Raw genomic sequence first — 44,707 nt, 5'->3', positions numbered from 1 at the left:
CGGCGACCCACCACTTCACCCCAAATGAACAGAACCGGCACCCCAGAACAAAAACAACTGGGATGCCGGTCCGTCCAGCATGTCGCGACTCATGCGTCAAGCATGACGCGACTCATGACAATTGTGGAGCTAAGGGGAATCGAACCCCTGACCTTCGCATTGCGAACGCGACGCTCTACCAACTGAGCTATAGCCCCTTGGGCACGCTCGTTACGTTACTCCTCCCCCACGCGCCGATTAAATCGCCAGCGCAGTGGAGGTTTTCACGGTTTTAGGAGGCGCGGGTGCCGTAGCCGCCGAGGTCCTCGTAGTCGTCGTAGCCGGGGTCGTTTTCCGGCGCGTAGCGGGCGGACGGCAGGGTGTCGAAGTCGGGGCTGTCGTCGTCCAGGTCCAGCACGACGGAGCCTGCGCGCAGGCGTGCGTCACGCGGGTGCTCGATGTGGTTGCTCATGGCCACTCCCATGCGGGCGCGGCGCAGCTGGCGCAGGCGGCGGGCGTGCAGGGCGCGCTCCTGCAGCACCACGCGACGCAACGCGATCATGAACCATGCGGTAAGACCCACCGACACGGCGGGCAGCACCCAGGTCCAGCCGCCCGCGACAAACGCCACGACGAAGGTGACCACGCAGGCGGCAATCAGCGCCAGCAGGGTGCGCTGGCGGCGCTGGAAGCGGGTGGCGGTGTTCTTCTTTTCGCGCTCCGGGTCGAATCCGCCGCGGCCGCGGCGCGCAGCGGCGAAGGCGAGGTCCTCGTCGCCCGCTTCGGCGGCCTCCGCGGTGTCGACCTCGTCGTCGACATCTTCCGGTGCTTCCTCAACGTCCGCTTCCGGGGCGCTTTGCTTCTCGACGCCTCCGGTCTCCCCCGCATAGCCAAAGTCCTCGGGTGCAGTGTAGGACTCGTCCAGTTCGTAGCGGTCGGCCTCTGCTTCAGCCACAGCGTCCTCAGCATCGTCCTCCGCGGCATCCTCCGCGGCGAGGATCTTTACAGAGGTGGAGCCGCCCTCGGCGTTGTCCAGCTCAGGCTCGGCCTCAGCTTCGGCCGTCTCAGCCTCGTCTTCGATGTGCTCGATCACTTCGCCGTCGATGTGGTCGGCCGCAGCGGCATCCTCCTCAGCACCCGGGCGGCGGAAGAGGGTGCGCAGGGCGGGAGCGTCGTCGATAAGCACTTGCTCCTCGGCATCCGTCGCCTCCACAACCTCGTAGTCGGTGTCCTCGCTGTGGCGGTGGATGTCGGCGGCGGTGAGCTTCGGGCGGCGGCGCTCAGCCATCGGCGCGGTGCCGCCCTCGTGCAGCACGCGCGTTTCGTCGTAGCCGTCGCCGGAGCGGCGGATCGGCTTGTTGTTGCCGATCATCAACGGTGCGAGGACGATGATCCACACCACCAGGATCAAGATGATCATTAAGCTCGGGCTGCCCATGGGCGATGCCACCTTTCCGCGTCAGTTGCACCCTTAAAGTCAGAAGTCCACGGTATCGGCACTTGCGCAGGCGGACGGGTCGGCGCGCCGGTGAGGCGCAGCTGTTTTTCGCCCTCTAGCGCACCCGGCCGGTCTCGCGCAGGCGCTGCACGGCTGTGGTGGGGAAATCATCGGCATTCAAGGCCACGAAGTGGTGGTCGCGCCACTGCCCGTCGATGTGCAGGTTGCGCCGCAGGTAGCCCTCCTCGCGGAAGCCGTTGAGCTTGAGCACCTGCCCGGAGGCGGGGTTGTGTGGCAGGTAGGTGGCGGTCACGCGGTGCAGTCCGACGCGGGAAAACGCGTGGTCCACACCCAACGCGCACGCGGCGGTGGCCACCCCGCGGCCCATGAACGGCGAGTGCACCCAGTAGCCCACCCAGCATTCGGAGACGATGCCGTGCTGGATGTTGCCCAGGGTGACCTGCCCTGCGAAGCCGCCGTCGACCTCGATGACCAGCGGCACCACGGTGCCCTGGTTGGCCAGCCGCTTCAGGTTCAGCCAGGTGTTGCGCCACGCCGCGTGTGAGTGCGCGTCCTCCCAGCTGCCCTCCACCGTGGGCTCGACCGGTTGGAGCCATTGCTTATCGACGTTTCTCGTGCCCGACCAGTCCTTTCCATCGCGGGAAGTGAGGGGTCGGAGGCGGACGGATGTGCCGTCGGGAAGCGTCGCGGTCGGCGTGGACTCTGGCCAGCCCGGGGTGGGCTGGCGGAACATCGCGAACATGGCTGAGCCTAGCTGCGCTGGCGGAGGAACTCGACGTCCACGATGTCGCCGGGGCGCACGTCCACGGCGTCTTCCGGCAGGTGGATCATGGCGTTGGCCTCAGCGAAGCCGGCCAGCAGGTGGGCGGGGCCGGCTTCCAGTGCGGACAGCGGTTCGACCAGGTAGTCGCCGGTGTCCGCGTCGCGCATGAGGCGGGCGCGGATGTAGCCGCGGCGGCCAGGAATGGAGCTGAGCTCGCGCAAGGAGCGGGCCTTGACGGTGCGGCGCGTCACCGCGGTCTTGCCCAGGGAGCTGCGGATGGCGGGGCGGATGAACGTCTCCGCGATCACCAGCGCGCTCACCGGGTTGGACGGCAGGAGAAACGCCGGGACGCGCTCCTCACCCATCAGGCCGAAGCCCTGCACGGAGCCGGGGTGCATGGCCACGCGGGTGGTGTCCACCTGGCCGAGCTCGCGCAAGATCTCCTGGATGGGGGCCGCACCGGAGCCGCCAACGGCGCCTGTGATGACGACGAATTCGCTTTTGGCGATGTGTCCCGCCACGATCTCGCGCATGCGGCGCGGCTCGGCGTTGATGATGCCGGCGCGGTGCACGTCCGCGCCCGCCTCTTTGGCGGCCGCGGCCACGACGTAGGAGGCGATGTCGAAGACCTGCCCCAGGCCCGGCCGGCGGTCCAAGTCCACCAGTTCCAGGCCGTAACTCATCACCGTCACACGCGGGCGCGGGTACACCAGTAACTTGTCGCGGCCCGCGGCGGCGGCGAGGCCGATCTGGGCGGGGCCGAGCACCGCGCCCTGGCGCACGGCGATGTCGCCGGGCTGGATGTCGTCGCCAGGCCGGCGCACGAAATCACCGGTGCGCACGGGGCGTTGCGGGGTGACGCGTTTGCGTCCGCGGTCCGTCCACTCCAGCGGCAGCACCGCGTCCGCGAGTGTGGGCAGCGGGGCGCCGGTGGCGACGCGGACCGCCTGGCGCGGCTGCAGGCGCAGCGGCTTCTGGGAGCCGGCGGGCACCTCGCCCACGACGGGAAGGGCGCGCTCGCGGTTCGGCTGCGGCGCCGCGGGGGCTTCTTCGCCGTCGCCGGCTTCATCTTGGTCACGGTCGCGGCGCTCGGGCCTGCGCAGCCCGGCGGCGCCGCCCACGTCTACCGCGCGCACGGCGAAGCCGTCCACCGCTGCCTGGGGGAACCCGGGGACCTGCGTGGTGGAGGTGACCTCTTCGGCGCACATCAGGCCGAGCGCGTCCGTCAGCGCCACCCGGATCGGCTCGGGGGCGGCAGCCGCTTCTACTACAGCGGCAAGCTGGTCCTCTACGCTGCGCATGGCCCGTGCCCCTTTCGTTTACGCGTTGTCCTGCGCCTTTGCGACAACCTCGGGGTGTTCTGCCTCGAAGTCTGCGATGATCTTCTTCACCGCGGTATACAGCGCCGGGCCGTACTTTTCGTCCCGCAGACCGAAATCCACATTCGCCGGGATGTAACCGCCCGGGTTACCAAGGTCGTGCCGCTTGCCCTCATGCACCACCACATGCACCGGGTGGCCCTCAGAGATCATCAACTCAATCGCATCCGTCAGCTGCAACTCGCCGCCCTTACCCGGTGTGATGCGGCGCAGCGCATCAAAAATCCCGCGGTCCAACAGGTAGCGGCCGGTAGCCACAAGCGTCGACGGCGCATCCTCCACAGCAGGCTTTTCCACCATGCCGCGCACCTTCAACACCTCAACGCCGTCAATTTCGGCCTGGGCATCCTCGACGTCGAACACGCCGTAGTTGAACACCTCCTCACGCGAGACGTTAAACGCGCACAGCACCGAACCACCGAGTTCATTGCGCACCGCGACCATCTTCTCCATCACGCCCGCCGGCAACACCAGGTCATCCGGCAGCATCACAGCAACCGCATCCTCGTCGTCGTCCAACGCTTCCTCCGCGCAGCCGACAGCGTGGCCAAGCCCGAGCGGTTCATCCTGGGTAACCGCCACAGCCTCAATCAGACCGTTGGCGCGCGCGACCTTTTCCGCCTGCGCGTCCTTGCCGCGGGCGACCATCAGCTCCTGCAAGTCCGAAAACTCGCCGAAGTGGCGCATGATCTCTTCCTTATTCGGTGCGACCACCACGGCCAGGCGCTGCGCCCCACAAGCCGCTGCCTCCTCAGCAATCAGCTCAATGCCCGGGGTATCCACCACCGGCAGAAGCTCCTTCGGCACCGTCTTCGTCGCCGGCAAAAAACGCGTCCCCATACCCGCAGCCGGCACCACAACAGTCTTCACCGAAGCGCGCGCAGCATCAACGGGTCGGTCAGTAGAATTCTGCATAAACGCAAAGCCTACAGCCCCCACCCCTCACAACCGGGCTGCGACCCGGAAGAAGCCAGGAGTATGCACACGAACACAAACACCCCTCCCCCGAAGGCTGCGATGCGCGCCGCGCACGTGGCCGCCCGGCGCGACCTGCGCGGCAGCGAGCGAAAGCGCGAGCTCGACCAGGCGCTTGTGGCGGCAACCTTGGCGTGCGTCGACGACTTCGGCGCACGCGGTACCAACATCGCCGCCTACAACCCACTTAGCTCGGAGCCTGGCCCGGCGGATTTCGCAGCACGGCTCGCCGCCGCGGCACGGACGCTGTTTCTGCCGATTTCCCAGCCGGACGGGGTGCTCGCCTGGGCGCAGCACGGGACCAAAGATGCGGCCGGCGCGTTGGACATCACTGAGCCGGAAGGCCCGAGCTTCACCTCAAACGTGCTGCGCTCCTGCGGACTGGTGGTGGCCCCGGCGTTAGCCGTCGATAGGCAAGGTATGCGCCTTGGCAAGGGTGCCGGCTACTACGACCGCGCGCTTGCGGGCCTGGATGTTCCCGTCGCCGCGGTGGTCTACGACTGGGAGGTCGTGGACGCCGTGCCGCACGACGCGCACGATCAGGCGGTGGACGCGGTGATCACCCCGGAAGGTTTCTTCCGCATCTAGGGAACCGGGACGCCGCTTTCACCGTCCTATTCCTATGGACATCTCCGCGCGCCTGAACAACCTCCGCTCCCCCGGCTACCGCCGCTCCGTGATCATCCGCAGGGCGGTAGCCGTGTTCCTCGTCGTCGCCGCTGTGTTGCATGTGCTTATCGACGCCTCACGGTCCGACCCGCCCGCTCTGACCTTCGCCCGCGATGTTGCCCCCGGCACAGTGCTTACCTCGGACGATGTGGAGCTGCGCCGGCTGCCGGCGGAGTCGGTGCCCGACAACGCGCTGGATGATGCGGCGCTGGCCGAGGGGCAGCTGCTCGCGGCGGCCGCCTCCCGCGGCGAGGTGGTCACGGCCACGCGCCTGGTCGGGCCGGATCTGGCGGAGCTGCTCACCCAGGACATGCCGGACGGCGAGGAGTTTTCAATGGTGCCGGTCCCCCTGGCGGAACCGGACATCTTGCCTATGCTCCACCACGGGACTGTTGTTGACGTTGTGGGCCAAGGGCCCCGTGTGGTTGCCCAAAATGGGATTGTCGTCACATCTGGGGAAGGCGACGCGGTGTTGGTGCTGCTCAGGCAGGGTGAGGCCGCGGCAGTGGCGGCGGCCTCACTGTCAGAACCGCTGACTCTCGTGTTGAGCAACCGTCAACGTCAGTTTAATATCCCCAACCATGCTTCAAGGATTTAAAGATTTCATCATGCGCGGCAACGTCATCGAGCTTGCCGTCGGCGTTGTCATTGGTGCGGCATTCACCGCAGTTGTCACCGCGTTCTCCGACTCGATCATCAACCCCCTCCTCGCTGCCCTGGGTGGCGTGGACTACTCCGATGCCGGCCTGGGCTTCTTCGTCCGGGAGGGCAAGGAGGCGACCTTCGTCAACTTCGGTGCCGTTCTCACCGCCATCATCAACTTCCTGCTCATCGCCGCAGTGATCTACTTCCTGCTCGTTGCTCCGATGAACAAGCTGGACGAGGCTCAGAAGCGCCGCAAGGGCATCGACCCGGACGAGCCGGAGCCGACCGACACCGAGCTGCTCACGGAGATCCGCGACCTGCTCGCAGGCCAGAACCCGAACAACGTGCACAAGCCGCTGAACTAGTTCGTCCTTGAACGGGGCTGGCTGAAAGCTAGTCCCCGTAGTGCGGCGGCCGCTCCGCCTCATAGAAATCGCGGCCAGTCAAACCCGGCTCTTCCTCGCCGAGCAGCACCTCGCGCTCAGCGTCCAGAGCCGGGTTTTCGTTTGCCTGCGTATTCGGGGCGGCGTCCGCGGAGCGGTCGTAGTCCACGTCCGCCTTGCGTACAGCGCGCCTTCGCTTGCGCTCCATGAAACCCTCTGCCCTGGCCTAGACCGAGTGCTGGTTCAGCTCGTCGATGAGGTGGCGCACGAGCGGAGCGGCCGTGGATACGCCGTCGCGGATCGCCTGGCGCGACGACGCGAGGTTCACCACGACAGTGGAGCCGGACACGCCGCAGATGCCGCGCGAGGTGCACGCGTCCACGGCACCGCACGCTTGGCCGGACGCGCGGAGGGCCTGGCTGACGCCCGGCACCACCTTGTCGATGACCGCGCGGGTCGCCTCCGGGGTCTTGTCGCGCGGGCCCACGCCGGTGCCGCCGAGGGTGAGCACGAGGTCCACGCCGCCGACAACGCCGGTCTCAATGGCCTTGCGGATCTCGGACTTCTTCGACTTCACGCGCACCACGCCGTCGACCTGGTAGCCGACCTCGCGGAGCAGCTCCACCACCATCTCGTCGGTGTTGTCGCCCGGCGCGTCGTAGCGGCGGTCGCCCACCAGCACGACGATCGCGCAGGGCGACGTCGGGGAGTCGCTCTCCAGCTCTGAGGCGCGCAGCGTCGCATCGTCCGGCTCGGTGATGTCGAGCGCGTCAAACAGTTCCGGCATCGTGGTCAGACTCCCTTGGCACAAAACGGGGCGAATTGGACAGATTAGAAGTTACTCGGAACTCAAGGTCACCTCTACCGGAACCGACTCAGACTCCCCCTCCCGCTGCACCTGCAGCGTCACCGTCTCTCCAAACGCTTTGGAGCGCGTCGCGGCGATGAGGGCGTCAGCAGAGTCGATGGGCCGGTCGTTGAGGCGGGTGATCACATCGCCCGGCTTCAGGCCGGCCTTCTCGCCGGGGCTGTCCGGCTCCACCCCCGCCACCACGGCGCCGCCGCTGAGGCTCTGCATGACGCTCACGCGCACGCCGAGCATCGGCTGCGTGGCCTCGCCCTTTTCAATGAGCTGGTCAGCGACGCGCTTGGCAAAGTTCGACGGGATGGCGAAGCCGAGGCCGATGGAGCCGCCCTGGCCACCTTGGCTCATGCCGCCCGAGGACAGCGAAGCGATAGCGGAGTTCATGCCGATGAGTTTGCCGTTGCGGTCCACCAGGGGCCCGCCGGAGTTGCCGGGGTTGATCGCCGCGTCGGTCTGGATGCCGTCCATGAGCGAGCTCTCGCCGCCGCCCTGGGAAGCGCGCACCGGCCGGTTCAGCGCGGAGACGATGCCGCTGGTCACCGTCGCGGACAGCCCCAGCGGGGAGCCCACCGCGACGACCTCCTGGCCCACGCGCAGCTCGTCGGAGTTGCCGAACTGCATCACCGGCAGGTCGTGCACATCGTCGATCTTCAGCACGCCGACATCGGTGTTGACGTCGGAGGCGACAAACTGTGCGCTGTGGCGTGAGCCGTCGTTAAGCGTGACCTGCACCTCCGAACCTGGCGTTTCCGCGCCGGCAATGACGTGGTGGTTTGTCAGCACGTAGCCGTCCGCGGAGATGATGGAGCCGGAGCCTTCCGCACTGCCGCGGGGCGTGTCCACCTCAATGGAGACCACCGCAGGCAGCACCGCGGCCGCCACTTGCTCCACGGAGCCCTCGGGCGCCTCGGCCGGGTCCGCGACGGTCGGGTTGCGCAGCTCGCCCTGCGAATCGCTTGCAGACGACACGCTGCTGGACGGCGAATTCGACGCCGCCGTTTCCGCCGCGTTGTCGGACTGGGATGACCCGGCGAGGTACCCGGCGCCACCGCCGGCGACCAGCGCAGTTGTCAGCGCGACGGCGAACGCCGCGCCGATGCCTTTACCGCGACGCTCCTGCTGCCCCTGGGGCTGCGGTTGCACCTGGTAGACACCGTTGTTTGCCGGGAAACTTGCGGTGTCTCCCGGATAGTTCAGTTCACTCATGAGGGGTTATTATGCACCGCCGTCCTGTGGCAGGTCTTGAGGGCATGCACTGTAATTCGCAATGTTTGCTGGACGATTGCTGTGTGCGCTGGCCTGCGGGTCTAGCTGTAGCTCTTGCGCGGGATCACGCGTGCGGTGGTCTCCGCGGGAGCCTCCTGCACATCCGCGCCGTCCACCTCCGGCGGGCGTCCCGGAAACACCACGCGAAAGCGCGCGCCGCCGTCATCGGATTCTTCCGCCACGATGGTCGCGTTGTGGCGGTCGAAGACCTGCTTCACAATGGCCAGGCCCAGGCCGGAGCCCGGCATCGACCGGGACTCGGGCGCGCGGTAGAAGCGCTCGAACACCTTCTCGCGCTGGTCCGCCGGAATGCCGGGGCCGGAATCGTCCACGATGAGCACCGCGTTGCGCTTCGCCGCCTTCAGCGACACACGCACGGTGCCGCCCTGCGGCGACCACTTCGCGGCGTTGTCGATGAGGTTGATCGGTGCGCGCCCCATGGCGAACCGGTCGCCGGTGATGACCCACGGGTCCGCCTCGAATTGGAACGCCAGGTCCGGGCGGCGGCGGCGCACACGGTCGAGCGCTTCCTCCAGCACTTCGTCCAGACGGAAGTCCTCAGGCTCGGCACCTTGCTGCGCTTCGTCGCGCGCCAGGTTGACCAGGTCGCCGATGAGGATGGACATTTCCTCCATCTGCGCCATCACGTCGCGCTCGAGGTCCTTGCGGTCCTGCTCGGAGATCTGGTCCTGCTGGCCGGAGTTGTACAGCATCATCAACAGCTCGATGTTGGTGCGCATCGAGGTCAGCGGGGTTTTCAGCTCGTGGCCCGCGTCCGCCACAAGCTGCGCCTGGCGCGTCTTGGAGTCCTCCAGCGTGGAGATCATCTTGTTCACGGAGGTGGTGATTTCAGCGAACTCGTCGTTGCCGTCGACGGGGAGCTCGGTGAGCTGGTCGGACTCGTTCACGGCGTCGATAGCCCTGTGCAGTCTGCGCACGGGGCGGAGGCCGACGGCGGAAATCGCCGCGCCCGCGATCCAGGCGAGCAAACCCCCGGTACCCGCAATCACCAGCGCGGCTGCACCCCAGCTGCCGGAGACAATGCTGAACACGTCCAGCGGCTGCGACATGGCCACGGTGACACCGGAGGTGCTGCGGCGCACCACCACGCGCTCCCCTGCCACGGTGTGCTGGGAGAGCATGTCGCCTGACGACGTCGCCGCGTACGGCCCCGCCACCGGCACCGGGTCGCCGTAGAACACGTTGGAACCAGCGGGCGCGGCCGAGACTTTCGCCCACGGGGTTGCGCGGCGAAACTCGGCGAGGGCCTTTTCAAAGCCCTCCCGGTCGTCCGAATCCAGGTCCTTCAGCTGCAGCGACACGCCGTAGCTGCGGGTGCGCAGGTCGTCGTCCATGACGGTCAGACGAGTCGTTTCTGAAAGCCGGTAGGTAAACAGCGCGGTCAGCAGAATGACCACGGCGACGATGCCGCCGGCGAGTACGGCCAAGCTGTTGCGCAGGGACCGGCCTGTGCCAGCCTGCCCCTGCGGCTCAGCTTCGCCTGTGAAGCGCCGCAAGATCACGGAGCGGTCTCCCGCAGCACGTAGCCGACGCCGCGGACGGTGTGGATCAGGCGCGATTCGCCGCCTGCTTCAGTCTTGCGACGCAGGTAGCCGATGTAGACCTCGAGCGCGTTGCCAGACGTCGGGAAGTCGTAGCCCCACACTTCTTCCAGGATGGTCTGGCGGGCAAGCACATGGCGCGGGTTCTGCAGCAGCAGGTGCAGCAGCGCAAACTCGGTGCGGGTCAGCGAGATGGCGCGGCCTGCACGGGTGACGTCGCGGGTGGAGGTGTCCATGACCAGGTCCTCGAACTGCAGGCGGGTCTGGTCCTTCTCCGCCGCCTTGCGTGCTTCGGAGCGGGTGCGGCGCAGCAGCGACCCCACGCGCGCCAGCAGCTCCTCCAGGGCGAAGGGCTTGGGCAGGTAGTCGTCCGCGCCCGCATCCAGGCCGGCCACGCGGTCGGACACACCGTCGCGAGCCGTGAGCATGAGGATCGGCCCGTCGTACCCGGAGGAGCGCAGGGTACGGCAGACACCCAGGCCGTCGAGCTTGGGCATCATGAGGTCGAGGATGGTCAGGTCTGGCTGCTCAATGCGGATCTGGTCGAGCGCGTCTTCGCCGTCTACGGCGAGCACCACGTCGTATCCGTTGAAGCGGAGCGAGCGTCGGAGCGACTCGCGGACAGCCTGCTCGTCGTCGGCTACGAGAATCTTCATAGGATTATTATGACTTATTTTCTACTCAGAGTTGAATTGAGCTGAAAAAACCGGGTCCCACCTGGGGATCCCGGTTAGTTCAACGGGTCTAATACGACCCTTAAAAGCTTAGAACTGCTCGACGTCGATCAGACCAGCCTGAGCGGCCTTGATCAGGCGGCGCGGGATGCGCACCTCCTGGCCGTCGACCTTGACGGTCTGCAGGTCGGCGTTGTCGGCCTTCCACTGGGAACGACGCATGCGCGTGTTCGCGCGGGACTTCTTGAACTTCGGTGTTGCCATGACGAGTCTCCTTTATCCCCTCTAGTTGGCCTTCTTCTTGCGGCGGGCCATGCCGCCGAAACGCTGGTTGAACTTCTCCACGCGGCCGGCGGTGTCCATGAGACGCTGCGCGCCGGTCCAGAACGGGTGGGACTCGGCGGTGACGTCCACGACCACGAGCGGGTACTCGTTGCCGTCTTCCCACTGCTCAGTGCGTGCGGAGGTCAGGGTGGAGCGCGTCAGGAACTTGTGGCCCGTGTTTGCGTCCTGGAAAATCACCGGGTGGTAATCCGGGTGAATATCCTTCTTCATTAGATTCGTCTCCCTCAGGATTGAACTACGGGTCGGTTCCGCGAAGTCCCGCGGATCGTGCCCGAGTTGGGTGCGAAATGGTCTTTTCATCCGACGGTCGCCGGATAACCCGCAGTATCTTACAGTTCACGTGCGCGTTTACCTAATTGCGCACTTTGCCTATCGACGCCCCTCCGGTCCCCCTCCCCATGCCACACCAACGATTCCTTTTACCCGCCGCCGCGATTGCGGCGTTTGCCGGCCTCACTGCCGCCAGCTCAGCCGACGCTGTCGCACTCGCTGCACGCCTGATACCTGTACTGACGTTCGCCGCTGGCATGTCTGCCGTGGTGAACCTGGCCTCACGCGTCCAAATCTTCGAGTGGCTCGTATCAGCGCTCGAACGCGGCACGAGCAGCCGCGAGTTCGTGTTCGCAGGATTCTTGGCACTCGCGGTGGCCTCTACAGTGTTCTTCTCCCTCGACACCACGGCCATAATGCTCACCCCGCTCGCCGTGCAGCTGGCGTCCCGCTTCCGGCTTCCGCAGCCCGCGGTGGCGTTGTCGGTCGTCTGGATTGCCAACCTCGCCTCCATGCCGCTGCCTGTGTCGAACCTGACTAACCTCCTGGCGCTCAGCGGCGGCGCATTCAGCTCCAACCACGACTACATCCGTGCGGCCGCCGCGCCCGCCGCCGCGGCGATCGCGGTTGCCGTTGCTGCCGCATACAGCGCCCGCCTTATTTACCGTGGCGCCAGCTCCGCTCCCAACGATGCACCGACGGCGGTTGCGCGACCGACGCCGGCGCTGGTCGTCCTCGGCTTCACCGTCGCCGCGCTGCTGAGCCCGGTTCCTTATTGGCTCACCGGCAGCCTCGCCGCTGTTGCGATGTGGTTCGCGGTGGGTACGAACGGCCGCAAGGCAGGTGCCGCTTCGCTGATCCCGTGGCACGCTCTGCTCCTCGCGGCCACACTCTCAGCCGCGGCGTCGTTGGCCCTCCACGTCGATGCCGTTGCCGCTGCGGTGGGCCTTCTCGACGGCGCGCACCCCGGCGCCATCGCAGCGGCGGGCGCTCTTGCGGCCAACGGCATCAACAACCTGCCGGCATTTCTCGCGCTCGAGCCCGCGGCGGGCGGCCCTGCCGGTGTGATGGCCCTACTTATCGGTGTCAATGCCGGCCCGCTGGTGACACCTTGGGCGTCGCTAGCCACCTTGCTCTGGGCGGATCAGCTGAAGCGGGCAGGGGCCGCGGTGCCCTGGAGCCACTTCATTCTGTGGGGCGCAGTACTTGCCCCTGTGGCGGTGTCGGCCGCCACCGCTGCATTGCTGGCGGCAGGCTAGAGAAAGACCAGCCAAACGCGATTATGAGATAGAGGACTGAGACGGTATGGTTGTCTCTCGCTGTTGTCGAAGTACACGTTTACGCCTGCGTCAACCGATTGCACTTGCGCTGGTCGCGGACCCTCACTCCGCTTCTCACCTGGCGCTTTACCTCACATAGCGATCGTGTCGTGGGCGGCAAGAAGAGTAAGGAAGCTAACCCATGTCGGCACATTGCCAGGTCACGGGACGTAAGCCGTCGTTCGGCAAGACCGTCTCGCACTCGCACCGCCGCCACTCGCGCCGTTGGAACCCCAACGTGCAGAAGCGCCGGTTCTACCTGCCCTCCGAGGGCCGTACCATCACCCTGAACGTCTCCACCAAGGGTCTGAAGATCATCGACCGTGACGGCATCGAGTCCGTCGTCGCCCAGATCCGCGCACGAGGTGAGAAGATCTAATGGCACGTAACGATATCCGCCCGATCATCAAGCTCAAGTCCACTGCGGGCACCGGTTTCACCTATGTGACCCGCAAGAACAAGCGCAACAACCCGGACCGCATCACGCTGAAGAAGTACGACCCGGTTGTTCGCAAGCACGTCGAATTCCGCGAGGAGCGATAATCCATGGCGAAGAAGTCCAAGATCGCTAAGAACGAGCAGCGTAAAGAGATCGTCGCCCGCTACGCGGAGCGTCGTCAGGAGCTCAAGGCCATCATCAAGAACCCGGAAACCTCTGACGAGGACCGTCTTGAGGCCCAGTTCGAGCTCAACCGTCAGCCGCGCGACGCCTCCCCGGCTCGCGTGCGCAACCGTGACTCGCGTGACGGTCGCCCCCGTGGCTACCTCCGCAAGTTCGGTGTTTCCCGTGTCCGTATGCGCGAGATGGCTCACCGCGGTGAGCTGCCTGGCGTCCGTAAGTCTTCGTGGTAAGGAGGACTCACATTATGAAGCGCAACAATTCGCGTAAGCCGCGCATTGAGCAGTCCCGCCGCCCGAAGAAGAACCCGCTGAAGGCGAAGGGCATCGAGTCGGTCGACTACAAGGATGTTGAGACCCTGCGTCTGTTCATCTCCGACCGCCACAAGATCCGTTCCCGTCGCGTCACGGGTCTGACCCCGCAGCAGCAGCGCCAGGTCGCTACCGCTGTGAAGAACGCGCGCGAGATGGCTCTTCTGCCGTTCACCACCCGCTAATTAGCCGGTTGACGATGACAGCGTAGAGTCTTCGGCTCTTTCATGCACCCGCACTCCCCTCCCCGGAGGGTCGAGAGCGGGTGCTTTTCGTCTATAGTTGTCCCGCGCAACCATAAATAGCGAGCTATGACGGAAGGACGGAAGGCATGGCGAAACCGGTCGGACGGCCACGCAAGCAAAGCCCCCGCCGCAGAGGCGCCACCGCGCGCGAGGAGATCCTCGACGCCGCCTCCGAACTGTTCACCCGCAAAGGTTTCGCCACCACCTCCACCCACGACATCGCGGACGCGGTGGGCATGCGCCAAGCCTCGCTGTACTACCACTTCCCGTCCAAGCGCGACATCTTTCTCACGCTGCTGATGGGCACGATCCAGCCGGCACTGGCGCGCGCGTCGGATCTGGCCAAGACCGACGAGTCGGCGGCGGTGAAGCTGTGGGCGCTCGTGGCCGCTGAGTCGCGCATCCTGCTGTCCTCGAATTGGAACATCGGCAGGCTCTACCAGCTGCCTGTGCTTTTGTCCGAGGAGTTCGCGGAGTACCACGAGGCGCGCCAGGAGCTGGAGGGAATCTTCCGTAAGCTGTCGGGGCAGATCGTCGGCGACGACGACCCGCGCATCGACCTTCCGTTCCACATGACGCTCGCGGCCATCGAGATGCGCGACAACACAGGCACCGCGCCCTACCCGCTTGTCGACGATGCCCTGCCCGCCCCCGCCGTCACCATCGCCGACGCCGTGCTGGATGTGCTCCACACGGATCTGCCGGAGCGCCGCACAGAGCGCATGCTCGAGCTGGTGGACCTGGTCTCCCGCAAGGACGAAGAAAACTAGGGCTGGCAAATCGCAGCCGGTAGCTGCGCGAGATCCTTGGCGAGTATTTCCGCGGCAAGGGTGAGCATGGCCTGGCCCGTCTCGTAGGTTCCGTCCGCAGGCAACGCCGTGAGCGCGACCGGTGCCCACGTGCCGTCGCCGCGCGGGACGAGGCCGAACTGCCGAACCTGGTATGCGCCGGTGGTGTCCGGCCCCCACCCGCCCTTGAACAGCGCCCCGACCGTCCCCAGTCCGTACGCCTGCGAAGGCTCCACCTGCCCCATGAGCGCTAGCACCGGTTCGGCGCCTTCCGCACAGGCGAGCTTGTCCGCTAGCACGGCTTCGTCGGCCACGCTGAGGTGCGTCTGCCCGAACGTGGAAAACTCTGGGCGGAGCGGTTCTGTGTTCACCTGCGCAGCAATCCCCGCCTGTGCGAGCACCGAGTTCACGGCCTCTGATCCGACGGCGTCAAAGAGGCTCTGCGCCGCCGCGTTGTCGGACGCACTCACCGCAGCACGGGCGTCTGGCTCGAGTCCGGGGTTGGTGCGCAAAGCTGCCACGGCGATGGGCACCTTGATGGTGGACCAGGCGGGGCTCGGGTCGGTAAAACCTGCCGATTCCGGCCCTTCCTTTCCTACTGTGGCAACGCCCAGCTGGCCGCCGTAGGAGGATTCGACGTGGGCGACGGTGGCGTCGAGAGGCAATTGCTCATCGGGGGCCGGCGGTGGCGCCTCCGTAACGGTTGAGGTGACGACCACGGTTTCTTGGCCGCCGGAACAGGCGGACAAGAACAGTGCGCCGGCTGCGGCGAGTCCGAGACGCCGGCGAGCTACCAAATCTTGACCCGGGCGTTCTTGCCGCCGGTGCAGTACACCGTCTCCCCGCCAGAGCAGGTCATGCGGTAGGTGATGCCGGTGGCCGGGCTGTAAACCGACACCGTCATATCTGCCGTGCCAGTGCGACCGTAGGACTCCTGGAACGCCTCGTAAACGTTGGTGGCGAAACCTGCTGTGGTCACGTCCGTGTCCGGGGCGTAGTTCGAGTACGTTCGCTTCGCTGGCTCCTTGCTGGGCTGTTCGGGCGCCTCCGACCTCGGCAGCGTGCGAGTCTCAACCACCGTGCTCGTCACCGGCTCGCTGGAGCGGTTAAACGCACCAGAGCCGCCCATGAACGCCAACACGCCGACAAGCGCGGCGAGCAGCAGCGCGCCCAAAACGTAGAGCCACGGGCTCGGGCCGCCGCGCTTCTCCGGCTGCTGGTAGCTGGGGGCGTACTCGTCGGGCTGTCCGTACTGCTGCTGCGTCACGGCGCCGAACTGCTGGGTTTGTCCGATATCAGGATCCGTGGAGTACGTCTGGTCCGGATTCCATTGGCTGGAGCCTTGGTTATTCATGGCAACCCCCTAACAACGCGACGTGGGCAGGTCGCCGCGCATGGCGTTGAGCCCGTCCGCGAGCTCGTTCAGCATGGCGAAGCTGCCCTCGTGGCCCTTCGGGCTGTGGGCGGTGATTGCCACGGCGATGTCGCCGTTCGGGCCCGGGATGAGGCCGAACTGGCGGGCCAGGTGCCCGCCTTCGTGGTAGTTCCAGCCGCCCTTGTAGCGGGCGCCGCCGATGCGGCCCAGGCCCCAGTGCTGGTAGTCCACGATGCGTCCCATCATGTCCAGCACCGGCTCGTGGCCCGCAACGCAGCGCAAGCCCGAGGCGAACTCGGCCTGGTCGCTGGTGGTCCACAGCGTGCCCATTTGGTAGCCGGCCGGGGTGGTCGTGCGCGCGCCCGCTTCGCGGATCACGCCCTCGTAGCCAGCGGCAGGCACCTGGCCGAACATGTGGTGCGCGGCGGGGTTGTCGGAGCGGGTCACGGCGGCCTCAGCGTCCGGGTAGAACGCCTGGCTCTGGCGCAGCGCGGCGATGGCCAGCGGCACCTTCATCGTGGAAAACGCGGGCTCGGGCCGGTTGTCGCCGGCGGTGAAGCTGCCCACCGCCACGGTGGCGCGGCCGCCGTGGCGTCCCACCACGTCCGCCACAAGGCGGTCCAGCTGCGCCTGGACGTCCACTGCGGGCGCGACGTGCTGCGCCTTGCCGGGCTTCGGGGTGGTCAGCGGCAGCGGCAGGCGGATCGCGTTTTTCACCTGCGGCGGCAGCTGGTTGTAGGCCTGCACGATTGGCTGGCCGATCACGGGAATCTGGTCGATCGCCGTGTAAGTCGGCACCGACGACATGGGGAATGCCAGGCCCGCGGTCAGGGCCAGGGCTGCAACTTTGGAGGGCACGGGAAACGGTCTTTCTAGTGGGCGAAGTGGCGGGTGCCGGTCAGGTACATGGTCACACCGGCGGCTTCAGCGGCGGCGATGACCTCCTCGTCGCGGATGGAGCCGCCGGGCTGCACCACGGCCTTCACACCGGAATCAGCCAGCAGCTGGAACCCGTCAGCGAACGGGAAGAACGCGTCGGAGGCGGCCACGGCGCCATTGGTGCGGTTACGCCCCTCGTCGAGGGTGTTGGCGCGGTCCACGGCGAGCTTCGCGGAGTCCACACGGTTGACCTGGCCCATGCCAATGCCTACCGACGCCCCCTCGGCCGCGATCAGAATTGCATTCGACTTCACGCAGCGCACTGCGCGCCAGGCGAATTCGAGGTCGGCAAGAGTCTGCTCGTCGGCCGCCTCGCCCGCAGCCAGGGTCCAGTTGGCGGCGGTGTCGCCCTCGGCCTGGAAGCGGTCGCGCTCCTGCACGAGCCAGCCGCCGGCGATCTGCTTGCGCTCCTCGTCCTGCTGCTTCGGCTCAACCTCGAGGATGCGCAGGTTCTTCTTCGTCTGCAGCAGCTCGAGCGCGTCCGCGGCGTAGGACGGTGCGACGACAACCTCGGTGAAGATCGGCTTGATCTGCTCCGCCAGCTCCAGGGTGACCTCGCGGTTGCAGGCGATCACGCCGCCGTAGGCGGAAACGGGGTCGCAGGCATGCGCCTTCTTGTGCGCGTCCGCGATCGAGGTGTCGGACACGGCCACGCCGCAAGGGTTGGCGTGCTTGATGATCGCCACACACGGGCGCTCGTGGTCCCAGGCGGCGCGCCATGCGGCGTCGGCGTCCTGGTAGTTGTTGTAGCTCATCTCCTTGCCGCCGTGCTGGGTGGCGGCTGCCAGGCCCCAGCCCTCGTTTTCCAGGCGGGCGGCCTGATGCGGGTTCTCGCCGTAGCGCAGGGTGGTGGTGTCTTCGCCGGCGCCGGAGGCGTCCGCGCCGAGCTGGTTGGACAGCCAGGAGGAGACCGCGGCGTCGTAAAGCGCAGTGTGCGTAAATGCCTCGAGCGCAAGCTGCTTGCGCTGCTCGAGGTCGAAGCCGCCGCCCTTGACGGCCTCGACGACTTCGCCGTAACGGGCAGGCGAGGTGACCACGGCGACCGACGGGTGGTTCTTCGCCGCGGCGCGGACCATGGACGGCCCGCCGATGTCGATCTGCTCGACACACTCGTCGAAGCTGGCGCCGGACGCGACGGTCTCCTCGAACGGGTAAAGGTTGACCACGACGAGATCGAACGGCTCGATGCCCAGCTCCTGCAGCTGGTCCACGTGGCTGTCCTTGCGCAGGTCCGCGAGGATGCCGGAGTGCACGCGCGGGTGCAGCGTCTTCACGCGGCCGTCGAGCACCTCCGGGAAGCCGGTCACGTCCGCAACCTCGGTGACCGCCACACCCGCGTCAGCGATGCGCTTCGCGGTGGAGCCGGTGGAGACGATCTCCACGCCCGCCTGGCCAAGCGCGCGGGCGAGCTCCTCCAACCCGGTCTTGTCGTAGACGCTGATCAGAGCGCGCTTAATTTCCCGCTTAGACATTGAAGACAGCCTTTCCATTGACAATTTCGACGTTGTGCAGCAGATGAACGATCTGCTCGCGCTCCACCTTCTTGATGCGCTCGTGGAGCTCGGACTCTGTGTCCCCCGCCTCAACCTCGACAGGGCGCTGGGCGATGATCTCGCCGCTGTCCAGGCCGGCATCCACGTAGTGCACGGTGCAGCCAGTGACTTTCACGCCGTGCTCCAGCGCGTCGCGCACCGCGTGCGCGCCCGGGAATGAGGGAAGAAGCGACGGGTGAGTGTTGATCGTGCGCCCCTCGAACTCCCGGACAAACGCCGGGCCGAGCAGCCGCATGAATCCCGCGGAAACCACCAAGTCCGGCTCGACGGAGGCCACAGCGGCCACCATCTTGTCGTTCCAGGCGTTGCGGTTGGTTTCCATCGGCACCACGGCGGTGCGAATGCCGGCATTTTTGGCGCGTTGCAGTGCCGGACAAATTTGATCCGCCACCACGAGGTCGACGCGGTAGCGGTTCTCCTGGTTGTCGATGATCGCTTTCAACAGGGTGCCGGTGCCCGACGCGAGGACGGCCACCGATTTCGCAGAGTCACTCACAAGCCCAAGTCTAACTACCGCTGCGCGCGGATGCGCGTTGCCTCACCAGCGCCACGCCGCGCACAAGCGCGCCCGTCAGCGCGACCCAAATAAACAGGGACAATGCGAGCGCGAACGGATCCGCGCCGACAAGCCCGTAAGCCCCGGCACCCCCGGCCGAGAAGATCCCCAGCAGCGCTCCCATCAGGGCGGCCCACGTGGCGGCCGCAGCGACGCCTTCGAGGCTCAGCGGCTTCACGACGAACGCGTGCGCAAGCACCGCCGCCGGCACAATGAGCAGCACCGGTGCCCACTGCGGCATTTCCGCCGGGATCGCCGCGAACAGCGGCAGCGGCGGGTACGCCACGTTGGAGGTGGCGAACAGGCTCACGCCCGCGCCGGCGGCCTCGAAGCTGCCGCCGAGCAGCACCGCGAGCTGGGCGACCGCCGCATTGGGCAGGTACAGCAGGCTCAGCACCACCAGGGCGATGCCGCCTCCGACACCGAGCTGCGGGAACTGCGAGATCAGCTCGCCGACGCGGCCGTAACCGAAGGCGAGGGCGACGAGGAAGACCACCGCGGCTGCGGCGAGCAGGCGGAGAATGAGGTTCGCCGCGTGCGCCCCCGCGTCCACCGCCTCGGCCGGGACGCCGCTGCGCTTAGCCAGCGCGTGCCACACCACGCGCCGCACGCCGATGATGAAGCCCACCAGGTGCACGATCAGCGGGTAGACGAACGCCGCGACGACGGGAGGCATCCCCACCGGGTACACGTGCGAGGCGTCAAACACCATGAACAGCGCGATGGCGCTGACCAGCACAGGCAGGCCGAGCGCGAGCCCGAGCAGCGTCAGCAAATCCAGCACGCTGACACGGCCCGCGGTGGCTTTGCGCACCTGCACCGCCACCACGGCGGCCACCCCTACCGCGGGAAGGAGGGGCATTGCGGTGAGCGAGACGCCGTCGATAAGCAAAGGCACGCCGTGGAGAGCGAACCATGCCTCGCCGACAGCGCCGGGGAAATACGTGAGGCTCCAGCCGGCGATGAGGATGACCGCGAAGCACAGCGCGACAAGCCCAAGCACCAGCGCCAGGTTCGGCACGAGCGCGTACGGCAGGTAGTGGCGCACCCTCTCTTTGGCGGTGGCAGGCACCTTGTCGTTCGCAGCCGGGCGTTTGACGCCCGTGATCTTCCGCTTGGCTGCGCCTTTGCGACGCTGACGGCGCGCATCCGACTGGCGCGGCCTCTGATTGGGTGTGGTGCTCATCGCGTCCTACTCTGCCACCCCGGCGACAACCCCCACCACAGTGACACCCGCCCGGCCCGCTGCCTGGCGGCGTCACCTGGCGAAATGCGGCGGTTCATCGCCGCTACGCAACGGCGTGGCGCACATCTCTAACGCGGCGGGGGTGTAACGTTCGCCCGAATAAGCACGATTTAAGAAATATTTCAGCTTCTGTCTTGCTCCGACGAGACCGATTCGTTACAGTAACCTCTCGTAGATAACAGGAAGGTCACGATTCCGCTGTGAACAGCGGAGGAGATGGCCAACGGAAGATCTCAAAGAGGGCTCATGTTCAACTCCAAGAAGCAGGGCGGCAAGCACCGCAAGCAGTCCCCCAACAAGGGGCGCGTTGCCGTCGTCGCAGCAGCCACTGGCGCTGTGTCCACCGCTGGTTTCTCCGGCCTGGTCGCCGGTGCCCTCACCAGCAACCAGGACGCCGAGCAGGGACAGAACATCAAGCTCGCCGCAGACGCCGACGAGCTCCAGAGCGCCGATCCGGGAGTGGACGAGGCTTCCGCCGAGGAGACCCCGCAGATCCTCTCCATCGCCGAATACAAGCCGGTGGAGAACCTCACCGAGCAGCTGGACAAGGCTATCCAGCACTCCGACGAGGTTGCCCGCCTGGACGAAGCCGCCCGCGCGCCGCTGTTTACTAAGCCGGCCGAGGGTGCCTTCACCTCGGGCTTTGGTATGCGCTGGGGCTCGATGCACAACGGCGTCGACATCGCCAACACCCCGGGCACCCCGATCCGCGCAGTTGCCGCTGGCACCGTGATCGACTCCGGCCCGGCGCAGGGCTTCGGCAACTGGATCCGTATCCGCCACGAGGACGGCTCCATCTCCGTTTACGGCCACATGCAGTCCCTCTACGTCGCCGTCGGCGAGGTTGTGCAGCCCGGTCAGCTCATCGCCGGCATGGGCAGCGAGGGCTTCTCCACCGGCTCCCACCTCCACTTTGAGATCTGGCCGGACGGCGCCAACCCGTCCGATCCGGCTCCGTGGCTGGCAGCCCGAGGCATCGGCCTCTAAACATTTCAGCCCTTTTCCAACGGGGCCTTCCGCGCTTTTCGACGCGCGGGAGGTCCCGTTTTTGCGCAGTTGACGCGCGCAGCCTCTTTGACGGGGGTAAACGCCCTACCCCCGACCTCTAATACCACGCGCAACAATTTTCACATCAGCAACACGCCGGGTGAGCTGGACGGACGCCTAAGTTATCCCCCAAATTCGAACAAACGTGCACGTCACAGCATTGCCAGGGCTCATTTCGCCGGTTAGATTCTCTGCCTGTGTGCGTGGCCGAGACCGCGCCTAGCCCTCTACAGAGTTAGAAAAGGTATCCCCCAAACATGAACCGACGTCTCACTTCGAGCATCGCAGCCGTCTCGGCCGCAGCAGCAATGGCGCTCACCCTCGCGCCCGCGCCTGCTACCGCCCTGACCGTCACTGTGGGTGGCGCAACCGTCTCCGACGCGGGCCAGGCCCTGGGCGCAGTGGCGAAGGCCGCTGGCGCCATCAAGGAAAGCGGCGCAACGATTACCGCGGGCGACTACAAGATCGTCTACGATCCGCGCGCACTCGAGGCTCCGCTCGCCGCCGCGTTCGCGCCGGCGAAAGGCAGCGACTGGGTGGCTCCGCAGCGCGGCCGCACCGCCGACGGCCGCGCCGTGATCACCCCGGCTTCCGGCCGCTTCACCTCTGGCTTCGGCCCGCGCTGGGGCACCGTGCACCAGGGCATCGACATTGCCAACAACCTGGGCACCCCGATCTACTCAGTCATGGACGGCACCGTCATTGCCGCGGGCCCGGCACGCGGCTTCGGCAACTGGGTCGTGATCAAGCACGACGGCGGCGAGGTGTCCGTCTACGGCCACATGCGCCACTACGACGTCTCCGTGGGCCAGCGCGTCTCCGCCGGGCAGAAGATCGCCTCCATCGGCAGCGAGGGCCAGTCCACCGGCCCGCACCTCCACTTCGAGATCAAGCCGGATGGCGTGAACCAGGTGGACCCGGTGCCGTGGTTCGCCGCCCAGGGCATCAAGATCTAGCGGGTTAGAGCTTTTCCATGGGCACGCCGCCAATCGTCATCAGGCGGACGGTGCCCGAGGAGCCGAAGTCAATCGTCACCGTCTCCCGCACGCCTGAGCCCTCAACCGCCATCACGGTGCCGAGCCCGTACTTGGCGTGATTGACCCGGTCGCCCACTGCCAGGTTGAGGTTCTTATGCACCTTGGCCCCGGACCCGCCCCGGCGGGACCGGGCCGGCGGGCGGGAGCGAGTGGGTGCGCCCCACGCGTCAGAACTGAATGAGCGCTCCGGCTCCAACCGGCGCCAGTCGAGGAGGTCCTCCGGGACCTCTGCGAGGAAGCGGCTGGCAGGGTTGGTCACCGGTGAGCCCCAGGAGGCGCGCAGAATCGCGCGGGTGAGGTAGAGCTGCTCCTTGGCGCGGGTGATGCCCACGTACGCCAAGCGGCGCTCCTCGGCGAGCTCCGCCGGATCCCCCAACGCGCGCAAGTGCGGGAACTGCCCGTCCTCCCAGCCGGTGACAAACACCACCGGAAACTCCAGGCCCTTCGCCGTGTGCAGCGTCATCAGCGTGACCACGCCCTGCTCGTGCTCCGGCAGCTGGTCCGCGTCAGCCACCAGAGAAACCTTCTCCAAAAAGGCCTGCAGGGACCCCGGCGCGGGCTCGCCTTCCTGCATCACCTCGTTGAGCTCCTCATCGGTCATGTACGCCACCTGGTTGGCGGCCTCGGAGGAGAACTCCCGGGCCACAGAGACCAGCTCATTGAGGTTGTCCAGGCGCGCGCCGTCCTGCGGGTCGTTCGACGCCTCCAGCTCGGCGCGGTAGCCCGTGTCGTCCAACACCCGGGTGATCAGGGCGCCCAGGTCCGGCATGCCCGTGGCCTCATTGCGCATCGACGGCATGTCGTCGCGGATCTGGCGGATCATCTCCACAAAGCGCGTGATCGAGTTGGTCGCGGCCTTGGCAAGCATGTCGACGTTGCCGGAGGTGGCGTCGACAAGCGAGCGCCCGAAGCTTTGGTTGTTGTTTTCTGCGTGCAGCGCCACCATCGATTGCGCCTTGTCGCCGATGCCGCGCTTTGGCACGTTGACGATGCGGCGCATGCTCACCGTGTCGTCCGGGTTCTCCAGGACCTTGAGGTAGGCGACGATGTCCCGGATCTCGCGGCGCTCGTAGAAGCGCGTGCCGCCGACGACCTTGTACGGGATGCCGGAGCGGATGAAGATGTCCTCGAGCGCGCGCGAGGCGTTGTTCGTGCGGTACATCACCGCCATGTCCGAGTACGGCACTCCCCTGTCGGCCAGGGAGTCAATTTCCGAGGCGATGAAGCGCGCCTCGTCGTGCTCGTTGTCCGCGACGTAGCCGACGATCTTCTCGCCGGAACCCTGGTCCGTCCACAGCTTCTTCGGGCGGCGGCCCTCGTTCTGCGCGATCACCGCGTTCGCCGCGCCCAAGATGTTCTGCGTGGAGCGGTAGTTCTGCTCCAGCATGATCGTGGTGGCGTTCGGGTAGTCGCGCTCAAACTCCTCGATGTTGCGGATGGTCGCGCCACGGAAGGCGTAAATGGACTGGTCCGAGTCGCCCACCACCGCCAGCTCCGGCGCATCCGGACCGTCGCCGACAAGGGTGTGGATGAGCTCGTACTGGGCGTGGTTGGTGTCCTGGTACTCGTCCACCAGCACGTGGCGGAAGCGGCGGCGGTAGTAGTCCGTGACCTGGGGGTGCTCCTTGAAGATGCGCACGACCTCGCCGATGAGGTCGTCGAAGTCCAGCGCGTTGGACTGGCGCAGGCGGCGCTGGTACTCCACGTACACCTTGGCCACCGTGGTCTCGAACGGGTTGTGGGTGCGCTCTGCGTTTGCCAGCGCCGTCTCCGGGCCAATCAGCTCGTTTTTCAGGTTCGAGATCCCGTTGGCCAGGGTGCGGGGCGTGAACTTCTTCAAATCCAGGTTGAAGTCCTTCGCAATCATGCCCAAAAGGCGGCGCGAATCATCCGAGTCGTAGATGGTGAAGTTGGTGTTCAGCCCCGGCACCAGCTGGGCCTGCTGGCGCAGGATGCGCACGCACACTGAGTGGAAGGTGGCCACCCACATCCGCTCCGCCTCCGGGCCGACCAGCTGGCCCACGCGCTCCTTCATCTCCGCGGCGGCCTTGTTGGTGAAGGTGATGGCCAAGATCTGCCACGGCGCCACACCGCGGTTGTGCAGCAGGTAGGCAATGCGGCGGGTGAGCACCGCGGTCTTGCCGGAACCCGCGCCCGCAACGATGAGCAGCGGGCTGCCTTCATGGACGACGGCGGCCTGCTGCTGCGGATTCAAACCCAGAGTCAGATCAGTCATGGCCGTAACTGTACTAACGCCTCCGACACGACCCGCGCGGGTGTTCGAACTGGCATAATGAGCACCCATGAGCGAGCTTGAAATCCGCATGCCTTCCGGCACAGACGACCCACTCTCGGACGCGGAGATTCAGGCGTACCGCAAAGAGATCGACCGGCTGGACCGCGTGATCCTCGACGCGGTGAAGCGCCGCAGCGAGATCTCCAGCGCCATCGGCAAAACCCGCATGGGCTCCGGCGGCACCCGCCTCGTGCACACACGCGAGGTCGCCATAATCAACCAGTTCCGCGACGAACTGGGCGAGGAAGGCCCCGGCCTAGCGCAGATCCTGCTGCGCCTCGGCCGCGGCAAGCTGGGTTAGTCCTGCTCGAGGGAGTCGAGCACGACCTCGAATTCCAACAGGTCTGCGGACTGCGAGACCGGCTTGCGGGGCTTTTCACTATAGGCGTCCTTCGACTCGCCGTGCCCGGCGCGGCCCGCGCCCTCCCACCACGCGCTGTAGGACTCTTCGTCGGCCCAGCGGGTGACCACGAAGTAACGGTCCTCGCCCTTGACCGGGCGCAGCAGCTGGAAACCCTCGAAGCCGGGGTGGCCGTCGATGGAGTGCTTGCGGGCAGCAAACCGGCGCTCCAGCTCCGCGCCGGCACCTTCAGGGACAGTGATCGCGTTGATCTTCACAATTGCCATGGGCGCCATTATCCACGCATTCCCGGCACACGGACGTTCCCTCCGAGTTTTGGCTACCTTTGATCAAGGACAACCCAACCGCGAATTGAACCGCCACCTGGGAGGCTGACATGCACGACATCACGTCCACCGACAGCTGGGGCAAGCTGGAAAAACTCCACGCGGAAAAGTCCCGCACCACCCTGCGGGACCTGTTCCGGGCGGACGCTGAGCGCGCGCAGCGCTACACGTTCGACGCGGCTGGACTCCACGTCGATCTTTCGAAGAACTTGGTGGACGGAGACGTCGCAAAGCAATTGCTCGCCTTGGCCGACGAGGCTGGCCTGAAAGGCCGCATCGAGGCGATGTTCAGCGGCGAGCGCATCAACTCCACCGAGGACCGCGCGGTGCTGCACACCGCGTTGCGCGCGCCCGAGGACGCCCAGCTGGAGGTGGACGGCCAGGATGTCACCGCGGACGTGCACGCGGTGCTGAAGCAGATGCGCGAGTTTTCCACCAAGCTGCGCAGCGGCGAGTGGGTGGGCCACACCGGCAAGACGATTTCCAAGGTGGTCAACATCGGCATCGGCGGCTCTGACCTGGGCCCGGCCATGGCCGCGCAGGCGCTGCGCACCTACGCCACCGCCGGCATTACCGCGGAGTTCGTTTCCAACGTGGACCCGGCGGACATGACGCGGGTGCTCACGGAGGTCGAGGCGGAAGAAACGCTGTTCATCGTCGCCTCCAAGACGTTCACCACCCAGGAGACGCTGGCCAACGCGCACGCCGCGAAGCGCTGGCTGCTCGAACAGTTCGACGGCGACGAGTCCGCAATTGCGAAGCACTTCGTGGCCGTGTCCACCAACGCGGAGAAGGTGGCCGAGTTCGGCATCGACACCGCGAACATGTTCCCGTTCTGGGACTGGGTGGGCGGGCGCTACTCCATGGATTCCGCAATCGGGCTGTCACTCATGGCGGTGATCGGCCCGGAGGATTTCACGCGCATGCTCGAGGGCTTCCACGCCATGGACCAGCACTTCCGTGACGCTCCGTTCGAGGAAAACGTGCCGGTGCTGATGGGACTTTTGAACATTTGGTACCGCAACTTCCACAAGGCGCAGACGCACGCGGTCCTGCCGTACTCGCAGGATCTCGCCCGCTTCCCCGCGTACCTGCAGCAGCTGACCATGGAGTCCAACGGCAAGCACACGCGTATCGACGGCGCAAGCGTTGACCACGACACCGGCGAAATCTACTTCGGTGAGCCGGGCACCAACGGCCAGCACGCGTTTTTCCAGCTGATCCACCAGGGCACCACGCTCGTGCCGGCGGACTTCATCGGCTTTGCCAAGCCCCGGGCGGACCTGCCCACCGCCACCGGCGAGGGCTCCATGCACGACCTGCTCATGGGCAACTTCTTCGCGCAAACGAAGGTCATGGCTTTCGGCAAGACCCAGCAGGAGATCGAGGCCGAAGGCGTGCCGCACGCGCTGGCCCCGCACAAGGTGATGCCGGGCAACCGCCCCACCACCACGATTCTGGCCGAGGAGCTCTCCCCGTTCAGCCTGGGCGCGCTGATCGCGCTGTACGAGCACATCGTGTTCGTCGAAGCCGCGATCTGGGGCATCAACGCCTTCGACCAGTGGGGCGTGGAGCTGGGCAAGGCGCAGGCGAACGACCTCGCCGCCGCCGTCGCTGGCGAGGAGGCGCCGGACACGGGCGATTCCTCCACCGACAGCCTGATCGCGTGGTACAGGAAGCACCGCTAATGGGCGACGCCGTTTCTTCGGAGTCCTACACTCCGCGCCAGCGCACCACCTACCGGCGCCGGCTTGAAGACGAGCTGGAGCGCTTCGACCGCCACCTCCAGGACGCGGACTTCGTGGACCACGGCACGATCGGGCTCGAGCTCGAGCTCAACTTAGTCGACGGTGACATGCAGCCGCACTCCAACAACCAGGCGGTGCTGGAGATACTTGGCGACGAGCACCAGTCCGAGATCGGCGCCTACAACGTGGAGATGAACCACCCGCCGCTGGGAATTGAGGGCGACGGTTTGGCGCGGCTTGCGGAGGGCGTCGAGAAGCGTCTTGCCACCGTTCGCGACGCCGCGGAGCAGGCTGGTTCGCAGCTGGCGATGATCGGCACGCTGCCGACAATGACCTCTCAGTTTCTGGACAGCGACAAATGGATGACCCAGGAAAACCGCTACGCCGGGCTGAACAACTCCATCCTGGAATCGCGCGGCGAGCTGGTGAAGATCGATCTGCGCCGCGACGAGAAGTACACCCACTACTTCGAAACCATCGCGCCTGAATCCACCTGCACCTCCATGCAGTTGCACCTGCAGGTGGCGCCCAACCGGTTCGCGGACGCGTGGAACGCCTCCCAGGCGATCGCGGGCGTGCAGGTAGCGCTGTCGGCCAACTCCCCGCTGTTCATGGGACACAAGGTGTGGCACGAGTCGCGCATCCCCGTGTTCAAGCAGGCCATCGACACCCGCACCAAGGAGCTGATCAACCAGGGCGTGCGCCCGCGCGTGTGGTTCGGAGAACGGTGGATCACCAGCGTGTTCGACCTCTTCGAGGAAAACGTGCGCTACTTCTCTCCCCTGCTGCCCGAGGGCCGCATGGCAGCGGGCGCGCCGTTCATGAACGGCGACAACCCCGGCCTGCACTACCTCAACCTGCACAACGGCACCATCTGGCGCTGGAACCGCGCCATCTACGACCCAGCCGGCGAGCTCAGCCACATCCGCGTAGAAAACCGCCTGCTTCCCGCAGGCCCCACCGTGAAAGACATCGTGGCGGACGCGGCGTTCTACTACGGTCTGGTCAAGGCACTGGGCGACCAGACCAGGCCGGTGTGGTCGCGCCTGAACTTCGAGGCGGCCAACGACAACTTCCTCGCCGGGGCCCGCGACGGTATCGAGGCCGAGGTGACGTGGCCGACGCTGGGGACGGTGGCGGTGGCGGAGCTCGTCGAGAAGCATCTGCTCGAGCTCGCGCACGAGGGCCTGCGCACGCTGGAAGTGGACGAGGCCTGCGCCGACGAGTACCTCGGCGTGATCGAGGGGCGCGTGCGGGCGCGGCAAAACGGTGCGACATGGCAGCTCGCCGCGCTCGAGCGCGTGGCCGGCGGGTCGAAGGCCCTGACCACGGAGCGCGCCGACGGGCTCGCCCGCATTTTACGCCAGTACATGAAAAATTCCCAGGCAGACGCGCCGGTGCATACTTGGACGCTCGAGGTTGAGTAGGGCAAGATAGGCCCAATGCAGAGCATCATCGACTGGATTGTGGGTCTCATGGAGACCCTCGGCGCCCCCGGCGTCGGCATCGCGATCCTCTTGGAGAACCTCTTCCCGCCCATCCCGTCCGAGGTGGTGCTGCCGCTCGCTGGCTTCACCGTCGCGCAAGGATCGCTGAACATGGTCAATGTGTTCATCTGGTCCGTGCTGGGCTCCGTCATCGGCGCATACGTGCTCTACGGGGTCGGCGTGTGGCTGGGTCTGGAGCGGCTGCGCAAGATCGCCGACTGGATGTGGCTCGTGCGCGCCTCCGACGTGGACGCCGCGATGAACTTCTTCACCAAGTACGGCAAGCCGAGCGTGTTCTTCGGCCGCCTCATCCCCGGCGTGCGCTCGCTGATCTCCATCCCCGCCGGCCTGGGCAAGATGAACCTGGTCACCTTCGGCCTGTGGACGACCCTGGGCTCCGGCATCTGGAACGCCATCCTGATCTACCTGGGCTACGTCCTCGGCGACAACTGGGAGAAGGCCACCGAGTACGCCGACGCCTACTCCAACGTGATTTATGTCGTGCTGCTGCTGATCATCCTCGGCTTTTTGGTGTTCTTCATCCGCCGTGCGGTGCGGGACAAGAACGCGGATCCATCTGCGTAGGAAAACACAACCCCAGGCAGCCGTTCACAGATGTGACGGCTGCCTTTTACGTTCTAGGAAACCCTCTCACTTCTTGTCCAATATTCAACGAAATCAGGGAGCTCATCAACCCGGAAGTACCTGGAGTGGGTCACCTTCAAATCTTCGAGTGAGGGCGACCCGATCACCACGATTTCGACGTCAGGGTTCTCGTTGGACTGCTCCTCGTCGAGTCGCTGCCTGATCGCTTCGCGAGAATCCGCGTATTCCGTGATGTGGCGCTCGCCGGTTTTCCGGTTGAACACGATGAGAAAGTGCTTCATTTTCTTCACTCGCTTTCAAGCTCGAAAGCGCTCAGGCTTTGCGATAGGTCTCGTAGTGATCGAATGAGGCTCAGAATACTCGAAGCCTGATCTCCAGCGACAGCCTCGGATCGCGACAGCGCTTCGAAAGATCTTGAACGCAACTCATGCAACCGAGGATTCAATGGAAGCCCCGGAGGTATAGTTGCAAGACTTCTCATTGAGGTCTGACTGTGCCGGTTGCTCGCAGCTCGCGTCCGCTCCATGTCGTGAATGTCACTCGCTATAGACCCGAGGTGAGCGGCGACTTCAGCAAGCTCCCTGTTTTCTGGCCGATAATTCCTTTCATAACGGATTCGACGCCCAGTCTTATCTGCCAGCTTTTCAAAAGCGTTGGCCCACTCAGACTGAAGCAAAGTCCGTAGTTGCAACTCAACGATTCCCGCGGCTGAGTCGATAATCAAGTGAAGGGCGCGGTAGCCGCCGGGCTGAGCACGCGCGATGTAGTCCCGCTCAGTGACGCGATGCCCTTCCGCGACTAGCCGTCGACGGAGCTCGTACCCCAGGTAGCGAAGATCATCGTGAAGCACGTTGGCTGTAATTCGTGCTCCCGCGAAATCCCACATCCGGCCCAACTGAACATTCGCACCCGGGTCCCTTTTCGATCTGCGGATTTTGTCACCGATAGTTGATTGTGACTTGACCCGGTAGGCGCTGACGATGTCCGGACGCTGGCCTTCTCCACCGAAAAGTTTCTTCGCAAAATCCGCGCATGATGCAGCTGTGCGCCTGGCTATCTCATCATGCCAATAGATCATTTCTGAGGCTTCGGCGGGCATCTCCGCCCATCCCGCAAAGTACTCCCCCAGTTCGTTAATCTCCTGCTTGCTCCACGGGCGTTTCTCTTTGAAGAAATCAAAGTCAAACATCACTCCCCCTTTCGCCTCGGAATATAGCAAGGCTCAGGCTGACACTGCGGGCACCACCAAATAACCCGCTCTAGGTCACCCTCCCCGCCGAGGAAGCCCTTGGTAATCAGCGTGCCGCACCGCCTGCACGGCTTGTTGTTGCGGCCGAACACGTAACTCGTCTCCCCCGCCCGCTTGACCCCCGTGGTCACGCGGACGGGGGCGTCTTTATTCGCCCACATCAGCCGTCGCGCGAGGCGCACATGCTTCTCGACGTCCACGTCTCGCACCAATTCCGCTGGATGCGTACCAGCCAGGAAGTTGATTTCCGCGCGGTACTCGTTGCCGATGCCGGCGAGCTTGCGCTGGTCCAGCAGGGCGCGGCCGATCTCGCGGCCGGGCTCAGCTTCGATGCGCCTGACCGCCTCGTCGAGGTCGAAGTCCGGGTCCAACAGGTCCGGGCCGAGGTAGCCCATTTCTTGTTGGTATTCCCTGGCCGGGAAGACGCGGACCAGCCCGAGCCAGAAGCCGACGAGCTCGATGTCGGCCTTTGGTTCGTCGCTAAGCGAAAGCACCACGCGGGCGGCGTGAGCGGGCTTTTTCCACCTGGTGCCGGCGCGGTGCATGGACCAGGTGCCCTCCATTTTCAGGTGGGTGTGCAGGATTTGCGGCTGGTAGCCGTCTTTGGCGAACTGCATGAACAGGTGTTTGCCGTACGGCCAGACGCGCTCGCAGGTCATGCCCGTGAAGTCGACGGTGGCGTAGCGGGGAACGCGGATGGACGTGGCTGTGACCTCGCGGTTTTGCATCCATTGCAGGCGTTTTGACAGCTGATAGACGGAGTCACCTTCGGGCATAGTGGGGTCTATGTTCCAATTTCTGCGTAAAATCTTCAACACTGTGAACACTGGCCCGACGCCGGAAGAGTCGCTCGTGGGTTTCTTCCCCGACATGGACGCCGCCGTCGAGTGGGCGCGCGGGGTGCTCGCGGAGACCGGCACAGACCCAAAGGCGCAGTTTGTGCGCGCCGTGAAAGACGTGCGCGAGGCGAACCCGCGACTTGGGCTTGCGGCGGCGAATCACCTGGTGAAGCAGCTAGTTTAGCACGTTTGTTCGATTGCCGGTTCGGTGTGTCGGTCGCGTTGTTACATTGACACCCATCACCCGCGAAATGTTGCGGAAAGGAGGGTGTCATGAACGGAATCGCCGAGCTCGTGGACCAGGTCGCCGACGGCCTGTCGCAGTTGCGCCAGCTTCTGGACGATCCTTCGGCCCTCCCCCTCGCCACCATCACCCGCGACATCGCCCGCCTCGAACGCGCGATGGACAAGAAGGCCTACCTGGACGCCGCCTTCGCGCAGGCGTGCGTGCTGGCGGACGCCGGAAAGCTGGTCGGCGCGAACCACCCGGACGCGTACCTGACCGAAAAGCTCGGCATCTCGCGCGGCGAGGCGTACAACCGCATCGCGCGGGCGAAAGCGCTTTTCGATGCTCCGCCCCCGCCGCCGGAGCCTGATTTGGGTGGTCTCTTCGAGGAGGACTGCGCTGAAGAAGACCGCTCTATTGCCGAGGAGGCCGCGCGCAAGGCCGCCGAGGAGGAAGCGGAGCGCCGCCGCAAGGACCAGGAGGAGGCGCGCAAGCGTGCCGACGAGGTCCCCGCCGCCAAGCAGGACATCATCCGCCGCGAGCTGGACAAGTTGCTCAAGGCCGCCGAGGGCGAGCGGATGCGCATCTACGCCCGCGCGATGGAGCAGGCGAAGTACCGCGACGAGAAGGACCTGCGGCTGTTTGTGAAGCGCCTGGTCGCCGAGGCGAACAAGCCCTTCGTGAAGGCAAACCCGAACGCGGGCTTTGAAAAGCGCGACGCCTCGCTGGGCAGGGAGAACACCGACGGCACCTTCGACGTGACGCTGTCGATGACCCGCGCCGACTACGCGCTCTACAAGGCGCTCACCGACAAGGGGTTGTCACCGAACTCCAACATCCCGGAGGAACTGCAGGGCGACCGCGACCCGCGCACCAAAGGCCAGCGCCGCTACGACCAGTACATGGCCATCCTGCGCCAGTACGAGGAGGGCCAGCAGGCTGCGAACGGCGGCGCCGCGTCGGTGGTGGTGTCCATCACGCTCGACGACCTCGCCGAGGCCGACGCCAACACCTTGTTCCAGACCAACGTCGGTGTGGAGCTCGACGCCTTCGACTTGGTCCGGCTGGGCATGGACGGCACGAGCGATTTCCTGCTTACCGTCGACGGGCTTTCCGGGGTGCCGCTGCACCTGGGCCGGTCGCGGAGGCTCGCGTCGGTGGGCCAGCGCATCGCCATGTTCGCGGTGCAGGGGGTGTGCTCCTGGGCCGGCTGCACGACCTCCATGAGCGAGTGCGAGGCCCACCACATCATCTCCTGGCTGCGGTATGGGGCGACCGACATCGAAAACCTCACCGGCCTGTGCCCCACCCACCACAGGTGCAACAACGACCACAGGGACGGCTCGTTCAACAAGGGCTACATGGACTACGACCCCGACACCGGCGGCGCCGTCCTGGTCAAAGCCGACGGCACCCGCCACATCAACACCACGGACCCCGCCATGCACTCGGCGGTGAACCGGATCAAGGCGAAACGGGCCTCAACGTCGGCACCGCCACCTGCGGAAACGCACTGGCCCACCTCCCCGCCGCCGCCACCGGGGCGCGCGGGGCACGCTGCCCATGCGAATCAGCCAAACCACCGACCCAATCGACCTGGTCACCGCATGCCGATGCGGCCCTAAACAGCATGCGCCGCACCGTGAATTCGCCCTCGCCTTAGTCCTCGAAGGACAGGCCGTGGGCGGGACCGCGCGCGCCTGGGCCCCTGTCTTCGTCGCCGTCGAGCTCCCCCAACGCCTCCGCGACGCTTCTGCCGCGCCGCTTCGGGGGCGCCGACGCGCGCCCGCCGATCTTCGCGCCCTTGTGAGTCGCCGTCGCCCCGTACTCCTTCAGCGAGAAGGCGGGCCCGCCGTCGAGCTTTTCCACGGCCAGCGGCTGCATCCGGCCGGCCCGCACCGCGTCGGTAAGGGCGCCGACCACCAGCGGCATCGGGTCGCCGACCCCGTCCGGAAACGTATCGAAGAAGGTGGTCATGGTCTTCCCGCCGCGGGTGACGTGGGCGGCCAACAGCCCATCCACCAACACCACCATCGCGCCCGCCGAGCGGGTCGGCCCCTGCGCCGGCCACGGCAGCGCCGCCCCGTAGGGGTTCGCCGGGTCGGTCGCCGCCAGCACGTGGACGTGCGGCTCCCGGGCCCCCGAGGGCCAGCCGACCACGTCGTCGGAGTCCTGGTGGCCGCGCAGCCGGTCGATCGTCGCCGGGGTGGAAAACTGCGAGGCGCCGAGCCCCTCCACCAGGTAGCCGCGCATCGCCTTGCCGGACGCCTCGAACCCGGACAGCGTCTTGTAGGCCAGCGCGAACCCGCCGAGGATGTCCTCGGCGACCACCGAGCCGCGGGTGACCACCCCGTAGCGGTCCAGAAGCGACTCGCCCAAAGCCACCGACCGGCGCGTCGGGTCGTCGTCAGGCGTAGGCGTCAGCGACCACCGCCCCACCATGTCCGGCGGCACACTCGCCGCGAACGAGGTCCGCCCCGAGCGCACCCTGCTTCTCGACGGCCTCCGCCTCGCCCTGTGCGCCGTCTTCCCGCCGGCGAGCCGCGCCCGGATCGGCGCGAACGAGTCGGGGGCCAAAAACCCGGCCTCGACCAGGTCCCACATGGCCTCGCGCAGCTCCTCGGTCGTGGTGGTGGGCTCGAGCAGGTCCGTGAACAGGAACCCGCCGCCGCGGCGCACCTTCTCCATCACCTGGGATTGGGTCAGTGACAGCAGTGGTTCGTCGACCTGCGGCGCGAGCTGGGCGGCGTAGTCCGCGGGCAGCAGCATGATCCACGGGTCGCGGGCGCCCGCCTTGCCGGCGCCGACGATGGCGATCTCGCCCGAGGCGGTCAGTTCGTCGAGCATCACCGGCGAGTAGTCGCCAACCCGGGCCGGCAGGATGTGGGACTCCCACGCGCTGGCCGGCAGCCGCACCCCGGCGAGCTGCTCCAGCACCGAATACACCCCATCGGCCCCGCGCAGCGCCGGCACCACACCCACCGGGGCGACGTTCGACCACGCGGGCAGGAATCGTCCATAAGCAGACTGCGACACCGGCCTGGTTTGGGCGCGCGCCGCCGCCAGCGAGCGGGTGCGGATGATGCGCAGCACCTCGGCCGCGACGTATTCCTCTTCCTCGACGCCCTGCCGGTAGCGGCCCGGGATGACCTTGTCCTTGTCCACCAGCGGCTGCAGCGCCGCGTGCGCCGCGCCGACCGCCAGCCCGAATGCGTCGGCCAAATCACGCAGCGTAAACGGCCCGCGGGTGCGCACCCAGCGGCCCACCAGCTGCGCCAGCGCGTCGGGGATGGTCTGCACCTGGGCGGCGACGCCGGGCGGGACGGGCACGCCGAGGCCGTCGCGAAGCAGCGGCGCGTCGAGGACTTGGGCGACGTGCTCGCGCCCGCCGATGCGCACCCGCATCATCCGCGCCCCCAAGGCCTGCTCCAACGACTCGAGGGGGACTTCGGTGTGGAGGCGGAGCTCGTCGATAGGCACGGGCCCCACGATGCGCAGGGTGTCGGCGAACTGCTCGCTCGTCGAAGCGCGGCCGAGCCGGCGAAGCGTGGCGTCCACCTCCGCGATGATGTCCGCGTCCAAGAGTTCCCGCAGCTCAACGGTGCCGAGCAGCTTGGCCAGCAGCGACGGGTCGAGCGAGAGCGCCGCCGCCCGCTTCTCCGCCAGCGGGGTGTCGCCCTCGTACATGAACGCGCCGGTGTAGTTGAACAGCAGCGACGACGCGAACGGGCTCGGCTGGTCCGTGGTCACCTCGGCGATGCGCACCCGGCGCGTGTTCACATCCCGCATGACCTCCTGCAACGCCGGGAGATCGTAGACGTCCTGGAGGCATTCGCGCACCGTCTCCAGGATGATGGGAAAACTCGGGTAATTGCGGGCCACGTCCAGCAACTGCTCGGCGCGCTGGCGCTGCTGCCACAGCGGCGCGCGCTTGCCGGGGTTGCGCCGCGGCAGCAGGAGGGCGCGGGCGGCGCACTCGCGGAACCTCGAGGCGAACAGGGCGGAGTTGCCCACCTGCTCGGTGACGATGTCGGCGATTTCGTCGGCGTCGAATTGGAAGATCGCCCCGTCGGGCTCCTTCTCGCCCTGCGGGAGGCGCAGCACGATGCCGTCGTCGCCCGCCACCGCCTGGGCGTGCATGCCGGTTTCCTGCGCGACCCGCCACCCGGTCGCCAACGCCCACGCGGCGTTGACGCCCTTGCCGAACGGGGTGTGCAGCACCACGCGCCAATCCCCCAGCTCGTCGGTGAACCGCTCCAGCACCAGCGTTTTCTCGTCCGGGAGGATGCCGGTGGCCTCCTCCTGCTCCTCGAGGTATTGCAGCAGGTTGGTCCGCGCCCGCTCGTCCAGGCTCGCATCCAAGGAGCTTTTTGCTTCTCGACGAAACGCGCCCAGCGCCTTGCCCAGCTCATAGGGCCTGCCCAGCCCGTCGCCGGTCCAGAACGGCAGCCGACCGGTGTGGCCCGGCGCGGGGCTGACCTGGACCTGGTCACGGGTGATGTTCTCGATGCGCCAGCTGGAGGCGCCGAGGGTGAACACGTCGCCGACGCGGGACTCGTAGACCATCTCCTCGTCGAGCTCGCCCACGCGGCGGGGGGCCTTGTCCTCGGCGCCCGCGACCAGGAACACGCCAAACATCCCCCGGTCCGGGATGGTGCCGGCATTGGTGACGGCGACCCGCTGGGCGCCTGGGCGGGCCTTGAGGGTGGTGCCATCCAGGATGGCGCGGGGCCGCAACTCGGCGAAGTCCGTGGACGGGTAGATGCCGATGACCAGGTCGATCACCGAGTCGAACACCTCGCGCGCCAGGTCCCTGTACGGCCAGGCGCAGCGGACGGTGTCGTACCACTCGTCGACGTCGAGGTCCTCCACCGCGACCGCCGCCACGGTCTGCTGCGCCAGCACGTCGAGCGGGCTGCGCGGGGTGTGCAGTTCCTCGATGAGGCCCTCGCGCATCCGTGGCACCGTCACCGCGGTCTGCACGAGGTCGGCGCGGTGCTTCGGGTAGAAGGTGCCCTCCGAGACCGCGCCGACGGTGTGTCCGGCGCGGCCCACGCGCTGTAGCCCGGAGGCGACCGAGGGCGGCGACTCCACCTGGATGACCAGGTCCACCGCGCCCATGTCGATGCCCAGCTCCAGCGAGGAGGTGGACACCACCGCGCGCAGGGTGCCCTCTTTGAGCATGGTTTCGGTCTGGGCGCGCTCGTCCTTGCTCACGCTGCCGTGGTGGGCCCGGGCGATCACGTTGGCGGCGTGGCCGGCGGTGTCCACCGACTTCATCAGCTGCGCCGGCGGCCGCCTCGTCTGCGGCGAGAGCGCCTCCGGGTCGTGTTCCTTGGCCCACAGCTCGTTGAGTTGGCTGGTCAGCCGCTCCGCGGTGCGGCGCGAGTTCACGAACACGATGGTGGAGCGGTGCGCCATCACCTCGTCGTACACCGCGCGCTCGATGTGGGGCCAGATGGAGTTGGTCGCACCCGGTTGTGGAGCCTCGTCCAGCGCGTCATCGAAGACCGCGTCGCCGATCGTGGAGGCGTCCTCCGGCACCGGCAGGTCGGACATGTCGTCCACCGGCACCCGCACGTCGAGGTGCCAGCGCTTCTCCGCCGGCGGGTTGATGATCGTGGTCTTCGGCCCCAAAAAGTTCGCTACCGCCTCGATCGGGCGCACCGTGGCCGACAGGCCGATGCGCTGGAAGTCCCCCGCCAGCCGCCGCAGCCGCTCCAGCGAGAGCGCAAGGTGCACGCCGCGCTTCGTGCCGGCCAGGGCGTGGATCTCGTCCACGATCACGGTGTCCACCGTCTGCAAGATGCCCGCCGCCTTCGAGGTGAGCATGAGGTACAGCGACTCGGGCGTGGTGATCAGGATGTCCGGGGGCTTGCGCACCTGCCGGTTGCGCTCGGACTGCGGGGTGTCGCCGGAGCGCACCCCGACCGAGATGTCCGGCATGTCGCGGCCCAGCCTCTGCGCCACCCGCGCGATGCCGGCCAGCGGCGCGCGCAGGTTGTTTTCCACGTCCACGCCCAGCGCCTTCAGGGGAGAGATGTAGAGGACTCGCACGCCGCCGTGGGTGGAGGCGGAAGCTCCGTCGATAGGCAAGGCTTGCTGCCCGGCGCGCTCCACCAAGGAGTTCAGCGACCACAGAAACGCCGCGAGCGTCTTACCGGAGCCCGTGGGTGCGACCACCAGCGCGTTTTCGCCGTCGGAGATCGCGCGCCACGCCTGTTCCTGCACCGCGGTCGGCGCCGCGAAGACGTCCCCGAACCACTGGGCCACCTGCGGGTGGAAGCGGCTGAGGATCGGCGCGTTCATCACGCCAACCTTAGCGGTAGAGTCGGTTGCATGACTGCTCAGTACTCGGATTCCCGGCTGACCAACCTCATCGCCGAGGGCACCGGCGAGATCCTCAAGGGCGTGCGCGGCGTGGGCTTGTTGCGGGGCCGCGAGCTCGGCGAGGCGGGCGACGAGCTCGCCCAAAGCTGGATCTCCAGGGTGCTTTCGCAGCACAGGCCTGACGACGGCTTCCTGTCGGAGGAAGCCGCCGACAACCAGGACCGCCTGTCCAAGGACAGGGTCTGGATCGTCGACCCCCTCGACGGCACGAAGGAGTTCGCCACCGGCCGCCAGGACTGGGCGGTGCACGTCGCACTCGTGGAGGACGGGGTGCCCACCCACGCCGCGGTGGGCCTGCCGGATTTAGGTGTCGTGTTCAAGTCCTCCGATGTCCGCCACGTCTCCGGGCCGTTCGCGGGCAAGGTGGCGATGTCGAGGAACAGGCCCCCGGCCGTCGCGAAGCATGTCGCCCAAGCCTTGGGTTTTGAAGTCCAACCCGTGGGCTCCGCGGGCGCGAAGGCGATGCACGTGCTGCTGGGCGACTACGACGCCTACGTCCACGCCGGCGGCCAGTACGAGTGGGACCAGGCCGCGCCCGTGGGTGTCACGCTCGCGGCGGGGCTGCACGCCTCGCGCCTCGACGGCACCCCGCTGCGCTACAACAACGCGGACACCTACATCCCCGATATTGTGATCTGCCGGCCCGAGCTTGCCGACGACATTCTGGACGCCGCCGCCCGCTACCACGACGAGCACGGCACCTTTGAAGGAGTAGCCAAGTGATTTCCACCCCGTACGAGGACCTGCTGCGCGACGTTTTGGAAAACGGCGCCGAGAAGGGCGACCGCACCGGCACCGGCACCCGCAGCGTGTTCGGCCGCCAGATCCGCTACGACCTTTCCGAGTCCTTTCCCCTGCTGACCACCAAGAAGGTGTACTTCAAGGGCGTCGTCGGCGAGCTGTTGTGGTTCCTGCGCGGCGACTCCAACGTGCGCTGGCTGCAGGACAACGGGGTGCGCATCTGGAACGAGTGGGCCGACGAAAACGGCGAGCTCGGCCCCGTCTACGGCGTGCAGTGGCGCTCCTGGCCCACCCCCGACGGCGGGCACATCGACCAGATCGAAGAGGTCCTGCGCACCCTGCGCGAGAACCCCGATTCGCGCCGCAACCTGGTCTCCGCGTGGAACGTCGCCGAGCTGGACAAGATGGCGCTGATGCCTTGCCACCTGCTGTTCCAGCTCTACGTCGCCGACGGCCGCTTGAGTATGCAGGTGTACCAGCGCAGCGCCGACATGTTCCTCGGCGTGCCGTTCAACATCGCCTCCTACGCGCTGTTGACCCACATGTTCGCCCAGCAGGCGGGCCTCGAGGTCGGCGAGCTGATCTGGACGGGCGGCGACTGCCACATCTACAACAACCACCTCGACCAGGTGCGCGAACAGCTCTCCCGCGACGCCCGCGAGTACCCGCAGCTGAAGCTGCGCAAGGCCGCGTCGATCTTCGACTACGACTTCGACGACATCGAGGTTGTGGGCTACGACCCGCACCCCACCATCAAGGCGGAGGTGTCCGTATGACCTTGGGCGCAATCTGGGCCCAAAGCCTCGACGGCATCATCGGCGACGGCGCCGGCATGCCGTGGCACCTGCCCGAGGACCTCAAGCACTTCAAGGAGACCACCCTGGGCAGCCCCATCATCATGGGGCGCCGCACTTGGGAATCCTTGCCGGTCAAGCCGCTGCCGGGGCGTAAAAACATCGTGCTGTCCTCGCGCGAGGACGACGAGTGGTCCGACGGCGCGTCCGTGTGCCGCGACATCCCGGACCTGGAGTCGGACGCGTGGATCATCGGCGGCGCCCAGGTCTACGAGGCCACCCTGGACGAGGTGGATGTCATCGAGCGCACACTTATCGACGTCCATCCGGACCTCCCCGAAAGCAAAGCCGTCCACGCGCCCCGCATCGACGACGCCTTCGAGCTGGTCCGCGACGGCGAATGGCAGACCTCCACGACCGGCCTGCGCTACAAGTTCCAACGTTTTGAAAGGGTTTGACATGACCGTTGCCGCACCTGAGACCTCCTCGCACGTGACCATCTTCGCCGCGGAGTGGTGCCCGTTCTGCCGCAAGCTGCGCGAGCGCCTCGACCGCACCGAGACCCCCTACGACCTGGTCGACGCGGACGCCGACGGCATGGACGAGGTCAACGCCTGGATCGAGTCCGTCAACGACGGCAACCGCATCGTGCCCACTGTGCTGTATTCCGACGGCACCTATGCCACCAACCCGGAGGCCTCCGCGGTGCGCGCGAAGCTGCGCGAGCTCACCGGCGAGGAGTAATTAGCCGCTGAAGTCTTTGAGCGCGGCCTCGGCGGCCCACCACCCCGGCATGCCGTGCACCCCGGCCCCAGGCGCGGTCGAGGACGAGGCCAGGTACAGCCCCTTGCGCAGCCGGTGCGGCTGGCGGAGCAGCAGCTGCGCGCCGTCCATGGCGCCGCCCGCGATGTCGCCGCCGACGAGGTTGGGGTTCCACGCCTCCAGCTCGCGCGGGGGCGTCTCTGTTTTGTCCTTAACCACCCCGCGGAAACCGGGCGCGAACCGCTCGATCTGGGCAGTGATCTTTTCCGCCACCTCGCCGGGGTGGCGCTCCCGGTAGCCGTGCGGGACGTGGGCGTAGGTCCATAGCACCAGCCCGCGCGAGGGGTCGGCGGCGTACTGCTGCGCCGCCATCACGAACGGCCGCTCGGGCATGACTCCGCGGGCCACTTGCCTTTCTGCCCGCACGATCTCGTCCGCGGTGCCGCCGACGTGCACCGTCGCGGCCTGCCCCACCCGCGGGTCGGCCCACGGCACCGGGGCATCCAGCAGGAAGTCCACCTTGTGTACTCCGGGGCCGTAGCGCCACCGGCGCATGGACCGGCTGCGGCGGGCGGGCAGCGACGTGGCGTCGAGAGGCAGCACCTGCTTCGGGGTGAGGTTGAGGATCACCGCGTCCGCGTCCGGGAGCGCGCGGACCTCCTCGCCGCGGCGCACCTGACCGCCGTGCTCCTCGACGATCCTGGCCAGAGCAGCCGTGACCGCGCCCGAGCCGCCTGAAGCCACCGGCCACCCGCGCGTCATGCCGAGCGCACCGAAGAGCAGGCCGAACGCCCCCGTAAACGGCCGCGCCGGCGAGGTGATCGCGTGCGTCGCACTGCCGGCGAACAGGGCGCGGGCCTCCTCGGTGCGAAACGCGGCCCGCCCCAGCGCGGTGGCCGGCCACAGCCCGCGCGCGCCGAACCGCGCCAGCGTGAAAGGGTGGCCGGGCACGCGCGGCATCGGCGCGAGCACGTCTTCAAGCAGGTCGTCCACGCGCGCTACCACCGGCTTATGCAACCGCGTCCAGGCTTTCCCGTCCACGCTGAGGCCAGCCGCGGTGTCCTCCAGCGAGCTCGCCAGCACCGCCGCGCCGCCATCGAGCGGGTGCGCCATCTCGTACGGCGCGCGCAGCCAGCGCACCCCGTAGTCCTCCAGCCGCAGCGCGCGGAAGGCCGGGCTGGCGGCCCCGAAGGGGTGGCAGGCGGCGCCGAGGTCGACCAGCGTGGCGTCGTGAAGCTTCTGTGTTGACGCCGCGCCCCCGACCTCGGCCGCACGCTCGAGCACCTCCACCCGCCACCCGCCGACCGCGAGGCGCGCGGCGGCCGTGAGCCCGTTGGGCCCGGCGCCGACGACAACTGCCAAAGGTTTCACCGTGCCGATGGTAGCTAGACTGCTGCCCATGAACGCGAAACAGATTGGTTGGGCACTGCACTGGGTCGTGCGCATGGTGGCGTTTGGGCTGCTCATGCCGTACGCGGTATTCAAACTTGGGCTGATGCAGATGGGCAAGCCGGACTTCCCGGAGCTTCTGATCACCCTCGGCGAGAAGTCCCCGATGGGGCTGCTGTGGACCTTCATGGGCTTCTCCCCCGTCGTGCAGTTCCTCGCCGGTCTGGCCGAATTCGTCGCCGCCATTTTGCTGCTGTGGCGGCGCACCGCGTGGCTCGGCGGGCTGATCGGCTTCATTGATCTGGCCGTGGTGTGGCTTTTGAACATGACCTTCGACGTGCCCGTGAAGATCCCCTCGGCGATCCAGGCGCTGCTGTACCTGCTGGTGCTGGCGCCGTGGCTGCCGCGCCTGTTCCGCTTCCTCGCCGGGCGTGCGACGGAGGCCGTGGAGCCGCCGCGCGTGATCACCAACGAGAAGGTCCACCGCGTAACCCGCTTCTTCCCCGCCGTGGCCGCGGTGGTCGCGCTCGGCGCGGGCGGGTTCGTGATGGTCAACGGCATCCCGCGCGCGCTCGACCGCGAGGGCACCGAGCTTTCCGGCGTGTACTCGGTCGCAGGCGGCAACATCGAGCCCGCGCCTGAACTCGCGGACGACCGCCGCTGGTCCGAGATCGCGTTCGGCTCCTTCGACGGCTTCGAGGCCGGCAACTTCTACCGCGTCGAGGGCGAAACCCCGGAGGGTGACTTCCATGGGCTCGCTGCCTTACGACGAGCCTCCGGCGACCTCCACGAAGGCTTCTACACCCTCAACGGCGACCGCGTGACCATCCAGCTCACCGCCCCCATGACCGACGACGGCGTCAACGCCGCCCCGCGAGGCCCCATCGAGGAAACGCTGGAATTCACTTGGCGCGCTGAGGGCGATGGGCTCGAGCTTTCGCCTATCGACGGCACCACCGACGCCTTCGAGCTGACCCCCTCCAAGCTCGGCACCACCCTGCTGGACCGGCCGTTCACCTGGGTTTCCCCGCCGTTCAACCGGTAGTTCGGGTGGGTAGGCGGCGCGTGACCGCCTATTCGCCGTGTTTCTTATTCCATCGATACCTGCGGAAGTGAAAGATCGGCAGGATAAAGACGTAGTACACGCCAAGAGTCCAGGCGACTGGAATGAGCATGTTTGAAAGCCAAGTGCCGGAACCGTCGTTAACAGGAAACACAACGTACATGGCGATTACAGCGAGAGGCACGATAACGAAACTCTGCCACCATGGCGGAACCCATGGCGCTCCATTTTCCTCTCGCGCGGCAAGTGCCCCGCCGAAGCCCATTTCAAACCTGGACCCCATTCAGAAACCTCCTCAAGACAGAAGTGCCGAGATGCCCTCGGAGAGGATCTCACGTGGGCTGATGTGGTGCGCCGCATGGAGGCGCGCATAGGTCGGGGCCTGCTCCGGGTCGATGGCAACGCGCCTTTCGTCGGGCGCCATGGGAGCGGTCAGGGCGGCGCCGATCACTAGGTTTGATAACCGGTAGGAAGTTCCCAACGGATCCGGAGCGCCCGCTCGCTCGAGCAGCACGCACATACGCTCAGAAAGCGCCAGGTACGCAGGGCCCCTGGGTGCCCGCATCCCGATGACTTGGCCTGCCCACCGGTGGGCCGTGAGATGCGAGAAGAAATCGTGCATCAGGGTAGACAGGTCGGCGTTGCGGATCGATTCGTTCATCACGGGATCGTCTGCAAGCGCTGTGTCGAGGGCGAGGTCAAACAAGTCGTCGACTGATTCGACGCGGGAATACAAGCTGGCGGGAGCGACCTCCACCTGCTGCGCCACAGCCCTGAGGGTGAGCGCTCTCAATCCACCTTCATCCAGCAGTCTCACCGAGACCCTCGCAATCTCCGCAATGTCCACGGCGCGGTGGCGTTGCACAGGTTTTCGGTGTTCCCAGTAGCTCACCCCACCAGGCTAACCAAACATGCCCGCAGCAACTATCCGTCCTATGTTAGTTTTGCAGCATGCTGGATGCCACGAAGCTCCCGATCGTCCATGAGGGCACGCGCTTACGGCCCCTCTCCGAGCTGGACGCGGACGCGTACGCAAGCGGAACCAAAGATGAAGCCGTGCTGCGCTTCGGCCACTTACCCGAACCCGACTACACCCCCGAATCCGTGCGACGGTTGATCCGCGGAGAGATCGCGGCGGGCCTCTCGTCTGGCACGCTGGCGGTCCTCGCACTTGCCGACGCCGCGACGAACCAGTTCGTGGGCTCCCTAGTACTTTTCGACGTCAGCCCCGAGGCCGCCGAGGTCGGGTTCTGGATCCATCCCAATGCGCGAGGAAATGGACACGCCCGCCGGGCGCTCGAATTGGCATCGCGTTTCGCCCGCGACAGTGGGCTTCGGACTTTGACGGCACGCACACTTCCAGAGAACGAGCCTTCCCAGCGGTGTTTGACCAGTGCAGGATTCCGCGAGACCGGGAGAAGCGTAGGAACCACGCCCGCGGGGCTGCAGGAGGAGTTGCTCCATTATCAGCGCGACCTCGCGCCTGCCCACCAGTGGCCGTTAGCGACGGAACGGCTCCAGCTCCGACTCCACGAACGATGCGACGCCAGTTGGCTCCACAACCTTTATGCACAACCTGACGTTGCCCGCTACCTGCTGGACGAGCCATGGACCGCGGAAGTCGCGCGAGAAAAGCTCGGCGAGCGCCTAGCCAAGACCGGTCTCGACGACGAGGCCGGCGCGCTCGCACTGGTCGTCGAGCATGACGGCGCCCCCATCGGAGACGTCGCACTGTGGCTCACCGATAAGGAGCACCGCCAGGGTGAAATCGGATGGGTTCTGAACCCGAAGTTTGGAGGGCAAGGTTTCGCCAGCGAAGCCGTCCGAGCGGTCCTTGCCCTCGGGTTTGACCACTATCGCCTCCACCGCATCACGGCACAGATGGATGCGCGCAATAACGCCTCAGCAGCACTCGCCCGCCGCGTCGGGCTCAGGCTCGAAGCGCATCACGTCCAGGACTGGTACAGCAAGGGCGAATGGACCGACACCCTCGTCTACGCGCGGCTTGCCTCAGAGAGCTAAGCCAATGGCGCCCCCGGTAGTGCCTGAGGTCACGACATATTTGACGGGGTGTGCCTGCGGAAGGCGTTGTGATCCTTGACAGGTGAGTCGCGTCATTGTTGACACTTAGGGTTACCTCAGCCGTGTCGGTGACGCTTGA

The 44,707-nt window shown here is 66.6% G+C and carries 48 protein-coding genes and 1 tRNA gene; 23 read left to right on the top strand and 26 right to left on the bottom strand.

Annotated elements, in window-relative coordinates; translation table 11 throughout:
• Window positions 1–124: 124 nt before the first annotated feature.
• From MHY23_RS09605 to MHY23_RS09585, 5 genes are all read right to left on the bottom strand, one after another.
• Window positions 125–197 (bottom strand) — tRNA-Ala (locus MHY23_RS09605).
• 74 nt (window positions 198–271) lie between these two features.
• Window positions 272–1,417, bottom strand: coding sequence for a gephyrin-like molybdotransferase receptor GlpR (gene glpR, locus MHY23_RS09600; protein ID WP_239307357.1), 1,146 nt, complete (start codon window positions 1,415–1,417; stop codon window positions 272–274).
• A 115-nt stretch (window positions 1,418–1,532) separates the two neighbouring features.
• A complete protein-coding gene (locus MHY23_RS09595) occupies window positions 1,533–2,180 on the bottom strand; it encodes a GNAT family N-acetyltransferase (RefSeq protein WP_370642048.1) in 648 nt (215 codons plus the stop codon).
• Window positions 2,181–2,188: 8 nt separating this feature from the next.
• A complete protein-coding gene (gene glp, locus MHY23_RS09590; RefSeq protein WP_239307356.1) occupies window positions 2,189–3,502 on the bottom strand; it encodes a gephyrin-like molybdotransferase Glp in 1,314 nt (437 codons plus the stop codon).
• 18 nt (window positions 3,503–3,520) lie between these two features.
• Window positions 3,521–4,495, bottom strand: coding sequence for a UTP--glucose-1-phosphate uridylyltransferase (locus MHY23_RS09585; protein WP_239307355.1), 975 nt, complete (start codon window positions 4,493–4,495; stop codon window positions 3,521–3,523).
• A gap of 63 nt (window positions 4,496–4,558) precedes the next feature.
• On the opposite strand from MHY23_RS09585, the gene MHY23_RS09580 reads away from it, so the two are divergent.
• Genes MHY23_RS09580 through mscL form a run of 3 tightly spaced genes read left to right on the top strand, consistent with a single transcriptional unit; the run spans window position 4,559 to window position 6,234 of the window.
• The gene (locus MHY23_RS09580; protein WP_239307354.1) at window positions 4,559–5,143 is read left to right on the top strand and encodes a 5-formyltetrahydrofolate cyclo-ligase; all 585 of its coding nucleotides are present in this window, start codon (window positions 4,559–4,561) and stop codon (window positions 5,141–5,143) included.
• A gap of 34 nt (window positions 5,144–5,177) precedes the next feature.
• Window positions 5,178–5,822 carry an SAF domain-containing protein gene (locus MHY23_RS09575; RefSeq protein ID WP_239307353.1) on the top strand — a complete coding sequence of 215 codons (645 nt, stop codon included), beginning with the start codon at window positions 5,178–5,180 and terminating at the stop codon, window positions 5,820–5,822.
• Complete coding sequence (gene mscL, locus MHY23_RS09570) at window positions 5,806–6,234, top strand: large conductance mechanosensitive channel protein MscL (RefSeq protein WP_239307352.1); 429 nt, start codon at window positions 5,806–5,808, stop codon at window positions 6,232–6,234. The genes MHY23_RS09575 and mscL overlap by 17 nt, the downstream gene beginning before the upstream one ends.
• A gap of 28 nt (window positions 6,235–6,262) precedes the next feature.
• Here mscL and MHY23_RS09565 read toward each other — a convergent pair whose 3' ends face one another.
• From MHY23_RS09565 to MHY23_RS09535, 7 genes are all read right to left on the bottom strand, one after another.
• Window positions 6,263–6,460, bottom strand: a complete 198-nt coding sequence (locus tag MHY23_RS09565) for a hypothetical protein (RefSeq protein ID WP_239307351.1) — start codon at window positions 6,458–6,460, stop codon at window positions 6,263–6,265.
• Between the two features lie 18 nt (window positions 6,461–6,478).
• Window positions 6,479–7,039 (bottom strand): molybdenum cofactor biosynthesis protein B, encoded by a 561-nt coding sequence (locus MHY23_RS09560; protein WP_181888017.1) that lies wholly within the window; start codon window positions 7,037–7,039, stop codon window positions 6,479–6,481.
• 51 nt (window positions 7,040–7,090) lie between these two features.
• Window positions 7,091–8,323: a S1C family serine protease gene (locus MHY23_RS09555; RefSeq protein ID WP_239307350.1), complete on the bottom strand. Its 1,233-nt coding sequence runs from the start codon at window positions 8,321–8,323 to the stop codon at window positions 7,091–7,093.
• Between the two features lie 101 nt (window positions 8,324–8,424).
• Window positions 8,425–9,906: a HAMP domain-containing sensor histidine kinase gene (locus MHY23_RS09550; protein WP_239307349.1), complete on the bottom strand. Its 1,482-nt coding sequence runs from the start codon at window positions 9,904–9,906 to the stop codon at window positions 8,425–8,427.
• Window positions 9,903–10,601, bottom strand: coding sequence for a response regulator transcription factor (locus tag MHY23_RS09545; protein WP_181888014.1), 699 nt, complete (start codon window positions 10,599–10,601; stop codon window positions 9,903–9,905). The genes MHY23_RS09550 and MHY23_RS09545 overlap by 4 nt, the downstream gene beginning before the upstream one ends.
• 108 nt (window positions 10,602–10,709) lie before the next feature.
• Window positions 10,710–10,883, bottom strand: a complete 174-nt coding sequence (gene rpmF, locus MHY23_RS09540; protein WP_181888013.1) for a 50S ribosomal protein L32 — start codon at window positions 10,881–10,883, stop codon at window positions 10,710–10,712.
• Between the two features lie 21 nt (window positions 10,884–10,904).
• On the bottom strand, window positions 10,905–11,174 hold the full coding sequence (locus tag MHY23_RS09535; protein ID WP_181888012.1) for a type B 50S ribosomal protein L31: 270 nt from the start codon (window positions 11,172–11,174) through the stop codon (window positions 10,905–10,907).
• A 188-nt stretch (window positions 11,175–11,362) separates the two neighbouring features.
• Here MHY23_RS09535 and MHY23_RS09530 point away from each other — a divergent pair, with 188 nt between their 5' ends.
• From MHY23_RS09530 to MHY23_RS09505, 6 genes are all read left to right on the top strand, one after another.
• Window positions 11,363–12,493, top strand: a complete 1,131-nt coding sequence (locus tag MHY23_RS09530) for an SLC13 family permease (protein WP_239307348.1) — start codon at window positions 11,363–11,365, stop codon at window positions 12,491–12,493.
• Between the two features lie 202 nt (window positions 12,494–12,695).
• On the top strand, window positions 12,696–12,932 hold the full coding sequence (gene rpmB / locus MHY23_RS09525; protein ID WP_181888011.1) for a 50S ribosomal protein L28: 237 nt from the start codon (window positions 12,696–12,698) through the stop codon (window positions 12,930–12,932).
• On the top strand, window positions 12,932–13,096 hold the full coding sequence (gene rpmG, locus MHY23_RS09520) for a 50S ribosomal protein L33 (protein WP_006841072.1): 165 nt from the start codon (window positions 12,932–12,934) through the stop codon (window positions 13,094–13,096). The genes rpmB and rpmG overlap by 1 nt, the downstream gene beginning before the upstream one ends.
• A gap of 3 nt (window positions 13,097–13,099) precedes the next feature.
• Window positions 13,100–13,405: a 30S ribosomal protein S14 gene (gene rpsN, locus MHY23_RS09515; RefSeq protein WP_070472882.1), complete on the top strand. Its 306-nt coding sequence runs from the start codon at window positions 13,100–13,102 to the stop codon at window positions 13,403–13,405.
• Between the two features lie 11 nt (window positions 13,406–13,416).
• On the top strand, window positions 13,417–13,668 hold the full coding sequence (rpsR, locus tag MHY23_RS09510; protein WP_172796731.1) for a 30S ribosomal protein S18: 252 nt from the start codon (window positions 13,417–13,419) through the stop codon (window positions 13,666–13,668).
• Between the two features lie 146 nt (window positions 13,669–13,814).
• Window positions 13,815–14,498 (top strand): TetR/AcrR family transcriptional regulator, encoded by a 684-nt coding sequence (locus MHY23_RS09505; RefSeq protein ID WP_239307347.1) that lies wholly within the window; start codon window positions 13,815–13,817, stop codon window positions 14,496–14,498.
• Here MHY23_RS09505 and MHY23_RS09500 read toward each other — a convergent pair.
• The 6 genes from MHY23_RS09500 to MHY23_RS09475 form a co-directional block, all read right to left on the bottom strand.
• A complete protein-coding gene (locus MHY23_RS09500; RefSeq protein ID WP_239307346.1) occupies window positions 14,495–15,235 on the bottom strand; it encodes a serine hydrolase in 741 nt (246 codons plus the stop codon). The genes MHY23_RS09505 and MHY23_RS09500 overlap by 4 nt on opposite strands.
• Before the next feature lie 71 nt (window positions 15,236–15,306).
• On the bottom strand, window positions 15,307–15,870 hold the full coding sequence (locus tag MHY23_RS09495; RefSeq protein WP_239307345.1) for a hypothetical protein: 564 nt from the start codon (window positions 15,868–15,870) through the stop codon (window positions 15,307–15,309).
• 9 nt (window positions 15,871–15,879) lie between these two features.
• Window positions 15,880–16,749 carry a hypothetical protein gene (locus MHY23_RS09490; RefSeq protein WP_239307344.1) on the bottom strand — a complete coding sequence of 290 codons (870 nt, stop codon included), beginning with the start codon at window positions 16,747–16,749 and terminating at the stop codon, window positions 15,880–15,882.
• A gap of 14 nt (window positions 16,750–16,763) precedes the next feature.
• Window positions 16,764–18,302: a bifunctional phosphoribosylaminoimidazolecarboxamide formyltransferase/IMP cyclohydrolase gene (gene purH, locus MHY23_RS09485; RefSeq protein WP_239307343.1), complete on the bottom strand. Its 1,539-nt coding sequence runs from the start codon at window positions 18,300–18,302 to the stop codon at window positions 16,764–16,766.
• Window positions 18,295–18,879, bottom strand: coding sequence for a phosphoribosylglycinamide formyltransferase (gene purN / locus MHY23_RS09480; protein ID WP_239307342.1), 585 nt, complete (start codon window positions 18,877–18,879; stop codon window positions 18,295–18,297). The genes purH and purN overlap by 8 nt, the downstream gene beginning before the upstream one ends.
• Before the next feature lie 10 nt (window positions 18,880–18,889).
• Entirely contained in the window at window positions 18,890–20,125 is a 1,236-nt protein-coding gene (locus MHY23_RS09475; RefSeq protein WP_239307341.1) for a DUF6350 family protein, read from the bottom strand.
• 306 nt (window positions 20,126–20,431) lie between these two features.
• On the opposite strand from MHY23_RS09475, the gene MHY23_RS09470 reads away from it, so the two are divergent.
• Together MHY23_RS09470 and MHY23_RS09465 are read left to right on the top strand one after the other, a co-directional pair.
• Window positions 20,432–21,172: a M23 family metallopeptidase gene (locus MHY23_RS09470; RefSeq protein ID WP_239307340.1), complete on the top strand. Its 741-nt coding sequence runs from the start codon at window positions 20,432–20,434 to the stop codon at window positions 21,170–21,172.
• Window positions 21,173–21,489: 317 nt separating this feature from the next.
• On the top strand, window positions 21,490–22,188 hold the full coding sequence (locus tag MHY23_RS09465; protein WP_239307339.1) for a M23 family metallopeptidase: 699 nt from the start codon (window positions 21,490–21,492) through the stop codon (window positions 22,186–22,188).
• 4 nt (window positions 22,189–22,192) lie between these two features.
• On the opposite strand, the gene pcrA is transcribed toward MHY23_RS09465, so the two are convergent.
• A complete protein-coding gene (gene pcrA, locus MHY23_RS09460) occupies window positions 22,193–24,634 on the bottom strand; it encodes a DNA helicase PcrA (RefSeq protein WP_370645841.1) in 2,442 nt (813 codons plus the stop codon).
• Between pcrA and MHY23_RS09455 the strand changes: the two genes are divergently transcribed.
• Window positions 24,573–24,866, top strand: a complete 294-nt coding sequence (locus MHY23_RS09455; protein ID WP_070472910.1) for a chorismate mutase — start codon at window positions 24,573–24,575, stop codon at window positions 24,864–24,866. The two genes, pcrA and MHY23_RS09455, sit on opposite strands and share 62 nt — an antisense overlap.
• On the opposite strand, the gene MHY23_RS09450 is transcribed toward MHY23_RS09455, so the two are convergent.
• A complete protein-coding gene (locus MHY23_RS09450) occupies window positions 24,863–25,192 on the bottom strand; it encodes an antibiotic biosynthesis monooxygenase (protein WP_239307337.1) in 330 nt (109 codons plus the stop codon). The two genes, MHY23_RS09455 and MHY23_RS09450, sit on opposite strands and share 4 nt — an antisense overlap.
• A 110-nt stretch (window positions 25,193–25,302) precedes the next feature.
• Here MHY23_RS09450 and pgi point away from each other — a divergent pair, with 110 nt between their 5' ends.
• Genes pgi through MHY23_RS09435 form a run of 3 tightly spaced genes read left to right on the top strand, consistent with a single transcriptional unit; the run spans window position 25,303 to window position 29,072 of the window.
• Window positions 25,303–26,940, top strand: a complete 1,638-nt coding sequence (gene pgi / locus MHY23_RS09445; RefSeq protein WP_239307336.1) for a glucose-6-phosphate isomerase — start codon at window positions 25,303–25,305, stop codon at window positions 26,938–26,940.
• Entirely contained in the window at window positions 26,940–28,427 is a 1,488-nt protein-coding gene (locus tag MHY23_RS09440) for a glutamate-cysteine ligase family protein (protein WP_239307335.1), read from the top strand. Before pgi ends, MHY23_RS09440 begins: the two co-directional genes overlap by 1 nt.
• A 15-nt stretch (window positions 28,428–28,442) precedes the next feature.
• On the top strand, window positions 28,443–29,072 hold the full coding sequence (locus MHY23_RS09435) for a DedA family protein (RefSeq protein ID WP_239307334.1): 630 nt from the start codon (window positions 28,443–28,445) through the stop codon (window positions 29,070–29,072).
• A 53-nt stretch (window positions 29,073–29,125) separates the two neighbouring features.
• Here the strand turns inward: MHY23_RS09435 and MHY23_RS09430 are convergent, their stop codons facing one another.
• From MHY23_RS09430 to MHY23_RS09420, 3 genes are read right to left on the bottom strand one after another with little or no spacing between them, the layout of a single operon-like run.
• Window positions 29,126–29,374: a hypothetical protein gene (locus MHY23_RS09430; protein ID WP_181890151.1), complete on the bottom strand. Its 249-nt coding sequence runs from the start codon at window positions 29,372–29,374 to the stop codon at window positions 29,126–29,128.
• 5 nt (window positions 29,375–29,379) lie between these two features.
• Window positions 29,380–30,282 (bottom strand): hypothetical protein, encoded by a 903-nt coding sequence (locus MHY23_RS09425; RefSeq protein ID WP_239307333.1) that lies wholly within the window; start codon window positions 30,280–30,282, stop codon window positions 29,380–29,382.
• Window positions 30,282–31,118, bottom strand: coding sequence for a DNA-formamidopyrimidine glycosylase family protein (locus MHY23_RS09420; RefSeq protein WP_239307332.1), 837 nt, complete (start codon window positions 31,116–31,118; stop codon window positions 30,282–30,284). The genes MHY23_RS09425 and MHY23_RS09420 overlap by 1 nt, the downstream gene beginning before the upstream one ends.
• A gap of 10 nt (window positions 31,119–31,128) precedes the next feature.
• Between MHY23_RS09420 and MHY23_RS09415 the strand changes: the two genes are divergently transcribed.
• Both MHY23_RS09415 and MHY23_RS09410 read left to right on the top strand, forming a co-directional pair.
• The gene (locus MHY23_RS09415; RefSeq protein WP_239307331.1) at window positions 31,129–31,365 is read left to right on the top strand and encodes a hypothetical protein; all 237 of its coding nucleotides are present in this window, start codon (window positions 31,129–31,131) and stop codon (window positions 31,363–31,365) included.
• Between the two features lie 89 nt (window positions 31,366–31,454).
• Window positions 31,455–33,032 carry an HNH endonuclease signature motif containing protein gene (locus MHY23_RS09410; protein ID WP_239307330.1) on the top strand — a complete coding sequence of 526 codons (1,578 nt, stop codon included), beginning with the start codon at window positions 31,455–31,457 and terminating at the stop codon, window positions 33,030–33,032.
• A 34-nt stretch (window positions 33,033–33,066) separates the two neighbouring features.
• Here the strand turns inward: MHY23_RS09410 and MHY23_RS09405 are convergent, their stop codons facing one another.
• Entirely contained in the window at window positions 33,067–37,716 is a 4,650-nt protein-coding gene (locus MHY23_RS09405) for an ATP-dependent helicase (RefSeq protein WP_239307329.1), read from the bottom strand.
• A gap of 30 nt (window positions 37,717–37,746) precedes the next feature.
• On the opposite strand from MHY23_RS09405, the gene MHY23_RS09400 reads away from it, so the two are divergent.
• Genes MHY23_RS09400 through MHY23_RS09385 form a run of 4 tightly spaced genes read left to right on the top strand, consistent with a single transcriptional unit; the run spans window position 37,747 to window position 40,076 of the window.
• A complete protein-coding gene (locus tag MHY23_RS09400) occupies window positions 37,747–38,520 on the top strand; it encodes a 3'(2'),5'-bisphosphate nucleotidase CysQ (protein WP_239307328.1) in 774 nt (257 codons plus the stop codon).
• Window positions 38,517–39,314 carry a thymidylate synthase gene (locus MHY23_RS09395; RefSeq protein ID WP_070472940.1) on the top strand — a complete coding sequence of 266 codons (798 nt, stop codon included), beginning with the start codon at window positions 38,517–38,519 and terminating at the stop codon, window positions 39,312–39,314. Before MHY23_RS09400 ends, MHY23_RS09395 begins: the two co-directional genes overlap by 4 nt.
• On the top strand, window positions 39,311–39,790 hold the full coding sequence (locus MHY23_RS09390) for a dihydrofolate reductase (protein ID WP_239307327.1): 480 nt from the start codon (window positions 39,311–39,313) through the stop codon (window positions 39,788–39,790). Before MHY23_RS09395 ends, MHY23_RS09390 begins: the two co-directional genes overlap by 4 nt.
• A 1-nt stretch (window position 39,791) precedes the next feature.
• Window positions 39,792–40,076, top strand: coding sequence for a glutaredoxin domain-containing protein (locus MHY23_RS09385; RefSeq protein ID WP_239307326.1), 285 nt, complete (start codon window positions 39,792–39,794; stop codon window positions 40,074–40,076).
• Here the strand turns inward: MHY23_RS09385 and MHY23_RS09380 are convergent, their stop codons facing one another.
• On the bottom strand, window positions 40,077–41,495 hold the full coding sequence (locus MHY23_RS09380; protein WP_239307325.1) for an NAD(P)/FAD-dependent oxidoreductase: 1,419 nt from the start codon (window positions 41,493–41,495) through the stop codon (window positions 40,077–40,079).
• On the opposite strand from MHY23_RS09380, the gene MHY23_RS09375 reads away from it, so the two are divergent.
• On the top strand, window positions 41,494–42,528 hold the full coding sequence (locus MHY23_RS09375; RefSeq protein WP_239307324.1) for a hypothetical protein: 1,035 nt from the start codon (window positions 41,494–41,496) through the stop codon (window positions 42,526–42,528). The genes MHY23_RS09380 and MHY23_RS09375 overlap by 2 nt on opposite strands.
• A 313-nt stretch (window positions 42,529–42,841) precedes the next feature.
• Here MHY23_RS09375 and MHY23_RS09370 read toward each other — a convergent pair whose 3' ends face one another.
• Window positions 42,842–43,438, bottom strand: a complete 597-nt coding sequence (locus tag MHY23_RS09370) for a TetR/AcrR family transcriptional regulator (protein WP_239307323.1) — start codon at window positions 43,436–43,438, stop codon at window positions 42,842–42,844.
• 59 nt (window positions 43,439–43,497) lie between these two features.
• On the opposite strand from MHY23_RS09370, the gene MHY23_RS09365 reads away from it, so the two are divergent.
• Window positions 43,498–44,568, top strand: coding sequence for a GNAT family N-acetyltransferase (locus MHY23_RS09365; RefSeq protein WP_239307322.1), 1,071 nt, complete (start codon window positions 43,498–43,500; stop codon window positions 44,566–44,568).
• Window positions 44,569–44,707: the final 139 nt, after the last annotated feature.

It is taken from the genome of Corynebacterium sp. ACRQP (genome assembly GCF_022345915.1).
GTDB lineage: Bacteria > Actinomycetota > Actinomycetes > Mycobacteriales > Mycobacteriaceae > Corynebacterium > Corynebacterium lehmanniae.
Note: the sequence above shows the minus strand (reverse complement) of the source record. Positions and strands in the feature narration are given on the sequence as shown.

Excerpts from the sequence above, each read along its gene's own strand:
- glpR (WP_239307357.1), bottom strand. The coding sequence starts at position 1,417 with ATGGGCAGCCCGAGCTTAATGATCATCTTGATCCTGGTGGTGTGGATC.
- MHY23_RS09595 (WP_370642048.1), bottom strand. The coding sequence starts at position 2,180 with ATGTTCGCGATGTTCCGCCAGCCCACCCCGGGCTGGCCAGAGTCCACG.
- glp (WP_239307356.1), bottom strand. The coding sequence starts at position 3,502 with ATGCGCAGCGTAGAGGACCAGCTTGCCGCTGTAGTAGAAGCGGCTGCC.
- MHY23_RS09585 (WP_239307355.1), bottom strand. The coding sequence starts at position 4,495 with ATGCAGAATTCTACTGACCGACCCGTTGATGCTGCGCGCGCTTCGGTG.
- MHY23_RS09580 (WP_239307354.1), top strand. The coding sequence starts at position 4,559 with ATGCACACGAACACAAACACCCCTCCCCCGAAGGCTGCGATGCGCGCC.
- MHY23_RS09575 (WP_239307353.1), top strand. The coding sequence starts at position 5,178 with ATGGACATCTCCGCGCGCCTGAACAACCTCCGCTCCCCCGGCTACCGC.
- mscL (WP_239307352.1), top strand. The coding sequence starts at position 5,806 with ATGCTTCAAGGATTTAAAGATTTCATCATGCGCGGCAACGTCATCGAG.
- MHY23_RS09565 (WP_239307351.1), bottom strand. The coding sequence starts at position 6,460 with ATGGAGCGCAAGCGAAGGCGCGCTGTACGCAAGGCGGACGTGGACTAC.
- MHY23_RS09560 (WP_181888017.1), bottom strand. The coding sequence starts at position 7,039 with ATGCCGGAACTGTTTGACGCGCTCGACATCACCGAGCCGGACGATGCG.
- MHY23_RS09555 (WP_239307350.1), bottom strand. The coding sequence starts at position 8,323 with ATGAGTGAACTGAACTATCCGGGAGACACCGCAAGTTTCCCGGCAAAC.
- MHY23_RS09545 (WP_181888014.1), bottom strand. The coding sequence starts at position 10,601 with ATGAAGATTCTCGTAGCCGACGACGAGCAGGCTGTCCGCGAGTCGCTC.
- rpmF (WP_181888013.1), bottom strand. The coding sequence starts at position 10,883 with ATGGCAACACCGAAGTTCAAGAAGTCCCGCGCGAACACGCGCATGCGT.
- MHY23_RS09535 (WP_181888012.1), bottom strand. The coding sequence starts at position 11,174 with ATGAAGAAGGATATTCACCCGGATTACCACCCGGTGATTTTCCAGGAC.
- MHY23_RS09530 (WP_239307348.1), top strand. The coding sequence starts at position 11,363 with ATGCCACACCAACGATTCCTTTTACCCGCCGCCGCGATTGCGGCGTTT.
- rpmB (WP_181888011.1), top strand. The coding sequence starts at position 12,696 with ATGTCGGCACATTGCCAGGTCACGGGACGTAAGCCGTCGTTCGGCAAG.
- rpmG (WP_006841072.1), top strand. The coding sequence starts at position 12,932 with ATGGCACGTAACGATATCCGCCCGATCATCAAGCTCAAGTCCACTGCG.
- rpsN (WP_070472882.1), top strand. The coding sequence starts at position 13,100 with ATGGCGAAGAAGTCCAAGATCGCTAAGAACGAGCAGCGTAAAGAGATC.
- MHY23_RS09505 (WP_239307347.1), top strand. The coding sequence starts at position 13,815 with ATGGCGAAACCGGTCGGACGGCCACGCAAGCAAAGCCCCCGCCGCAGA.
- MHY23_RS09495 (WP_239307345.1), bottom strand. The coding sequence starts at position 15,870 with ATGAATAACCAAGGCTCCAGCCAATGGAATCCGGACCAGACGTACTCC.
- purH (WP_239307343.1), bottom strand. The coding sequence starts at position 18,302 with ATGTCTAAGCGGGAAATTAAGCGCGCTCTGATCAGCGTCTACGACAAG.
- MHY23_RS09475 (WP_239307341.1), bottom strand. The coding sequence starts at position 20,125 with ATGAGCACCACACCCAATCAGAGGCCGCGCCAGTCGGATGCGCGCCGT.
- MHY23_RS09470 (WP_239307340.1), top strand. The coding sequence starts at position 20,432 with ATGTTCAACTCCAAGAAGCAGGGCGGCAAGCACCGCAAGCAGTCCCCC.
- MHY23_RS09465 (WP_239307339.1), top strand. The coding sequence starts at position 21,490 with ATGAACCGACGTCTCACTTCGAGCATCGCAGCCGTCTCGGCCGCAGCA.
- MHY23_RS09455 (WP_070472910.1), top strand. The coding sequence starts at position 24,573 with ATGAGCGAGCTTGAAATCCGCATGCCTTCCGGCACAGACGACCCACTC.
- MHY23_RS09450 (WP_239307337.1), bottom strand. The coding sequence starts at position 25,192 with ATGGCAATTGTGAAGATCAACGCGATCACTGTCCCTGAAGGTGCCGGC.
- pgi (WP_239307336.1), top strand. The coding sequence starts at position 25,303 with ATGCACGACATCACGTCCACCGACAGCTGGGGCAAGCTGGAAAAACTC.
- MHY23_RS09440 (WP_239307335.1), top strand. The coding sequence starts at position 26,940 with ATGGGCGACGCCGTTTCTTCGGAGTCCTACACTCCGCGCCAGCGCACC.
- MHY23_RS09435 (WP_239307334.1), top strand. The coding sequence starts at position 28,443 with ATGCAGAGCATCATCGACTGGATTGTGGGTCTCATGGAGACCCTCGGC.
- MHY23_RS09430 (WP_181890151.1), bottom strand. The coding sequence starts at position 29,374 with ATGAAGCACTTTCTCATCGTGTTCAACCGGAAAACCGGCGAGCGCCAC.
- MHY23_RS09425 (WP_239307333.1), bottom strand. The coding sequence starts at position 30,282 with ATGTTTGACTTTGATTTCTTCAAAGAGAAACGCCCGTGGAGCAAGCAG.
- MHY23_RS09420 (WP_239307332.1), bottom strand. The coding sequence starts at position 31,118 with ATGCCCGAAGGTGACTCCGTCTATCAGCTGTCAAAACGCCTGCAATGG.
- MHY23_RS09415 (WP_239307331.1), top strand. The coding sequence starts at position 31,129 with ATGTTCCAATTTCTGCGTAAAATCTTCAACACTGTGAACACTGGCCCG.
- MHY23_RS09410 (WP_239307330.1), top strand. The coding sequence starts at position 31,455 with ATGAACGGAATCGCCGAGCTCGTGGACCAGGTCGCCGACGGCCTGTCG.
- MHY23_RS09405 (WP_239307329.1), bottom strand. The coding sequence starts at position 37,716 with ATGAACGCGCCGATCCTCAGCCGCTTCCACCCGCAGGTGGCCCAGTGG.
- MHY23_RS09400 (WP_239307328.1), top strand. The coding sequence starts at position 37,747 with ATGACTGCTCAGTACTCGGATTCCCGGCTGACCAACCTCATCGCCGAG.
- MHY23_RS09390 (WP_239307327.1), top strand. The coding sequence starts at position 39,311 with ATGACCTTGGGCGCAATCTGGGCCCAAAGCCTCGACGGCATCATCGGC.
- MHY23_RS09385 (WP_239307326.1), top strand. The coding sequence starts at position 39,792 with ATGACCGTTGCCGCACCTGAGACCTCCTCGCACGTGACCATCTTCGCC.
- MHY23_RS09375 (WP_239307324.1), top strand. The coding sequence starts at position 41,494 with ATGAACGCGAAACAGATTGGTTGGGCACTGCACTGGGTCGTGCGCATG.
- MHY23_RS09380 (WP_239307325.1), bottom strand. The coding sequence starts at position 41,495 with ATGGGCAGCAGTCTAGCTACCATCGGCACGGTGAAACCTTTGGCAGTT.
- MHY23_RS09365 (WP_239307322.1), top strand. The coding sequence starts at position 43,498 with ATGCTGGATGCCACGAAGCTCCCGATCGTCCATGAGGGCACGCGCTTA.